Raw genomic sequence first — 55,737 nt, forward strand, 5'->3', positions numbered from 1 at the left:
CGGCGCAAAGGGATTCTCCTCCGGCGCCATCTGCCGCCAGGGCGGCTGCAGGTCGCGTACCCGCCGGTGGATGTGGAGGAAATCGTGCGCCGCGGGCGGCGCAGCGCTCTCCTTTGCACCTCCGCTTACTTCATACTGCGGAAGGAACTCGACCGGATCTCCAAGGAGGCCGACCATCCGCAAGTGCGCGGCGTAAGAGGCGCGAGCCCAGCCTTCCCAGCGTTCCGTAAAGTCCGGCGGCGTAGCGCCAGCGAGCGCAATCCGACTGCTCGGCGACCAGACGCCGGTGGCACGTGCGGAGCGAGTTTCGGCAGGGAACTCCTGGGCATAGACCGCTACCTTCGCGCCTGTTTCGATCAGGCGCAGCGCGGTCGTGAGCCCGATCACGCCCGCGCCGATCACCGCGAACTCGCTTGCTCCGCCAGACCTGGCGAGCGCTGCGGCCTCTGCGGCGCAGCCCCATCCGAGCGACCAACCTGCGCCGCCGTGGCCGTAGTTGTGAATCACCGTCTTTTCGCCGAATCGCTCTGCTTCGAGCCGAGGCCCGGCCGGACGGAACGGGCGCAGACACACAGTGATCTTCATCACTTCGTCGAGGTCGAGACGAAGCGGCACGATGCGCGGGCCAGCGGATCCCGATGCGACCCGCGCGCCGGTGTGGGTGCAGCCGGCGAGGAGGGTGGCGGCGCCTCCGATCAGTACAGTGCGACGCCTAACGTGCATTTAGCGACCTCCCAAGACCCGTTCGTGCCGAACTCGTGGGAGCACCGCACTTTCCTCAAGTGTCACGCTAGAAGGAAAAGCGGCACCTCGACAAGCTCGGAGCGAACGGCGAAGGGGCTTAGCGCGGCCTCCGGAGCCGGAAGAGTCTACTCCTCCGGCAGGAAGTCGGGCACCGAGAGGTAGCGCTCGCCGGTGTCGTAGTTGAAGCCGAGAATGCGGGCGCCCGAATCCAGTTCGGGCAGCTTCTGCGCGATCGCGGCGAGTGTCGCGCCGCTCGAGATGCCGACCAGCAGCCCTTCCTCACGCGCGCAGCGACGGGCCATTTCCTTGGCGTCGTCGCCCGAGACCTCGATCGCCCCGTCGATCGCCTGCGTGTGGAGGTTACCGGGGATAAAGCCCGCGCCGAGACCTTGGATCGGGTGAGGGCCGGGCTGTCCGCCGCCGATCACCGGCGAGAGGTCGGGCTCCACGGCATAGGCCTTCATCCCGCTCCAGTGGCGCTTCAGCTCTTCCGCGCAGCCGGTGAGATGGCCGCCGGTGCCGACGCCGGTGATCAGCACGTCGATGGGCGAATCGCGAAAGTCCTCGAAGATCTCCTTCGCGGTCGTCTCCAGGTGGATCTTCCAGTTGGCTTCGTTGTCGAACTGCGCCGGAGTCCAGCCTCCCTCGGTCTTCTGGACCAGTTCGGCGGCGCGCTCGATCGCGCCTTTCATGCCCTTTTCCTTGGGCGTGAGATCGAACTTCGCGCCATAAGCGAGCATCAGACGGCGGCGCTCGATGCTCATGCTTTCCGGCATGACGAGGATCAACTTGTAGCCCTTGACTGCGGCGACCATGGCGAGGCCGATGCCCGTGTTGCCGCTGGTCGGCTCGATGATCGTGCCGCCCGGCTTGAGCGCGCCCGACTTCTCCGCATCTTCGACCATGGCGAGCGCGATGCGGTCCTTGATCGAGCCGCCGGGATTGGCCCGCTCGCTCTTCACCCAGACCTCGTGGTCGGGGAACATGCGCGCGAGGCGGATGTGCGGCGTGCGGCCGATCGTTTCGAGGACGCTGGCAGCTTTCATGGGATGTGCTCCTGCAACTTTTCTTCCGGTGTATGATCGTCCAATTCTTCCGGCGGGTCAAAGGTCCGGGTGGTGCGCAGGACGGGGAAAACCTTCGCCCAGAGCGCAACGGTAACAATGGCGCCGATCCCGCCGCTTACGACGGCGAGCACCGGGCCGATCAGCCACGCGAGCGTGCCGGAGAAGAAATCGCCGAATTCGTTGGAGGCCGAGATCGTCAGCAGCGAGACCGACGACACGCGCCCGCGCTTGTCGTCGGGCGTGTGAAGCTGGATCAGCGACTGGCGGATGTAGACCGAGAACATGTCCGCCGCGCCGACGATGAACAGCATCACGAGGCTGAGCGGCATCCAGGTGGAGACGCCGAAGATCACGGTGGCGAAGCCGAACACGGCAACCGACACGAGCATCTTGGGCCCCACGTTGCTCTTGAGCGGGCGGAATGAGAACCACAGTGCGGTGAGCGCGGCGCCGGTCGCCGGCGCCATCGCGAGCTGCGCAAGGCCGGTCTCGCCGACCTTCAGAATGTCACGCGCATAGACCGGGAAGAGGGCGGTCGCACCGGCCAGGAACACCGCAAACAGATCGAGCGTGATGGCGCCGAGCACCATCTTGTTGCGCACGACATAGTGCAGTCCGTCGATCATCTGTCCGATCGGACGCGTAGCGCCGGGGATCGGTGGCTGCGGCACTTTGCCGATGGTGCTGAGCGCAATGATCGAGATCGTGAGGAGCCCGGCGGCGACGGCGTAGGGAAGGGCCGGAATGATGGCGTAGAAATATCCGCCGATCGCGGGACCGACGATCATCCCGGTCTGCCAGGCAATCGAGCTCAGCGCGATGGCGTTGGGCAGGATGGTCTTGGGCACGAGGTTCGGCGCGAGCGCCGAAAGCGCGGGACCATTGAAGGCGCGCACCACGCCGAGCACCACGGCGACGGAGAACAGCCACTGCAGCTCTATCGCCTCGTTCCAGGTGAGCAGCGCCAGGGTCGCGGCGCAGGCAAATTGGAGCACGATCGTCAGCCGCGCGAGATTGCGCCTGTCGAACCGGTCGGCCGCCAGCCCGGAGAACGGCGTCAGCAGGAACAGCGGGACAAACTGCAGCAGACCGATCAGTGCGAGCTGGCCCGATGCGCCGGCCACGCTCATTCCTGCGTCGCGCGCGATGTTGTAGGTCTGCCACCCGATGATGAGCATCATCGCGTACTGCGCCAGCGTCATCGTCAGGCGCGAGACCCAGTAGGCGCGGAAGTTGGCGATGCGGAAGGGGGACCGGGGCTGGCTCACCGGCGGGCTCATGGCATCGCCCGCGGTGCAAGCCAAGCAATCTGATCAAGCAACGTGAGAAGCGGCCCTTGCCGCGTATGCCTTTAGCGCCGGCGGCGCAGGCGCGGATTGGGCTGGAGCGTGTCGATCAGGCTCACGAAGTCGTCTAGCCGGATGATCCGCTCGAACTGGAAGCCTGCGCGCGTGTCGCGGGTCCAGATAACGTAGGCTTCGATGAGGCCGATCACGGGCAGGCGAATCATCAGCCGGTCGCCGCGCGCAAGATCCTCGGCGTCGTCGACCATGAAGCCGTGCGCCGAGATGTTGCAGATATGGAGCGGCATGTCGCCGCGAACGTGATGTTCGGCGATCACCGGATGATCCACGGGATGCCGCGCCGCGCGGCGCATATCGGTAACGCTGAGATTCGCTCCGGCGGACACTGACGACAACCCTTTTTCTCCTGGTGCGGCCGTCCCTAGTGTTCTCAAATGTCTTACAATTGGTAAAGTCGGCGGGGCTTCAATCTATACCGAAACCGGAACGGTGCGTCGCGATTAGCGGGTCAGCACGCCGTGCTTCTTCTTCCCCAGGCTAAGCCGCATCTCCTGCCCCTCGGCCGGCAGAACGAGCTGCGCCGGATCGGTCACCGCTCCACCGTCGAGCTTCACGGCCCCTTCGGCGATCTTGCGCTTCGCCTCGCCGTTGGACGCGGTGAAACCAATGGCGGTGAGGGCAGCGCCAATCCGCATGCCTTCGCTTCCGAGCGCGAGCGTGGGCAGGTCGTCACCCGCGCCGCCGGCGAAGGTTTCCGCGGCCGTAGCCTCGGCCGAGCGCGCCGCGTCCTCGCCGCGCACCAGCTTCGTCACCTCGTTGGCCAGAACGACCTTGGCCGCGTTGACCTCGCTCCCCTCGAGCGCCTCGAGGCGCTCGATCTCGTCCAGCGGAAGGTCGGTGAAGAGGCGGAGGAAGCGGCCGACGTCGCGGTCGTCGACATTGCGCCAGTATTGCCAGAAATCGTAGGCCGGAAGCTGCTCCTCGTTGAGCCACACCGCGCCGCCCGCGGTCTTGCCCATCTTCGCGCCGTCGGCCGTGGTCAGCAGCGGAGTGGTGAGGCCGAAGAGCTCCGCCCCGTCCATCCGGCGGCCGAGCTCGACCCCGTTGACGATATTGCCCCACTGGTCGCTGCCGCCCATCTGCAGCCGTGCGCCCATCTCCTGCGACAGGTGCCGGAAATCGTAGCCCTGGAGGATCATGTAGTTGAATTCGAGGAACGTCATCGGCTGCTCGCGCTCGAGCCGCAGGCGCACCGAATCGAAGGTCAGCATCCGGTTGACCGTGAAGTGGGTGCCGACTTTCTGCAGCATCTCGATATAACCGAGCTGGGCGAGCCAGTCCTGATTGTCGACCATGACGGCATCGGCCGGGCCTTCGCCGAAGACAAGCAACCGTTCGAACACCTTCCGAATACCGGCGATGTTCTCGGCGATCGCCTCGTCGGTCAGCATCTTGCGACTCTCGTCGCGGCCTGTCGGATCACCGATCCGGGTCGTGCCTCCGCCCATCAGCACGATTGGCTTGTGGCCGGTCTGCTGCAGCCGCCGGAGCATCATGATCTGTACCAGGCTGCCAACGTGAAGTGAGGGCGCGGTGGCGTCGAACCCGATATACCCCGGCACGACCTGCCGCGCTGCAAGGGCATCCAGCCCCTTCGCGTCGGTCGCCTGATGGACATAGCCGCGCTCGTCGAGCACGCGCAGCAGTTCGGATTCGTAAGTCGTCATGGGGCCCTCTGATGCGGGGCGGCGCCTAGCACGAGGAGTACCGCTTGCAAACGCATGAACTCATCGCCCATCCGGCTCATCCGCCTTTGGCCGTGACACGGGTGGAGGCGCGAATCCTCACCTCCGACAGCGAATGGTTGCGGCTGCGCTGGCGGATCGAGGGGATCGGCAAGCTGATCGTCCCACCCTTCGCCGGCCGCGGCCGTGCGGACGAGTTGTGGCGGACCACCTGCTTCGAGCTGTTCCTCAGGCCCGAGGGCGGCACGGCCTACTGCGAGATCAACCTCTCGCCGTCCGAACGCTGGGCAGCCTACGATTTCACCAGCTACCGCGAGGGCATGAGCGAGCGCCCGTTCCCGCGCGAGCCCGACTGCACCATGCGCCTCGGAAGCGCGATGGCGATCTTCGATGCGACCGTTCTGCGTGCGGGCCTTCCTCACGCCGAGTGCGCCGCGGGCCTCTCCGCGGTGATCGAGGAACAGGGTGGGGTGAAGAGCTACTGGGCGATCGTTCACCCCGAACGCGGGCCGGACTTTCACGAGGACTCTTGCTTCGCGGCGAGGCTTGCGGCACCCGCGACGGTATGAAATTCGGCATCGACCGGCTGCTCGCCGACCCCGATCTCAGGAAGCCGCTCGAAGGCCGGCGCGTGGCGCTCGTCGCCCATCCTGCGTCCGTTACCGAGAAACTGACTCACAGCCTCGATGCGCTGATCGGTGCTGGGGTCGGCGTGACCAGTGCTTTCGGGCCGCAGCACGGGCTGAAAGGCGACAAGCAGGACAACATGGTCGAGACAGCGGACGAGGCCGATCCGCGCTACGGCATTCCCGTGTTCAGCCTCTACGGCGAAGTACGCCGACCGACTGACGCGATGATGGCGAGTGCTGACGTCTTCCTGTTCGACCTTCAGGATCTCGGCTGCCGTATCTACACATTCGTCACTACGCTGCTCTACCTGCTTGAAGAGGCAGCGCGCCACGGCAAGAGCGTGTGGGTGCTCGACCGGCCCAATCCCGCCGGTCGCCCGCTCGAAGGCATGCTGCTGGTACCGGGGCAGGAGAGCTTCGTCGGTGCCGCGCCGATGCCGATGCGCCACGGGTTGACGCTGGGCGAGATGGGGCACTGGTTCGTGCGGCATTTCGGCCTCGACGTAGACTATCGCGTGATCGAGATGGCAGGCTGGCAGCCCGGGGGTGTGGGACACGGTTGGCCATCGGAGCGGGTCTGGATCAATCCCAGCCCCAATGCCGCGAACGTCAACATGGCGCGCGCCTATGCCGGCACGGTCATGCTCGAGGGCACGACGCTGAGCGAGGGCAGGGGGACCACCCGCCCGCTCGAGGTTCTGTTCGGCGCGCCTGACGTCGATGCGAGTGCTGTCCTGACGGAGATGAAGCGCCTCGCGCCCGAATGGCTCACCGGGTGCGCGTTGCGGGAATGCTGGTTTGAGCCGACCTTCCACAAGCACGCCGGCAAGCTCTGCAACGCGCTGATGATCCATGCCGAAGGACCGTTCTACGCACACGGCGCTTTCCGGCCGTGGCGCCTGCAGGCTCTCGCCTTCAAGGCAATCCGCCGCCTCTATCCCGATTACGAACTCTGGCGCGATTTTCCCTACGAGTACGAACTGGATCGCCTCGCGATAGACGTGATCAATGGCGGCCCTGCCTTGCGCGAGTGGGTCGACGATCCCTCTGCTCGCCCCGAGGACCTCGACCGGCTCGCCAACGCCGACGAGACGCAATGGCGGGAAGAGATCGCACCCATTCTTCTATATTCATGATTGGCGCTTGACGAAGCGCCGCAGATCGAGAACGTTCCGCATCTGCGACGGGCATACCCTCGCTTCGGAGAGGTCGAAAATGGCATCAGCAGCACAGGCTGAAAACACGTCGCGTTCGGTGCGTGTGACGCTCTGGATCCTGCTGGTTGTCTATATCTTCAATTTCATCGACCGGCAGATCGTCAATATTCTGGCGGAGCCGATCGCGAACGATCTCGGCCTCAGTGACACGCAGATCGGCCTGATGACGGGTCTTGCCTTCGCGTTGTTCTACACCGCACTCGGCCTACCGATTGCGCGCTATGCCGACCGGCCGACGACCAATCGTCCGCGCCTGATCGCAATCGCGCTCGCCACCTGGTCGGCGATGACCGCGCTTTGCGGCATGGCCAACAACTTCGTGCAACTCCTGCTCGCGCGGATCGGGGTAGGCGTGGGCGAGGCCGGCTGCACGCCGCCCGCGCATTCCCTGATCAGCGATATCGTTCCGCCCGAGCGACGCAGCTCGGCGCTGGCGTTCTACGCACTCGGCATTCCGATCGGCACGTTGCTGGGCATGATGATCGGCGGCTTCCTGGCCGACTGGGTGGGATGGCGAACCGCATTTCTGATCGTCGGCTTGCCCGGCGTGCTTCTCGCCCTGGTGGTACACTTCGCGTTGCGCGAGCCGCGGCGGCATTTGACCGAGGCGGCGCAGGCGCAGGCGGCGAACGATGCAGGTATGTCGATATGGGCGGCAGTGCGCACCGTGATGAGCTCACGCGCCTTCGTCCTGCTGCTTGCAGCAAGTTCCACCGCGGCCTTCCTCGCCTATGGTAAGGTGACGTGGACGACGATTTTCTTCCAGCGCACGCACGAGCTTTCGCCGGGGGAGGTCGGGTTTTGGTTCGGTGTCGTCAACGGCGCGGCCGGCATCTTCGGGACCTGGTTCGGCGGCTATATCGCAGACAGGTTCGGGGCGACGAGTCGGCGCCATGTGCTGACCGCGCCGGCAATCGGGATGGCCGTGGCAGTCCCGTTCGCGTTCCTCGCCTACCAATCGACGAACTGGTTCGTTGCGCTCCTGCTGCTGATCGTGCCGACCGTCTGCAACTCGCTTTATTACGGACCGACCTATTCGGCTGCGCAGGGTCTCGTCCCGCTGCGCACGCGTGCGATCGCGGCGGCAATGGTGCTGTTCTTCCAGAACCTGATCGGGCTGGGACTCGGGCCGCTGTTCTTCGGCATGCTGTCGGATCTGCTGCAACCCGCTTATGGGGAGGAAAGCGTGCGCTATGTCCTCTACGGCGCAGCCTTCCTCGGCCTGGTCCCGGCGTTCTTCTTCTGGCGCTGCAGCCGGCGGCTCGACGAGGAACTCGACCGGAAGGGTTAACCGCCGCGGTGGACCTTCACGGGGCCGTCGGACGGGGCGGGAAGCGGCCGCAGATCGTCGACATCGCGATGCATCTGCATGACCGCGCATCCGTCGACCCGCTTGTCGACCGCAGCGATCAGGTAGGGGCGCTCGGGGCTCGCCGGTTGCCTATCCAGTGGCGGCTGACCCTTCGCCTCCCGTACGAGCGCGATGCGATCCCGGCATGCGGATTCGGCGGGCTCGACCGGCTCTTCCACGGTCATGCGCGGCGGCGGGCAACCTTGCGGATTGAAGACGGGCACACTGCCTTCGCAGGGAACATACGGCGCCGGCAGCGCCGATTCCGCGGGCGCGTCGGCAGTTCCCCCATGCGGCGGAATTGCAAGTGCGGTGGCGGCGAGGGGAAGCGAAATCCAGTGCATGGGCCTTCCTCCACCGGCGAAGTTACCGGAATTCGGCCCCGACCTCAACTTTGATCCGGTCCCGGCTCTCGTATCGGCTGCACCAGCGCCACCAGCACGAAGCTGATCAGCATCAGGAGGTACCAACTTCCGAGCTTTGCGGGTGAGACCATCTCCCATCCGTCTTCCTGGCCGGGATAGTGCCAGGCGTTGGCGAAGGTGGCGATGTTCTCTGCGAACCAGATGAACAGCGCCACGAGGCCGAAACCGAGCAGCAGCGGCATCCAGCGATGCACCTGCCAATTGCGGAAATGGATCCGCGTTCGCCAGAAGAGCAGCACTGTTACGGCGAACAGAAAATACCGGACGTCCACCGTCCAGTGGTGGGCGAAGAAGTTGACGTAGATCGCCGCCGCCAGCAGCCATGTCGCCCATTGCGGGGGATAGTGGCTGAAGCGGAAGTCGAATATCCGCCAGACGCGCGCAATGTAGCTGCCGACGGCCGCGTACATGAAGCCCGAGAACAGCGGCACCGCGCCGATATGCAGCACGCTGGCTTCCGGATAGACCCACGATCCGGCGGCGGTCTTGAACAGTTCCATCACCGTGCCGACCACGTGGAAAATCAGGATCACCGATGCCTCTCGCGGCGTCTCCAGGCGGAACGCCAGCAGCGCGAGCTGGATGGCGATCGCCGCAAGCGTCAGGAAATCATAACGGTGCAGCGGCGCATCGGCGGGGTAGAAGAGATGCGTCCCCAGCAGCAGGGCGAGCAGGAGCGCGCCGAACAGGCAGGCCCAGGCCTGTTTGAAGCCGAACAGCAGGAATTCGTATAGCCAGAGCCGCCAGCCGGTGCCCGGGTCGAACGTCTCGAGACGGCGGCGGACCGCCTCGAAGCGGGTGTGCTTCAAGCGCCTAGCCCTGTTTGCGGCTCAATTCGCGCATGGCGTCGTCAAGCCCGTCGAGCGTGAGCGGATACATGCGGTCGTTCACGAGCTGCTTCATCAGCTTGGTCGACTGCGAGTAGCCCCACTGCTTCTCCGGCACCGGATTGAGCCAGACGGCCGCAGGGTAGGTGTTGGTCACCCGCTGCATCCATACGGTGCCGGCTTCTTCGTTCATGTGCTCGACGCTGCCGCCAGGGTGGGTGATCTCGTACGGGCTCATCGCAGCGTCCCCGACGAAGATGACCTTGTAGTCGTGGCCGTACTTGTGGAGCACGTCCCAGGTCTTCGTCCGCTCCTGCCAGCGGCGGCGGTTGTCCTTCCATACGCCTTCGTAGAGGCAGTTGTGGAAGTAGAAGAACTCGAGGTTCTTGAATTCCGTAGTGGCGGCGCTGAACAGCTCCTCGCACAGCTTGATGAATGGGTCCATCGAGCCACCGACGTCAAGAAAGAGCAACAATTTCACCGCATTGTGCCGCTCAGGCCGCATATGGATGTCGAGCCAGCCCTGCTTGGCCGTGCCCTCGATCGTGGCGTCCAGATCGAGTTCGTCCGCCGCACCTTCGCGCGCGAAGCGGCGCAGGCGGCGCAGCGCCATCTTGATGTTGCGGGTGCCGAGTTCTTTCGTGTTGTCGAGATTGCGGAACTCGCGCTTGTCCCACACTTTGATCGCGCGCTTGTGCTTGCTCTCGCCGCCGATTCGCACGCCTTCAGGGTTGTAGCCGGAATTGCCGAAGGGCGAGGTGCCGCCCGTGCCGACCCACTTGTTGCCGCCCTGGTGGCGCTTTTCCTGTTCCTCGAGCCGCTTCTTGAGCGTCTCCATGATCTCGTCCCAGTCGCCGAGAGATTTGATCTTCGCCATCTCCTCCGGCGTGAGGAATTTCTCGGCGACGGCCTTCAGCCAATCCTCCGGAATTTCGACGGGGTTTTGGCCGTAGTCGGTCAGGATACCCTTGAAGACCTTTTGAAACACCTGGTCGAACCGGTCGAGCAGCCCCTCGTCCTTCACGAATGTCGCGCGAGAGAGGTAGTAGAACGCCTCGGGCGTCTGCTCGATAACGTCACGGTCGAGCGCCTCGAGCAACGTGAGGTGCTCCTTGAAGCTTGCCGGGATTCCCGCGGCTCGTAGCTCATCGACGAAGTTGAAGAACATGGGTGTGTCCTATCGCCTCCGCGATCCCACCGCCAGTGTGACGTTGCGTAAGGCGCCAGCGTTTAAACGTTCGCTAACCGTGGAGCGGTATGTCCTGGGCGACAAAGCGCGGGGGAGAACGGTTTCCATGGAAGAGCTCAAGATCGGCACCGGCAGTAACGAGCCGATCGACCGCATTCCGGAAAGCTGCGGCGAGGTCACCGTCGGCTGCACCGACGTTGCGGGCATTGTCGAGGCGGTGATCAAGTCCTCCGAGATCCTGCGTGCCGAGCACACCGCTCTGCGCGGCACGGTCGAGGAACTCGAGGCCGACCAGCGCAAAGTCTCGCAGGCTAGCGACGAGGCTCGCATGCTCTCCGAGCGCGCCATCGACCGCTTGGGGCAGGGGACTGATCTGATCCAGTCCTCCCTCGGCCAGATCACTGACCTGCTCGAACTGGTCGACACGCTCACCCAGCACGTGACCGGCTTCGCGGCCGCGATGGACCAGGTGCGGCGCTGCTCGCAGGATATCGAGCAGATCGCCGAAACCACCAACATCCTCGCGCTCAACGCCACGATCGAGGCGATGCGCGCGGGCGACGCAGGCCGCACCTTCGCGGTGGTCGCGAACGAGGTGAAGAGTCTCGCCGGCGACACCCGCCGCGCAACCGAGGAAATTGCGCGCACGATCGATACGCTCGGCAGCGAAGCGAACTCGGTCATCGCGCAGATCGAAAGCGGCGCCGAGGCGAGCAAGGAAGCCAAGGCTTCGGTCTTCCAGATCGAGCAGACGATCCAGGGCGTCGCCGAACTGGTCGAGGAAGTCGACCGTCAGAACGACGAGATCGCTCGTGCGACTGGCACAATCAGCGGCCACGTAGGGCGGGTCCAGCGGGTGCTCGACGATTTCGACGCCGCGGCAATCGAGAACGAGAGCAAACTCCAGAGCGCCCACCGTCGCATGGTCGACCTCGAGATGACCGCCAGCGAGATGTTCGATTCGATCGTCAAGGCCGGCCTTTCGCCGCAGGACAGCGCGATGGTCGAGCGCGCGCAGGAGAACGCCCGCGAGGCCCAGCGCCTGGCCGAAGAAGCGATCGCGGCGGGCACGCTCAGCTCGGCGCAACTGTTCGATCAGGATTACCGCGAGATCGAAGGCAGCAATCCCAAGCGCTTCCGCACCTCGCTGATGGACTGGGCGCACGAGAACTGGCGTCACCTGCTCGACAGCGCGGAGGAAGGGAACGCCGCCGTCATGGGCGCTGCATGCACCGACATGAACGGCTACCTCCCGACCCACCTGACCAAGCACTCGCAGGCCCCGACCGGCGATCTCACGCACGACACCCATTCATGCCGCAACGGCCGCATCATCTTCGATCCGATCGACCAGAAGGCCAAGCGCAGCAGCGATCCCTACATGATGGCGGTCTACCGCCAGGAAGGCGACGGCAAGACCTACCGCGTAGTGCGCAACGTCTATGTCCCGATCTACATCGCCGGCCGCCGCTGGGGCGACTTCGAGCTGGCGTACAGCTTCGACTGAGCCAACGTTACGACTGCCGCCGCGCCATGAACGCCAGCCTCTCAAACAGCATCACGTCCTGTTCGTTCTTCAGCAGCGCGCCGTGCAACGGGGGAATGGCGCTGTTGGGATTTGCGTCTTGCAGGACCTCCAGCGGCATGTCCTCGTTCAGCAGCAGCTTGAGCCAGTCGAGCAGTTCGCTGGTCGAGGGTTTCTTCTTCAGGCCCGGCACGTCGCGGATCTCGTAGAACATTTCCATCGCCTTGGTGACGAGGGTTTTCTGGATGCCGGGGAAGTGGACCTCGATGATCTCGCGCATCGTGTCGCGGTCGGGGAACTTGATGTAGTGGAAGAAGCAGCGGCGCAGGAAGGCGTCGGGCAGCTCCTTCTCGTTGTTCGAGGTGATGACGACGATCGGGCGTTCCTTCGCCGCGATCCGCTCCTGCGTCTCGTAGACGTCGAAGCTCATCCGATCGAGTTCCTGCAGCAGGTCGTTCGGGAACTCGATATCGGCCTTGTCGATCTCGTCGATCAGCAGCACGGGCAATTCGGGCGCGGTGAACGCCTCCCACAGCTTGCCGCGCTTGATGTAGTTGCGGATGTCGTGGACGCGCTCTTCGCCGAGCTGGCCGTCGCGCAGGCGGGCGACCGCGTCGTATTCGTAGAGGCCCTGATGCGCCTTGGTGGTGGATTTCACGTTCCACTCGATCAGCGGCGCGTCGATCGCCTGGGCGATCTCGTGCGCGAGCACGGTCTTGCCCGTGCCCGGTTCGCCCTTCACCAGCAGCGGGCGGCGCAGCGTGACCGCGGCGTTGACCGCCACCTTAAGGTCCTCGGTCGCGATGTAGGAGCTAGTGCCTTCGAAGCGCTGGGTCATCCGGTTTCCTCTTGCAACTTTACGCGCGCGTTAAGCGGTGCGACGGGCGAGGGCAAGGGGGGAGCTTACCGCGGCAGCGACAGAATGCGCTGGGCGAGCAGCTCGAACGTAGCCGGTTCCACTGCCGCTTCGGGGTTGTTCCAGCTCATCGTCAGGATCCGCCATTCGCCGGCCTCGTCCTGCAGAAGCCAGGTGAGATTGAGCACTCCCGGTTCAGAGCCGCCCTTGTAGCCGACATAAGACCAGTCGGCGCGCTTCGCTTCGGATATGGACGGGGACACCGCCATGATCTCGCGCGCGGTCGGATCGTCGAGCGCGGCGATGCGGCGCAGCAATCCGGCGAGATCGCGCCCGCTGGCGAACCATTCGAGGCTGTCGATCGCGGTCGGCTGGGTGAAAGTCGGCTTGACGATCCGGTCCGGGTCGCCCGCGATCTCGCTTGCGAAAGCATCCAGCAGCCGCGCCTGCTCGTCCTCGCTCGCGGCCGCGTAGGCCTGCCCGCGTGCGAGATCGCCCTTGAGGCCGAACAGCTCGAGCGTGGTGAGGAATGGCAGCGTCTTGTCCGGTGCGGCATGACCGCTGGCCCGCAGTTCTTCCGCCACGGCATCGCGCCCGACGACCGCGAGGAGCTGATCGGTCGCGGTGTTGTCGCTGATGGAGATCATCAGCGTTGCGAGCGTATGGAGCGTCCCCGGCGCGCCTCTGGGCCAGTTTTGCATCACGCCGCTCGGCAGCGAATGCCTGTCGAGCGCAACGACCTCATCCCACGAATGTTCACCATTGGCGATCTGCCGTGCGAGGGCGGAGAGGATATAGAGCTTGAAGGTCGAGCCGATGGCGAACTGTCGCTCCTCGTTCACCGCCAGAATAGGTGCGGCGCCCTCCGCCAGCGGGGCGTAATAGACGCTCGCCTCACCCGGGAGCGCGGTGACGTCGGCAGCGATCTTCTGGGCGTCGTCGTCGATCGGTTCGAACTGGTCGACCCGCAGCCCGGCAACCAGTCCGCTCGCGTCGAGTTGCATCGTCCCGCGCGCGATTGCCCGCTCGAAACGCAGCGAAACGATGGCCCTGTCCGGCCCCTGCGGTTCGACGCTTTCAAGGCCTTGTAGCGCGCCGAATTGCGCCGAAAGCTGCTGGTGCAAGGCTTTGAGCTGTGCTTCCGGAACGGCGGCCAGGAAGCTGGATGAGAACACCTCGGCAGCGGGCCTCTCGCCCTGCAGCACGGCAACGACGCCTTCGGCGCTGCTTTCGAGCGGGGCAGGCACGGTCTCCTGCGCGTCAGGATGAGCGGGGGCGGCCATTAGAGCAAGCGCAAGCGCGATGGTGCGGAGCATATGGGTTCCTCCTGGATGGACGATATCGCGAATTCAGGCGAGCGCGTCGAGTTCGGCGATCTCGTTTTCGAGAAGGCGGGCGGCACGGCGGTTGAGCCAGGCGATGCCGGCGAAGATCGCGACGACGATGGCCGCAGGGATCGCGATCCCCGCCAGCGCGACGCCCCAGCCCAGATTTAGCGCAATCGGAAGCATCGATCCGACGAGCACCAGCGCTACCCCCGGCACGAGCGGCGCGAGATACCAGCGGGGGACGCTCGCGAGCGCTTGCCGCTGATGTTCGAGCTGCGAGCGCAAGTGGCTCCGGCAATCCGTCTCGGGGCGATGCGGCAGGTTGCTTGCGCGGTGGTAGAGGCTCGTCAGCACCACGGCCATGCCGGCGATGCCGAGCAGCCAACCGAGAGTCAGGATCATCTCGCCCGCCCGTGCGGCCTGCCAGGCAAGCCAGGCGAAGACCGGAATGACGAGCCCTCCAGCGGTATATTCGATCAGGTTGCGGCGGCGGATGTGGCGTTCGAACTCGGTGCGCTTGTGCACCAGGTCGTAAGGCCTAGTGAAGTGCGCGTCGGCGCCCTCGGCGGCCCAGCGATCGAACAGTGAATCGGTCATGGTGTCGGCCCTTCCTTCATGGGCTCTGCGAAGGCACTCGCGAGCAGCGTCTTGACGCGGTGGATGCGGACTTGCGCGGCATTGACGCTGAGCCCGGTAACTTCGGCGATCTCGGCGCCGCTCTGGCCTTCGAGCCACAGCAGAATCACTTGCGCATCGAGCGAGGCGAGGCGACGGATCAGTTCCTGCACGCGGGCAATGGCGTGGTTCTCCGCCGCCTGGCATTCGGCGTCGTCTGCGGCGGGCAGCGCCTCGATCTCGTCGAGCGAAATCGGGCGCGGGCGGTTGGCCGCGCTGTTGACGTGATCGGCCGCGACGTTGTGCGCCACTCGGTAGGTCCAGGTCTTGAGGGAACAGCGCCCGTCGAAGCGCGCGAAGCTGCGCCAAAGCTCGCAGTGGATATCCTGCTCGAGATCGCGCGCTTTTTCGGCGTCACGCTCCATCGTCCGGGCGAGCCGCGCTAGGGCGGGAGCGAATTGATCGCCGGCCGTGCGGTAGAGATCGTCCTGCGCCTGTGTCATGCCCCTCTTAGTCCGCTCATGGGCGAATTTCTTACACGCGCGGTGAAACTTCCGGCGCGCTCGAACGCATTGCTACCACGCTGGACGCTTTGAAGGAGGATGGATGCCAACCGAGACGCTGACGATTGCGGGGGCCGCGGGAAACGATCTCGCGGGCGCGCTCGATCTGCCCGAAGGTGATGTGCGCGGCGCGGCGCTCTATGCGCACTGCTTCACCTGCACGAAGCAGAGCCGCGCGGCGGTGGAGGTAAGCCGTGCGCTGGCGGAGCGGGGGATCGCCTGCCTGCGTTTCGACTTCACCGGGCTGGGGGCGAGCGGAGGCGAGTTCGGCGCGGACAGCTTTCCCGCCGATGTCGCGGATGTCGAAGCTGCAACCGCGGCGCTGGTCGCGCGTTTCGGTCCGGGCGTGCTGCTTGTCGGGCACAGTCTCGGCGGTGCGGCGGCGCTCGCTGCGGCGAGTGAACTGGCGGAGGTCGCGGCGGTTGCGACGATCGGCGCCCCGGCCGATGTCGCGCACGTTCTCAAGCAGCTCTCGGGTGATCTGGCGCGGGTCGAACGCGAGGGAAAGGGTGAAGTCTCGATCGGTGGCCGGCCGTTCACGATCACCCGCGCGTTCCTAGAGAACCTCCGCGGAATCGACCTCGCCGCCGAGGTCGGCGAGCTGGGGCGACCGCTGCTCATTCTCCATTCGCCGACCGACCAGCTCGTCGGGATCGAGAACGCGGCGCGGCTGTTCGAGGCGGCCCGGCATCCGAAGAGCTTCGTCAGCCTCGCCGGTGCGGACCATCTGCTGCTCGACGCCCGCGATGCCGAGTTCGCCGCGGCGGTGATCGCTGCCTGGGCGAGCCGCTACCTTACTTAGGCGTCGATCATCTCACGGTCGAATTCGCCGGCGCGGTTCTGGATGAAGTTGAAGCGGTGTTCCGGGTTGCGGCCCATGAGCTGGTCGACCAGTTCCTTCACCGCGTGGCGCTGCTCGTGTTCGGCGGGCAGGGTGATGCGGATCAGGCTGCGCGACGCCGGGTTCATGGTGGTTTCGCGTAGCTGCTGCGGGTTCATCTCGCCGAGGCCCTTGAAGCGCCCGACCTCGACCTTCTTGCCCTTGAACACGGTCTCCTCCAGCTCGGCGCGGTGTGCGTCGTCGCGGGCGTAGGCGCTCTCCTTGCCGGCGGTCAGCCGATAGAGCGGGGGCTGGGCGAGGAACAGGTGCCCGCGCCGGACGACCTCTGTCATCTCCTGGAAGAAGAACGTCATCAGCAGCGTCGCGATATGCGCGCCGTCGACGTCCGCGTCGGTCATGATGACGATCCGGTCGTAGCGCAGCGCCTCGGGGTCGCAGTCCTTGCGGCTTCCGCAGCCGAGCGCGAGGATCAGATCGGCGATCTCGCTGTTGGCGCGGATCTTGTCGGAGGTGGCGGAGGCGACGTTGAGGATCTTGCCGCGGATCGGCAGGATCGCCTGCGTCTTGCGATTGCGCGCCTGCTTGGCGCTGCCGCCGGCGCTGTCGCCCTCGACGATAAACAGCTCGGTCTCGCCGTCGCCTTCGCCCGAGCAGTCGGTGAGCTTGCCGGGCAGGCGCAGCTTCTTGGCGTTGGTGGCGGTCTTGCGCTTGACCTCGCGCTCCGCCTTGCGGCGCAGGCGCTCGTCCATCCGCTCCATCACCGCACCGAGCAGCGCGCGGCCGCGCTCCATGTTGTCGGCGAGGAAATGGTCGAAGTGGTCGCGCACCGCGTTCTCGACGAGGCGCGTGGCTTCGGGGCTGGTGAGGCGGTCCTTGGTCTGGCTCTGGAACTGCGGCTCGCGGATGAAGACGCTGAGCATGACCTCCGCGCCGGTCATCACGTCGTCGGCGGAGAGATCCTTCGCCTTCTTCTGGCCGGTCAGTTCGCCGAACGCGCGCAGCCCCTTGGTCAGCGCGGCGCGCAGGCCCTGTTCGTGCGTGCCGCCGTCGGGGGTCGGCACGGTATTGCAGTACCAGCTTCCGGCACCATCGGACCAGAGCGGCCAGGTGATCGCCCACTCGACGCGGCCCTGATCGTCGGGGAAGTCCTGCGTTCCCGTGAAGGGACGGGAGGTCACGCACTCGCGGTCACCGATCTGTTCGGCCAGATGGTCGGCGAGCCCGCCGGGGAACTTGAACACCGCCTCCGCCGGAATATCGTCGCTCGCGAGCGAGGCGGCGCACTTCCAGCGGATCTCGACTCCGGCGAAGAGATAGGCCTTGGACCGGGCAAGCTTAAACAGCCGCTTGGGGCTGAACCTGCGATCACCAAAAATCTCGGTGTCAGGAGTGAAGCTGACCGTGGTGCCTCGGCGGTTGGGTGTCGGGCCGAGCTCCTGCAGAGACCCCAGCGTCTCACCGCGCGCGAACTCCTGCGCGTAGAGCTGCCGGTCACGCGCCACCTCGACCCGCGTGTGGCTGGACAGCGCGTTCACCACCGAGACGCCGACGCCGTGCAGGCCGCCGCTGGTGGCGTAGGCCTTGCCCGAGAACTTCCCGCCCGAGTGCAGCATCGAAAGGATCACTTCGAGCGTCGACTTGCCGGGGAATTTGGGATGCTCGGCCACCGGCATGCCGCGGCCGTTGTCCGTGATCGTCAGGCGGTTATCTTCCTCGAGGCTGACTTCGATCCGCGTGGCATGGCCCGCGACTGCCTCATCCATCGCGTTGTCGAGCACTTCGGCTGCAAGGTGATGCAGGGCTCGGTCATCGGTCCCACCGATGTACATGCCCGGCCGGCGGCGCACCGGCTCGAGCCCCTCGAGCACCTCGATCGAGGAAGCGTCATAGTCGCCGCTCGAGGCGGGCGTGTTCGCGAACAGGTCGTCGGGCATGGTTCGGCCTATAGGCCGCGATTTCGCGCGGCTTCAAGCAGGCGGCGGTGCGTTATCGTCAACCTCAGAAGCCGCTCGGGGCGGGAGAGACGATCACGACCTGCCCGTCGCGCACCTCGCGCACTTCCATCGCTCGTTCGATCACGCCGCTGCGCTGGAAGCGGAACGGCCCATCGAGGCCGAGGAAACCGCCTTCCTCGCGCAAGCGTGCAACCGGGAAGCTGCGCCCGACGCCCCAGTCCTCCGCCACTCGCAGGGCCAGCAGGACGCCATCATAGCCGAGCGTCGAGATGCGATAAGGCTGCGATCCGAAGCGGCTGCTGTAGCTGTCGGAAAAGCGTTTGAACCGCGCGTCGGAAACGGCCGCGAACAGCGCGCCGCGGAGCGCCGTCGCGCTGGTCACGGCGCTTTCGCCGCTCCACAATTCCGTGCCGAGGATCTGCATCGTGCCGCCGCCGGAGCGCAGTTCACGCGCGGCAAGCGAGGCGAGCCGCGCGCCGTCGGCCAGCAGAACGGTATCGAAGCCGCCTTCGCCCGTTATCCGCTGGGCGGCGCTGACCACCGAGGTGTTGCTGCGGGTGTAGGTTTCGGTCGCGACCACCCGGCCGCCCGATTCGACGACGGCGGCGGAAAGGGCGGCTTCGGCGCGCCGGCCGTACTCGCCGTCGGGCACGATCGCCGCGAAATTGGCCGAGCCGCGCTGACGCGCATAGGCGACGCTGCGTGCGATCGATTGCTCGGGAATATGGCCCATCAGGAATACGCCAGAACCGGCGACGCTGGTGTCGTTCGAGAAGGAGATCAGCGGCACGTCGGCCGGACGAGCCTCCGCCAGCACCTGCCCCACGTTGCTGCCCAGCAGCGGGCCGAGGATCAGCTTGTTGCCGTCCGCAATAGCCCGGCGCGCCGCGTCGCGCGCGTTGGTCGAGGTATCGTAGGTGGTGATGCGCAGGTTGTCGGCATTGGTGTCGAGCAGGGCCATGGTCGTTGCATTGGCGATCGACTGGCCGACTGCGCCATTGGTACCCGACATGGGCACGAGCAGAGCGACCCGGTGACGCTCCTCGTCGTCAGGCAGGCCAGACTCGCTCGGCGTGGGCGTGGGCGTGGGCTCCGGAGCAGTGGAAGTGGCCGGCCCCTTCGGTATCACCTGGCAGCCGGCCAGAACGGCGCTTGCCCCGGCGATGACCAGCATCCGCCGATCCAATTTCCAACGCTTCATGCTTGCGGCTCCCCGTCGTCGTGTCCATGGATGCGGGAGTGGCCCACCAACCTCTCCAACCCGGTCTCTATATAGTCGCGACCCCGATTGGCAATCTCGGCGACATTACCGTGCGGGCAGCCGAGACGCTCGCGCGGTGCGACGGGGTTGCGTGCGAAGACACGCGCGTCACCGGCAAGCTCATGAAGCACCTTGGATTGTCGAAGCCGCTCTGGCGCTACGACGATCACGCCGGCGAGAAGGATCGCGCGCGCCTTGTCGCCGCCATGCAGGAGAAGGCGGTCGCGCTGGTGAGCGACGCCGGGACGCCGCTCGTCTCCGACCCCGGCTACCGCCTCGTGCGCGATGCGCGTGCGGCCGGCGTGCCGGTGACGACACTGCCCGGCGCCTGTGCGGTGATCGCCGGGCTGACCCTGTCAGGGCTTCCCAACGACCGCTTCCTGTTCGCGGGTTTCCTCCCGAACAAGGACAAGGCCCGGCGCGAGGCGCTGGAGTCGGCCGCGAGCGCGAACGCGACCGTGATCTTCTACGAAACCGCACCCAGACTGGTAAAATCGCTCGAAGCAATCGAGCAATTGCTGCCCGGCCGCGAGATCGCCGTCGCGCGCGAACTGACCAAGCTGCACGAGGAATGCCGGACAGGCAGTGCCGCCGAACTCGCTGCGCATTTCGCGGCCCATCCCGCGAAGGGCGAGATCGTGCTGCTGGTCGGACCAGGCACCGGCGAACCCGCGGGCGAGCACGACATCGACGCACTGCTGAGCGAAGCCCTGCAATCGGCCAAGCCGTCGCAAGCTGCGGCCCAGGTCGCCAGGGCGACGGGGCAGGACCGCAAGACGCTCTACGCCCGCGCACTCGAGCTGCGAGGGGCATGAAGCGGCAGCGGGCGGAGCGTGACGGCCGAGCCGGGGAAGGGCGGGCGGCGCTCTGGCTCCAGATGAAGGGCTGGCGCGTACTGGATCGCCGCCGAAAGACGCCGCTGGGCGAGATCGATCTCGTCTGCAAGCGGGGCAACGTGGTTGCGTTTGTCGAGGTCAAATGGCGCAAGGCTGCGGCGGAACTGGACTTCGCGATCGACGAATTTCGTCTCGGCCGCGTCGCCGCGGCGGTGGAGGCAGTCGCCCATGAATACGCGTCCGGCGGAGAAGACATACGTTTGGACGTGATCCTCCTTGCGCCGAACAGCTTCCCCCGCCACATCGTCAACGCCTGGCAGCCTTAGGGAATCTCAATGAGCTTACGCGTCGCCGTCCAGATGGACCCGATCGAGAGCGTCAAGATCGCGGGCGATTCCTCGTTCGCGCTGATGCTGTCCGCACAGGCGCGCGGGCATCGGCTGTGGCATTACGATGTTTCCACGCTCGCCTGGGAAGAAGGGCGCGTAACGGCTTGGGCGCGCGAGGTTTCGGTCCAGCGCGTCGAAGGCGACCACTTCCGGTGGGAGAGCGAGCTGCACCGAGTTGATCTCGGCAGCGGGATCGACGTCGTGCTCATGCGCCAGGATCCGCCGTTCCACCTCGGCTATATCAGCGCGGCCTTCCTGCTCGATCGCCTGAAGGGCGAAACGCTGGTCGTCAATGACCCCCGCGAGGTGGTGAACGCGCCGGAGAAGATGTTCGTGCTCGATTATGCGCGGTTCATGCCGCCGACGCTCGTAGCGCGCAAACTCGAGGATATTCGTGCCTTCCAGAAGAAGCACGGCGCGGTGGTGGTGAAGCCGCTGCACGGGAACGGCGGCAAGGCGATCTTCCGCATCGATGCCGACGGGACGAACCTTTCGGCGCTGTCCGAAGTGTTCAACCAGACCTGGCCAGAGCCGCACATGGTCCAGCCCTTCCTCCCGGAAGTGGCGGAGGGGGACAAGCGGATCGTGCTCATCGATGGCGAATTCGCCGGCGCGATCAATCGCTTCCCCGGCGAAGGGGAGTTCCGTTCGAACCTCGCGCAGGGCGGTCATGCGGAGGCGACGACGCTGACGGCGCGCGAGGAAGAGATCTGCGCGGCCATGGGCCCCGAGCTCAAGCGCCGCGGGCTCATCTTCGTCGGCATCGACGTGATCGGCGGCAAGTGGCTGACCGAGATCAACGTCACCAGTCCGACCGGGATCGTTGCCATCGACGCGTTCAACGGCACCGAAACCGGCGCCCTGATCTGGGATGCGATCGAGGCGCGGCTCGCGAACCGTTAGCGGCTTCGTCCGTTCTCCCGCCAATGAACGAGATTATCATCGAGGGGATCGCCCGCGGCGGCTATCTCGGCATCGCGCTGCTGATGGCGATCGAAAACATCTTTCCGCCAATCCCGTCGGAAGTCATCATGGGGATTGGCGGCGTGCTGGTCGCCCGCGGAGAGATGACGTTCTGGCCACTCATGCTCGCCGGCACGGTTGGTTCCACCGCGGGCAACTACGCCTGGTTCTGGCTCGGTGACAAGTGGGGCTACGAGCGCCTCAAGCCGTTTGTGGGCCGATGGGGGCGGTGGCTGACGCTCGACTGGAACCAGATCGAGAAGGGGTCGCAATTCTTCCGCCACCACGGCCAATGGGTCGTGCTGGTGCTGCGTTGCACACCGATCTTCCGCACGATCATTTCGCTGCCCGCCGGTCTCGCGCATATGAGCGTTTGGCGTTTTCTCGCTTTTACCTTCGTCGGAACCGCAGCCTGGAATGCGCTGCTCGTGCTCGGCGGGCGTGCGCTCGCACGATACCTAGAGGAATATGAGCACATCGTCGGATGGATCGTACTCGGCTTGGTCGCGCTTACGCTCGGAGCCTATTTTTGGCGCGTAATCACCTGGAAGCCACCGGGCGAACGGAGCGATTAGCTCCTCTCGCGCGGGTGCGCTGCACGATAGGTATCGAGCAGGGTCGCCGCGTCGACTTTCGTATAGATCTGCGTCGAACCCAGGCTCGCGTGGCCGAGCAGCTCCTGCAGACTGCGCAGGTCCGCTCCTGCGCCGAGCAGGTGGGTGGCGAACGAATGCCGCAAGGCATGCGGCGTTGCGCTGTCCGGCAAGCCAAGCGCAATGCGCGCGCGGGCCACGGCCTTCTGCACCATGCCCTGGTTGAGGGGGCCACCCTTGGCGCCGCGGAACAGCGGCTCGTCTCTCGCGAGAGGCCAAGGACATTGCCGCGCATAGTCGCTGACCGCCTCGCGAACGAGCGGCAGGATCGGCACCACGCGCTGCTTGCCGCCCTTTCCGGTGACTGAGAGCGTCTCGCCCAGCGGCAGATCGCCGCCCGACAGCGACAGGGCCTCGGCAATCCGCAGGCCCGCGCCATAGAGCAGCAGCAGCACCGCACGGTCGCGAGCGCCGATCCAGGCCTCACCGGCGGCGTCGGCGACCAGATCGGCGAGATTGCTCGCGTCGTCGGGCGTGACAGGACGGGGTAGGCCTTTCTTGATTCGCGGTCCCCGCAGACGCGGAGCGGCGGCGTCGGCATGGCCAGCGCGCTCGCGGGCGTGCTTCACGAACGCCTTGAGCGCGGAAAGCTCCCGCGCCGCGGAGGCATTGCCGAGACCATCGGCGCGCCGCCGGGCGAGTTGCGCGCGCAGAGCCGCGCCGTCAATCCGGGCGATCGGCGGCCAGTCCTCGGCACCGAGGGCCTGGAGCAGGTTCTTCGCCGCCGCGAGATAGGCACGCACCGTGTGCGGCGATCGGCGGCGGTTCTCCGCGAGATGGTCGTGCCAGTCGGCAAGCAGGTCGGCGGCACTCATGCGGCGACGAGTTCCGGATGAACGAGTTCGCCCAGCACCGCGTCGAGCACCGGCATCCCCTGGTTCGTCACCAGGAGACGGCCGCCTGCCCGGCGCACGAACCCGAGCCGCTCGAGCATGGCGCAGCCGTCTCGATCAATCAGGCGACCGGCATCGAGCCCGAGGCGCCCGGCGATCTCCGGCAAGGAAACGCCTTCGGAAAGGCGCAGGCCCATCAGCAGGGCTTCCGATGCACGGGTGGCAGGCGAGAGGGTGGTCCCTTCGCGAATGCCGTGCCCCTGCTCGGCAACCGCCGTGAGCCAGTTCTCCGGCTTCTTGTGCCGCAAGGTCGCCATGCCGTCTCGCCGTCCATGCGCGCCGGGGCCGATCCCGCAGTAGTCGCGGTAGCGCCAGTACGTGAGGTTGTGCAGGCTCTCTTGCCCGGGCCGGGCATGGTTGCTGACCTCGTAGGCGGGAAGCCCTGCGTTCGCCGTGATCGCGCGGGTAAGCTCGAACAACTCCGCTGCCGGATCGTCGTCAAGCGGAGCGAAGTGACCGAGCCGGACATCTGTGGCGAAGCGCGTGTTGGGTTCGATCGTGAGCTGATAGAGCGAGAGGTGGTCAGTCCCGAAGCCGAGCGCACGAGTCACCTCGACCTGCCACTCGGCAGCGGTCTGTCCGGGACGGGCGTAGATCAGGTCGAAGCTGACCCGCGCGAAACGCCGCTGGGCGATCTCTAGCGCGGTGAGGCTTTCGCGAACGTCATGCAGCCGCCCGAGGAACCGCAGCGCCGCGTCGTCGAGCGCCTGCAGGCCGAGCGACACACGGTTGATTCCTGCCGCGGCAAGATCCCCGAAGGCCGCCGCCTCGACCGAGGATGGGTTCGCTTCGAGCGTGATCTCGATCTCGTCTGCGAAGCCCCACAGCCGCTCCGCCTCTGCGAGCAGGTGAGCGACCAGCGCAGGCGGCATCAGCGAGGGTGTACCGCCGCCGAAGAAGATCGAGGTGAGCGGTTCGCCGCCCGCGAGCGCCGCTTCGTGCCGCATGTCCGCCACTAGCGCGCGCCGCCATGCCGCGTGATCGACCCCGTCGCGCACATGGCTGTTGAAGTCGCAATAGGGGCACTTCTTCAGGCAGAAGGGCCAATGGATGTAGAGTGCGCGTGCCACGGCAGATCCTCTAGCACGCTGCTCCTCCCCGGTGAAAGCGGGCCTTGTGCCGTTGCGATCGCTTGCGGTCCCACCTTCGCGGAGAGTCAGCTCGCGCCGAACTGCTCTGCCACGAGCTTCGCGAAGGCGTCCGCGCGGTGGCTGATGCGGTGCTTTTCCTCAGGCGTGATTTCGGCGAAAGTCTGCTCGTAACCCTGAGGCACGAAGACGGGATCGTAACCGAAACCGAGAGTTCCGCGCGGCGGCCAGGTGAGTGTACCTGGCGCCGTTCCTTCATAGACCGCGTGTTCTCCGTCGGGCCAGGCGATTGCGAGCACGCAGCGGAACGCCGCGTCGCGGGGCACGTCCGGTCCCTGCTGCGCAAGCATCCCTTCAACCTTGCCCATGGCCATGTACCAGTCCCGGCCCGGCTCGCCCTCGAACCACTGCCGTTCCGCCCAGTCCGCGGTGTAGACGCCCGGCCTTCCATCGAGCGCCGCGACCGAGAGTCCGCTGTCGTCGGCGAGTGCGACGATGCCGGAGGCTTGGGCCGCTGCCCGCGCCTTGATCAGCGCATTTTCGACGAAAGTCGTGCCCGTCTCGGCCGGCTCCGGCAGGCCGAGCGATCCCGCACTGAGGCACTTCACCCCGTACGGATCGAGCAGTGCCTGGATTTCCTTCAGCTTGCCCGCGTTATGCGTGGCGATCACAAGGCTGCCGGAACCGAGACGACGGGTCATTTCTTCACAGCATCCAGTTGGGCTGCGAAGATTCGGTCGCAGCCGATCCGCGCCAGGCGCAGGAGGCGGAGCAAGCCCTCTTCATCGTAGCACGCGCCCTCTGCGGTCGCCTGGGCTTCGGCAATCTTGCCGCCCGAAATCAAGACAAAATTCGCATCGGCATCGGCGGTGCTGTCTTCGTCGTAGTCGAGGTCGAGCACCGGCGTTCCCCGACAGATGCCGCAGCTCACCGCCGCGACCTGCGCCTCGATCGGATCTTCGGTGAGCGCGCCGCTCTTGATCAGGCCGTCCACGGCAATGCGCAGCGCGATCCACGCGCCGGAGATTGCTGCGGTACGCGTACCGCCGTCGGCCTGAATGACGTCGCAATCGAGGGTGATCTGACGCTCACCGAGCTTCTTGAGATCGACCACGGCGCGTAAGCTGCGGCCGATAAGGCGCTGTATTTCCTGCGTACGGCCGGACTGCCGGCCTTTCGCCGCCTCGCGCTGGCCGCGCGTGTGCGTGGCACGCGGCAGCATCGAGTATTCGGCCGTGACCCAACCTTCGCCTTTGCCGCGCAGCCATGGCGGCGTGCGCTCTTCGATGCTCGCGGTGCAGAGCACGCGCGTATCGCCGAACCCGATCAGGCACGAGCCTTCGGCATGCCGGGTAAAGCCGGTCTCGATGGTGATAGCGCGCATCTCGTCGGGCGCGCGTCCGGAAAGTCGCATGAAAGTCTCCAAAAAGAATCGCAAAGGTCCGTTCGCCTCGAATTTCGAGCGCCGTCCTTGCGTCTCGCGCGGCGCTAGAAGAAAATACGGCCCTTGGCCAATGGCCATCTTCGATTTCACCACGGGTGGAGCGAACAGGGAAATTGAAAGTCTGGCGATTGCGTTTAAGTCGGACCGATGCCCACACCACCCGTCACCGAACTGACAGACCGCGCCCGGGCGATATTCCGACTGGTGGTCGAGGGCTATCTCGACAGCGGACAACCGGTCGGGTCGAGGGCGCTCGCTGGCGAAGGCGGCCTCAATCTCTCTCCAGCTTCGATCCGCTCGGTACTGGCCGACCTTGAAGGACTGGGCTTGCTTGCCGCGCCGCATACCAGCGCCGGGCGCATGCCGACCGAAAGCGGACTGCGCCTGTTCGTCGACGGGATGATGCAGGTTGCCGAGCCGACTCGCGAGGAGCGCAATGCAATCGAGCGGCGGCTCGCCGAACCGGGCCCGATCGAGCAGGCGCTCGAACAGACGAGCGCGATTCTGTCGGACATCTCCGGCGCAGCGGGCATGGTCATGGTGCCGCGCCTGGAGCCCCGCCTTGCGCAGCTCAGTCTGGTGAATCTCGGGCAAGGGCGGGTGCTGGCGGTGCTGGTCGGCGAAGATGGGGCAATTGAAAACCGCGTGATCGAGCTGGGCGAGGGCGTCTCGCCGCAACTGCTCGAACAGACGAGCAACTACATCACTGCGCGCCTCGCCGGCAGAACGCTTCCCGAGGCAGTGGCGGCCATGCGCAGCGAAATCGCTTCCGGTCGCTCGCAACTCGACGAGGCGAGCCAAAGTCTGGTGGAACGTGGACTCGCGGTATGGAGCGAGGACGCGGCGCAGCGCCCTGTCCTGATCGTGCGCGGACAGGCGAAACTCCTCGACGAGGCCGCGCTCTCCGATCTCGAACGCGTCCGGTCGCTGCTCGACGACCTGGAGAACAAGCAATCGGTCGCCGAGTTGCTTGAAAGTGCACGCGAGGCGGAGGCGACGCGAATTTTCATCGGCAGCGAGAACCGGCTGTTCGCGCTCAGCGGCTCTTCGGTCATCGCATCACCCTATCGTGATCGCGAGGGCAGGGTGGTCGGCGTGCTGGGCGTGATCGGCCCGACTCGGTTGAATTACGCGCGGGTCGTCCCCATGGTGGACTTCACCGCCCGATCCCTGGGTAAACTCATCGGATAGACACGAAAAATCATGAGCGACAATGACAAGCGGCCGCACGACGAGGCCGTTGAAAAGGAACTCGAAGGCGTGCCCGAGGAATTCCTCGACGATGGCGACGCGGAAGATGGCGATAAAGCAGGCGACGTCGAGGGCGCGCTCGCTGCGTTGCGCGCCGATCTCGATACGGCGAAGCAGGACGTGCTCTACGCCCGCGCCGAGACTCAGAACGTCCGGCGGAGGCTGGAGAAGGACGTGCAGGACGCACGAAATTACGCCGCCACGGGTTTTGCGCGGGACATCCTTTCAATTGCGGACAATCTCGCCCGTGCACTCGATTCGGTTCCGGCCGAATATCGCCAGGACGAGAAGATGAGCCGCTTCCTCGCCGGGATCGAAGCAACGCAGCGCGAGCTCGAGAAGGTCTTCGGCCAGCACGGCATCACGCGCATCGCCGCGACCGGCCTGCCGCTCGACCCCAACGTCCACCAGGCGATGATGGAAGTGCCTGCGGGCGAAGGACAGGAGCCCGGCACGATCGTGCAGGAGCTACAGTCCGGCTACATGATCAAGGACCGCCTGCTGCGACCCGCGATGGTGAGCGTCGCCAAATAACGAGAAGTTCCGAGGGGAGGATTGATGAGGCTTGCGTTTCCCGCGGTTGTTGCCGCCAGCGTTATCGTTGCGCCACTGCAGGCGCAGGAAACGGCCGACGATCGGCTCTCCGCACTGACCGGCGAGTACTATGCCTACCAGTTGGCGCAGTACAAGCAGGTGGAGGAAGACAACGGAAGCACCGCGCCCGGGAGCGAACTGGCATCGGCCACGCCCGAGGCGCACTTGGCGCGCGCCGCCAAGGCGAAGGAGTTCCTGCAGCGGCTGACCGCGCTGGACGAGGACGCCCTGAGCCCGTCGTCACGAACGGACGTCGCGGTTTTCCGCACCCTGCTGGAAAGCGATATCGGTGACGCACGTTTTCGCGAATGGGAAATGCCGTTCGATAGCGACAGCAGCTTCTGGAGCTATCTCGCCCCGCGATCGGGCTTCACCACCGTGGAGGAGTACGAGCGCTATATCGGGCGCATGCGCGACATTCCCCGCTACTTCGACGAGCACATCGCCAATGCGCGTGCCGGGCTGGAGCGCGGGTTCAGCGTGCCGCGCGTGACACTCGAGGGACGGGATGCCTCTATCGCGTCGAACGCGGTCGAGAATGTCGAGGACAGCCCGTTCTGGACCGCCTTCGCCGAGATGCCCCAGCGTATTTCCGCGGCGGAGGCCGAGCGGCTCAAGGCGGCGGGTCGCGCGGCAATCGCCGAAAGCGTCACGCCGGCGTATGCCAAGCTGCTCGACTTCTTCCGCAACGAGTATCTACCCCAGACGCGCACTACGCTCGCAGCGGAAGAGATGCCGGAGGGCGCGGCCTACTATCAGCAGCAGATCGAGCAGTACACGACCCTCAGCCTGACGGCGGAGGAGGTCCACGAGATCGGCCTGACCGAGGTCGCACGAATCACGGCCGAGATGGAGAAGGTGAAGGCGGACGCCGGATTCGAAGGCACCTTGCCCGAATTCGTGCAGTTCCTGCGCACCGACCCGCAGTTCGTCGCCGACACCCCGGATGAGCTGATGGGCGTGTCGGCCTACGCGGCGAAGCGGGTCGACGGGGTGATCGCCGACTACTTCGGTTTCCTTCCGCGACACCGTTTCACCATTCGTCCCGTGCCTGACGCGATCGCGCCGTTCTACACCGCAGGGCGCGGCGGGCTCGATGCCTGCATGATGAACACCTACGATCTTCCGTCGCGGCCGCTCTACAACATCCCGGCACTGACGCTGCACGAATGCATCCCGGGGCACAGCTTCCAGGCCGGTGTGGCGCTCGAACAGGCGGAGGCGCCGCCGTTCCGCAGGCAGACCTACTTCTCCGGTTTCGGTGAGGGCTGGGGGCTCTACGTCGAGTATCTCGGCAACGAGATGGGCATCTACCGCACGCCCTACGAACGATTCGGCCAGCTCAGCTACGAAATGTGGCGCGCCGCGCGGCTAGTGATCGACACCGGGGTCCACCACTACGGCTGGAGCCGCGAGAAGGCGCTCGACTACCTCGCCAGCCGCACGGCGCTGTCGCGGCACGAGGTCGAGACCGAAGTGGACCGCTACATAAGCTGGCCGGGTCAGGCACTGGCTTACAAGCTCGGCGAAATGACGATCCGCCGCGTGCGCGCGAAAGCGGAAGAGGCGCTGGGCCAACGGTTCGACATCCGCAAGTTCCACGACGTCGTGCTCTCGCTGGGATCCGTACCTCTGCCAGTGCTGGAGCAGCGGATCGACGCCTTCATCGCCGACGGTGGGCAGGGGCTGCCCGGCGTCACATACGACTGACCGGGTTCTCGATTCACCGCATCGGCGGCGCCCTTACGGAACCATCGTCGGCGCAGCCCGTAGCACTCAGCACAGGGATGCAACGGAGAATCACTATGAAAGCCACAATGCTGCTCGCCCCGGCGCTGTTTGTCTCGTCGCTCGGGCTTACGGCCTGCGCGGAGAACTACGCCGTCGAGGGTGCCGGCGTCGGGGCCGCCGCGGGTGCCGGCCTCGCCGCGATTACCGGAGAGGACATCGAAACCTACGCCATTGCCGGCGCCGCGATCGGCGGCGTCGCAGGCTACTTCAAGGACAGGGACAACGACTGCGACGGCTGGTACGACCGCAACGGCCGTTACGTCGATGACGACTGCCGCAACGACGACCGCTATCGCGACTACTTCTGATCCGTCCTGGATCCGATCGAAAAGGGCCGCCGCTTAAGGGCGGCCCTTCACCCTGTCTGTGGGCAGGACCGTTCGAAAACCGCGGCTCTCAAGTGGCGCCGGGAAACCTGACTAGCAGATCATAGGCCCTGGCGTCCGGAGCACCGGCTAGCCTCACGCCGTTGCGCAGCCAGAACGCGTGCTTCACGATCTCTGCCTGCTGCTCGATGCCGTAGCGATCGAGCGGCCACCCAGGCTTGAGGCTGTAGTCGTAGCGCGCCCAGGGCATGCGGTTGAAGACGAGCCACCAGCTTCCTTTCCTCTGCGCCTGCCAGACGTGGACCATCTCGTGGATGAAGAGCCCCTGCCGGATGACCGGGACTTGCGCGAAGTCGTCGCAGTACGCCTCGCCCAAAGGGTGGAAGTGCAGGTGCCCGCGTGGCGCCATTGTGATCTTGCGCGGCTGAAAGGGAAAGAACTTGCGCCGGCGGATGGTGACCTTCGCATAGTCGATCGCGTCGCCGAAGATGGTGCGAGCGAGCGCGATCTCACCCGGCGTGAGCGGCCGCTCGCCGCCGGCCGGGCATACCGGCGCGGCGACAGGAGCGACCGCTTCGCTCAGCGCTCTTCCCCGGGGCCGCGGATCTCAGCCTCGAACGTGGTCTTGTCGCCGCCTGAGACGGTGAGAGTCACCTCGGTCGTCCCGCCCGGCTGCAGTTCGGGCGCGACGCCGGTCGCCATCACATGCTTGCCGCCAGGCTCGAACGCGACCTTGTCACCCTTCTTGAGCACCAATGGCAGCATTTCCTGCATCTGCACCTGTCTGTTCCATTCGCCATATTCGTGAAGCGAAGCGCTCTGCGCCCCTTCGACATGGGCGCGGGTAAGCGCGAGGTTGCGGCCGCCATCGTAGGCGAGATCGAAATAAACCGCGGCCGGATTGCCCTCCACCGGTGCGAGCACCATACGCGCATTCGTGACAGTTAGCCCTGGCACGCCCTCGGGTGCCTCGGCCGGCTGCTCGGTCGCGCTATCCCCACAGGAAGCAAGGCCGAGAGCGGCGACGGACAGGGCCGCAGCGGCAAGGATGGATGATTTCATGGTCGTTTCTCCCCTCTGAACACCGTACGAGGCTACCTCTCGGCGTCCCTTGTGCCAACAGAAACCGAACCTATATCCCGCACGTAATCGAGCCGCCGAGCAGTCTTGCCGGTTTCCGGGGGGCAAAGTGAGCGGCGTCCAACTATCGGAAGTGGAATAGGGAAACCATGGCGAAAGTAATCGGTATCGACCTCGGCACGACAAATAGCTGCGTTGCCGTGATGGATGGGGGCAAGCCCAAGGTTATCGAGAATTCCGAAGGCGCGCGCACGACGCCTTCGATCGTTGCGTTCACCAAGGATGGCGAACGCCTGATCGGCCAGCCCGCGAAGCGTCAGGCGGTCACGAACCCCGACAATACGCTGTTCGCGATCAAGCGCCTGATCGGCCGCCGCTACGACGATCCGACCACCAAGAAAGATCAGCAGCTGGTCCCTTACGATATCGTCAAGGGCAAGAACGGCGACGCCTGGGTCGAAGCCGGCGGTACCGAATATTCGCCTTCGCAGATTTCCGCCTTCATCCTGCAGAAGATGAAGGAAACCGCCGAGAGCTACCTCGGTGAGACGGTCACCCAGGCGGTAATCACCGTTCCCGCATACTTCAACGACGCGCAGCGCCAGGCAACCAAGGATGCCGGCCAGATCGCGGGCCTCGAAGTGCTGCGTATCATCAACGAGCCGACTGCGGCCGCGCTCGCCTATGGCCTCGAGAAGAACGAGGGCAAGACTATCGCCGTCTACGACCTCGGCGGCGGCACCTTCGACATCTCGATCCTCGAGATCGGCGACGGCGTGTTCGAAGTGAAGTCGACCAACGGCGACACCTTCCTGGGAGGTGAGGACTTCGACAGCGCGCTGGTCGAATACCTGGCTGACGAGTTCAAGAAGAAGGAGAACATGGATCTCCGTTCGGACAAGCTCGCTCTCCAGCGCCTCAAGGAAGCGGCGGAGAAGGCCAAGATCGAACTGTCCTCGAGCCAGCAGACCGAGGTCAACCTGCCGTTCATCACCGCCCGTATGGAAGGCGGCAGTTCCACCCCGTTGCACCTGGTCGAGACGCTGACCCGCTCGAAGCTCGAGCAACTCGTCGGCGACCTGATCAAGCGCACGCTCGAGCCGTGCAAGAAGGCGCTGGCCGATGCCGGGGTGGACAAGAGCAGCGTCGACGAAGTGATCCTCGTCGGCGGCATGACCCGCATGCCCAAGGTCCACGCGGTGGTCGAGGAATTCTTCGGCAAGAAGCCGCACACCGGCGTGAACCCGGATGAAGTCGTCGCCATGGGCGCGGCGATCCAGGCGGGCGTGCTGCAGGGCGACGTCAAGGACGTGCTGCTACTCGACGTGACTCCGCTCTCGCTCGGCATCGAGACGCTGGGCGGCGTATTCACTCGCATGATCGATCGCAACACGACGATCCCGACCAAGAAGACGCAGACCTACTCGACCGCCGAGGACAACCAGAACGCGGTGACGATCCGCGTCTTCCAGGGCGAGCGCGAGATGGCCGCCGACAACAAGATGCTCGGCCAGTTCGATCTGGTCGGCATCCCCGCCGCGCCGCGCGGCGTGCCGCAGATCGAGGTCACCTTCGACATCGACGCGAACGGCATCGTCAACGTCAGCGCCAAGGACAAGGGCACCGGCAAGGAACAGCAGATCCGCATCCAGGCCTCCGGCGGTCTCAACGACAGCGACATCGAGCAGATGGTGCAGGACGCAGAGAAGTTTGCCGAAGAGGACAAGAAGCGCCGCGCAAGCGCCGAGGCCCGCAATCAGGCGGACAGCCTGGTCCACGCGACGCAGAAGCAGCTCGAAGAGCATGGGGACAAGATCAGCGCCGATCTCAAGAGCCAGGTCGAAGCCGCGCTGGCCGAGGCGAAGACCGCGCTCGAAGGTGACGACGTCGATGCGATCAACGCGAAGGCGCAGGCGCTGACCGATCTTGCCATGAAGATGGGTCAGGAGATCTACAGCAAGGAGCAGGCCGCTGCGGCCGACGCCCCGACTGATGGTGCCGCCAGTGCCGACGGTTCCGAAGATAGCTCCGCGGAGGACGTGGTCGACGCGGAGTTCTCCGAAGTCGACGAAGACGGCAACAACAAGGGCTGAGACGCCCGATGAAGATCCAGACCGCCGCCGGTGCAACCCGCCCCGGTGGCGGCTAGGTCTTTAAGGGGCGGGGACACCATGCCGGCAACCGAAACCGATTTCTACGAGCTGCTCGGGGTCAGCCGCGATGCGGACGGCGCGACGATCAAGTCTGCCTATCGCAAGCTGGCGATGAAGTACCACCCTGACCGCAATCAGGGCTGCAAGGAGAACGAGGCGAAGTTCAAGGCGATCAGTGTCGCCTACGACTGCCTCAAGGACCCGCAGAAGCGTGCGGCCTATGACCGCTTCGGGCATCAGGCCTTCCAGCAGGGCATGGGCGGCGGCCATCCCGGCGGCGACTTTGCTGACATCGGCGACATCTTCGAGACGATCTTCGGCAGCGCTTTCGGCGGTGGCGGGCGACCGCAGCCGCGCCGCGGCGCCGATCTGCGCTACGACATGGAGATCGGCCTCGAAGAGGCGTTCCACGGCAAGTCTACACAGATCGAAATCGAAGTCTCGCAGACCTGCGAAACCTGCCACGGCTCAGGCGCGACGCCCGGCACGAGCACGCGCGGCTGCAATCTCTGCAACGGCTACGGCAAAGTCCGCGCCAAGCAGGGCTTCTTCGTGGTCGAGCGCCCCTGTCCCAACTGTCACGGACGCGGCGAAGTTCTGGTGAGCCCCTGCCGCGACTGCCGCGGGGAAGGCTGCGTCGACCGGCCGCAGACGATCGAGGTGGAGATTCCGCCCGGCGTTGACACCGGCACACGCATCCGCCTTTCCGGCAAGGGCGAGGCGGGCCCGCGCGGTGCCCCGCCGGGTGATCTCTACATCTTCGTACATGTCCGGCCCCATCCCGTGTTCCAGCGCGAGGGGACGACGCTGCTTTCCCGCGTTCCGATCAGCTTCACGACCGCTTCACTGGGCGGCAAGGTCGAGATTCCCGATCTCGGCGGCGAAACCAACATCGTAGACATCCCGGCTGGCATTCAGTCGGGCAAGCAGTTGCGCGTGCGCGGTGCGGGAATGCCCGTGCTGCAAGGCCGTGGGCGCGGGGACCTGGTGGTCGAGATCGCGGTGGAGACGCCGACGAAGCTCAGCAAGGAGCAGAAAGCGCTGCTCGAACAGTTCCGCGAGACCGAGACGGGCGACGAGTGCCCCGAGTGCCGCGGCTTCTTCGAACGCCTGAAAGATGCGTTCGGGGCCTGAAGGCTACTCCCGATAAGGGGTCGGTTCTTCAAATTCGTTCGGTCGCCAATACCTCGCTGCGGATCCGCTCCAGCAACCCTGGATCGGCGCGCAGCCGTTCGCGCTCCTCGTCCAGTATCGCGAGGAAGATCTTGTGCTTGAAAGCCGCCGGGTCGATCTTCAGGTCTCCGCCCTCGATGGTCGAACAGACCAGGTCGATCATCCGCTCCGCCCCGTGGAGCCGGCCCCAGAGATAGTCGTTCTCGCGGTAAGCGCGGCTGAAGAACGCGCCGAAGTTGTAGAACTCTATCCCGCGCAGCGTGGCCCGCGTGCCGCCCTCACGGATCGAGCGCGCATCGTCGGGACTGATCCGGTCGACCTTGATCGGATCGAACTCGGTCAATGCCTCGTCGCGCACCAGCGGCAAGGTCGCGACATCATAGAACGGGAAACCGAGATAAGTCAGCAGCGTCGGACGCCGGAGGTTCTTCGGCATCTTCTCGAGCGCTTCGGCGAGCATCTCCTCCGCCAGGTTGTCGACTTCGGACAGCAGCCGGCGCGCCGCTAGCGCGTCGATCACGGCGAACGGATCGTCGAGCACCTTCGCCGCGAGCAGCGGAAAGTCCTCGCCCAAATCGTTCGTCCCTTCACGCGCGAAGTAGAGAGCGAGAATGCTGTAGATCGCATCTCGCGCCGCCTCGACCGCGGCATCGGGTATCTCGGGATCGGCATCCCATTCACGTGACAGGCGGCGAGCGAGCAGGCGCAGACGGCGCACGCGAAAGCCGACATCGTGCGCACGGAAGAAGGCGATCGCCTCCGCATTCGCCCCGCCCGAAGGTGCGGAGAGCCGATCGAGCCCCCGTTCCGCAAGCGCGTTGCGCAGCACGGCGATGATCGGCCGCGCATCCGGCAGCTTGAGCTCCGGTGCGGCATCGAACACCAGTTCCGCAAGGCTCTCCACGATACCTGTGAACTTCGCCTGGGCGTAGGACTGGAAGGCATAACCGGCCTGCTCGGCGGCGGCCTGCTGCGCCTTCGCCCGCCAGGCGTGGAGCCGCTTCGGTGTCGGACGGTCGAGAAACAGCGTCAGCCCGAACAGCCGCTCCACGGCCGCTTCCACGTCGGGCCGCAAGGCGGCGATCATGTGCTGGCGTCGCTCAGCCTCGTGCGACTGGCGTTCGAGAACTTCCAGATTGTCGCGGATCGGCTGCTCGCGCGGGATGGTCGAGAGCGATCCGAAGATCGCACCGAAGAAGCCGACTGGATCGCCGTTCTGCTCGCGGATCGAGTGCGTCCGGTCGGGGCGCGGGTCGATATAGACGAAGCGCCGGTCGACCTCCCGCTGGGCCGGGCGGCCGCGAAGCGCGCGCATCGCGCCTTCGAACGGCTTGTTGACCAGGACCGATCCGTCGATCAGCGAGATTCCCTCGGCTGAGCCCTGCCGCAAGTTGACTGGCATTGCCCGCTCCAGGAACTTGTGCCGCTCGCTCCATTCGACCTTCCGCTCGCGCGCCAGGCGGTCGATCTCCTTGAGCTGCAACGGCGGAAACGCGCCGGGGAAGCTTGCGGTGGCACGGGCGGCGAACGTGAGCTCCAGGGGGTCGGCCAGATCGTGTCCGCCGTCGGCCGGTACTCGGGCGGTGAAACCGATCGGCAGGCGGTGCTCGCTCTCCTCCACCACCGGCGGACTGTTGAGCCGCAACAGTTCCAGGTGCCCGCGGAAATCGGTTGTCGTCACCATCAGGTCGATAGGATGCCGGGGCGGCAGCAGCGGCTTGCCGCAGGGCGCCTTCGCCATCGCATCCAGCGCCTCGAACAGGAGGTGTGAGAAACCTAGGCCCGAGAAGGGCGGTTCGAACCATCGGCTGCGGATGAAGCTGGAGACCTTGCGCCGCACCTCCGCCTGCGTCTCCGGCGCCACGCTCTCCGACACCGCGTTGCCGGGGCGTTGTAGTACCCACCACGCCAGCGGCTGCGCCCAATACTTGGCGAAGCGCCAGACGGGCTCCGCCTTGGGATCCACGAGGCGCTCGACGTCCGCCGCTGAGAGCCATAGCTCGGTCAGCGGTTCCAGCGAGCGCCCGGAGTGGATCGCCTGCGCCAGGAACACCGCGTTGATCCCGCCCGCGCTCGCGCCGCTGAGGATGTCAGGCAAGACGCGCAGCTTGAGCTCATGCTCCGCCTCGATCGCCTCCAGCAGTTCGCGGTAGACGCCCTGCACACCGTCGGCGAGCGGGTCGGCCGCATGGAACGCACGGCTCGCGCTGGCGAGCTTCCAGATCTCCTTGGTGACCCCGTGCATGTAGACCGCCAAGCTGACGCCGCCGTAGCAGACGAGCGCGATCCTCAGTTCCTTCTGCCGCATTGGGCGCCTTGTGGCGGGCAATTGCGGCGAAGGCAATTGCGTTCCATAAATGTTCCGTTTATCGCGCTGCCATGGCCAAGTCGAAGAAGCGTTATGTCTGCCAGGCCTGTGGCTCGGTTTCCCATCGCTGGCAGGGGCAGTGCCCTGATTGCGCGGAGTGGAACACGCTGGTCGAAGACGCGCCGGCGACCGTCTTCTCGCAGAAGCACGATCTGTCGAGCGGAGGCAGGGCGATTGCGTTCGAGCCGCTCGACGCGCCGGGAGAAGTGTTGACCAGGCGCACGACCGGTCTAGCGGAGTTCGACCGCGCGCTGGGCGGCGGCCTCGTGCCCGGTTCGGCGATCCTGATGGGCGGCGACCCCGGCATCGGCAAGTCGACCCTGCTGCTTCAGGCGGCGGCGAAGATCGCCAAGGCGGGCAGCGAGACGGTCTATGTCAGCGGCGAGGAGGCGGCGGGCCAGGTACGTCTGCGCGCCTCGCGCCTCGGGCTTGCCGATGCTCCGATCCGCCTCGCGGCCGCAACCTCGGTGCGGGATATTCTCACGACCCTGAACACCATGGCGCCGCCCGCGCTGCTGGTGATCGATTCGATCCAGACGATGCACTCGGATACGATCGAGGGCGCGCCCGGCACGGTCAGCCAGGTGCGCGGATGCGCGTTCGAGTTGATCCGTTATGCCAAGGAGAACGGCGTCGCGCTGGTGCTCGTCGGGCACGTCACCAAGGATGGCACGATCGCCGGCCCGCGCGTGCTCGAGCACATGGTCGACGTGGTCATGAGCTTCGAAGGGGAGCGGAGCCATCAGTACCGCATTCTGCGCAGTCTGAAGAACCGCTTCGGACCAGTCGACGAGATCGGCGTCTTCGCCATGGCCGGGCAGGGGCTGGACGAAGTCGCCAATCCCTCGATGCTGTTCCTCTCGGGTCGCGACGAGCCGATGGCGGGCAGCGCCGTTTTCCCGGCCTTGGAGGGCACGCGGCCGGTGCTGATTGAGGTCCAGGCCCTGATCGTGCGCCTCCAGAGCGGGGCGACCCCGCGCCGGGCGGTCGTGGGCTGGGACAGCGGGCGCCTGGCGATGCTGCTCGCCGTGCTGGAAGCGCGCTGCGGGCTCAACTTCAGCTCGGCGGAAGTCTATCTCAATGTCGCGGGCGGGTATCGGCTCACCGATCCGGCGGCGGATCTAGCGGTGGGCGCCGCGCTGGTGTCCGCACTCGCGGACCGGCCGCTGCCGGCCAAAAGCGTGTGGTTCGGCGAGGTCTCGCTCGCCGGCGAAGTGCGCCCCGTCGCCCATTCGACGCTGCGCGTGCGCGAATCGGCCAAGCTCGGATTCGGCTGCGGCTTCGGGCCGATGGAGGACAAGGCGGGACCGGCGAGCCCCTCCGCCTTCCGCTATCGCGGCATTCGGCAACTCGCCAATCTCGTTGACCAGGTTATGGCCACCACCTAACTCTGCGGTGCTTATGGCGATTTTCGACATCATCGTATTGATCATCGTCGCCGTGGCCGCGATCGGCGGCTTCATGCGCGGCTTCGTGCAGGAGGTGCTCTCGCTGGCCGCGTGGATTCTCGCGCTGTTCGCAATTCGCGCGCTCCACACACCGCTCTACACGTGGCTCGAACCTTACGTCGGTACGGAAACGGGCGCGGCCGTGCTGGCCTTCGCGCTGCTGCTGCTGATCCCATACGCCGCGATGAGACTGATCGCCGGGCGAGCAGGCAAGGCGTCCCGCAACTCGATCCTGGGCCCAATTGACCGCGTGCTCGGCTTCGGCTTCGGCATGATCAAGGGCGCGGTGATCGTCGTGCTGGCGTTCTCGCTGCTCGTGCTCGGCTACGACACGATCTGGGGTGTCGCCGGACGGCCCGACTGGATCACGACCGCCCGCACGTACCCGGTCGTCAATGCCAGCGCCAACGAACTGGTCGAGATCGTCCAGGAGCGTCGCGCACAACTGCGCCGTGAAGCGGAGGCGGAAGCGGCAGCCGAAGCGGCCTCATGACCGCCGCAGCCTCCGGCCCTCTCTACACGCCTGAGTTGCTCGCCTTGGCGGTGTCGCTGGCCGACAGCCCGCTCGGCGACGATCTGCACCTGCGCGGCGAAGCAGTTTCCCGCACCTGCGGCAGCACTCTCACAGTTGGGCTCCGGTGCGACGATGCGGGGCGGATCGAGCGGGTCGGCATGCAAGTCTCCGCCTGCGCCGTCGGACAGGCGTCCGCCGCCATTTTCGCGGGCGGCGCGCGCGGCACGACTGCCGACGATCTCGCGGCGGCGGAGGGGGCGATCGCTGGCTGGCTCGCGGGTGGGGACACGCCCGCATGGCCCGGGATCGAGAAGATCGCCGCCGCCCAAGCGCATCCCGCGCGGCATGGTGCTATCCTCCTCCCGTGGAGAGCCGCGCGCGCCGCGCTTTCCAAGGCCGCCCTGGCCGGCTAAATCCCGTCCACAGGGCGAGGGGATGGCTGGATGAGTGAAAGCGCGGCATCGGCGCAGCGGGAGCCGACCGACAAGGAAATCCGACTGGTGATCGCGGCCTCATCGGCAGGCACGATCTTCGAATGGTACGATTTCTTCATCTACGGCACGCTCGCCGGGCTGATCGGTGCGGCTTTCTTCCCGAGCGGTAACGAGACCCTGCAACTGTTGCTCGTCTGGGCCGGGTTCGCGGTGGGGTTCGGCTTCCGTCCGCTCGGCGCGATCCTGTTCGGCTTCCTGGGCGACCGGCTGGGGCGCAAGTATACCTTCCTCATCACGGTCACCCTCATGGGCGTCGCAACAGCGGGCGTGGGCATGATCCCGAGCGCGGCCAGCATCGGGATCGCGGCACCCATCATCGTGATCGGTTTCCGCATTCTCCAGGGACTCGCCCTTGGCGGTGAATACGGGGGTGCTGCGATCTATGTCGCCGAGCACGCGCCGCGGGAGAAGCGCGGGTTCTACACCAGCTTCATCCAGGCGAGCGTGGTGGGCGGGTTCGTATTGTCGATCGCGGTTGTGCTCACATGCCGCCTGCTCATCCCGGAGGAAGACTTCGCCGCCTGGGGCTGGCGCTTGCCGTTCCTGCTGTCGATCGTGCTGCTGGCAATCTCGCTGTGGATGCGCCTGAAACTCCACGAAAGCCCGGTGTTCCAGGCAATGAAGGCGGAAGGGAGAACGGCCGCCAACCCCTTCGCCGAAAGCTTTCGCTATCCGGGCAACGGCAAGCGGATCTTCGTCGCCCTGTTCGGCATCACGGGCGTTTTGACGACAATCTGGTACACGGCATTCTTCTCCAGCCTTTCATTTCTGCGCGGCCCGATGGGCATGGACGAGCAACTGGTCGAAATCGTGCTGTTCGTCGCGGGCCTGATCGCCATGTCGTTCTATCTCGTCGTCGGGCGCTGGTCGGACCGGATCGGGCGCAAGAAGCCGATCGTCATCGGCGCACTGCTGACGCTGGTGCTGCTCTTCCCGATGTTCTGGGGCATGGGCAAGCTCGCCAATCCCGGGCTCGCCGAAGCGGCCGAGGCAAACCCGGTGGTCGTCGCCGGCACGCAGTGCTCGACCGATCCGTTCGCGGAGTTGTTCGGGCGGGAGCAGACCGACTGCGGCAAGCTGCTCGAGACACTGACGGCGAACGGCGTTTCCTATTCCGTCGAACAGTCGCGTGATCTTGGTCTGACTGTCGGGGGAGACGCAATCGCGCTCGATCCCGCCTGGTTCGAGGATGCAGGGGCCAGGCGCGATGGCCTGCTCCGCGCGCTTGAGGCGCGCGGGTTCGATTTCGCGCGCCAGACGCCGCCTGCGATCAACGTGCTCGGGATCGTCGCGCTTCTGCTGGGCCTCGGAATGCTGTCGGCACTGACATACGGCTCGGTCGCAGCACTGCTCTCCGAGATGTTCCCGCCCCAGATCCGCTATTCATCGATGTCGATCCCCTATCACATCGGAGCAGGCTACTTAGGCGGGTTCCTTCCCCTGATCTCGGGCATCATCGTTGCGCGGACCGGCGACGTCTACGCAGGGCTCTGGTATACCTGGGCTGTGGTCGCGTTCGGTGCCGTTGTGGCCTGGTGGGGCCTTCCTGATGGACCGCCGAAAGACTTCGAAGCCGATGCCTGACCTCCCGCCGCCAAGCCTGCGGCTACGACTGGATGAAGAAGCGCTAGCGGCCAATTGGCGCACGCTCGACACGATGTCGGGCGCTGCCAGTGCAGGGGCGGCGGTGAAGGCCGACGGCTATGGGCTTGGTGCGGACAAGGTGGTGCCGGTGCTGCGCGATGCGGGGGCGCACGACTTCTTTGTCGCGCACTGGAGCGAAGTGCCCGAGGCGCTGCGCCACGTCGCTCCGGCACAAGTTTCCGTTCTGCACGGACCGGTGCGCGCCGAGGACGCCGCCTATGCGCAGGGCACCGGGATCCGGCCGGTCGTCAACAGCATCGAGCAGGCGAAGCGCTGGATTGAGGCAGGCGGGGGGCCGTGCCACCTGATGGTCGACACCGGGATCAACCGCCTCGGCCTGTCGCTCGTGGACATCGGCGATCCGGTGATTGCGGCGCTCGAAGTCGACCTGCTGATGTCGCATCTCGCGTCGGCGGACGAGGACAGCGTGCTCAACGCACGCCAGCTCGAACGTTTCCGCACGGTCTGCACGGCGATCCCGGCGCGGCGGCGGAGTCTCGCCAACAGCGCGGGAATCGCGCTGGGGGCGGACTTCACCTTCGATCTTACGCGGCCCGGCATCGCACTCTACGGTGGCGTCCCGCGCAGCGAGCTTGCGGGCGCGATCCGGCAGGTCGCCTATCCGCAAGCCGCGGTGATTCAGGTGCGTGAACTCGCCGCCGGCGACAGCGTCGGCTACAACGCGGCCTTCACTGCGGCCGGGGCGATGCGCGCCGGGGTGGTGTCGCTCGGCTATGCCGATGGCTTTCTGCGCTGCCGCGGTTCGAGCGTGCTGCGGTGCGGCGAGGCGCATCTGCCGCTGCTCGGCAAAGTGTCGATGGACATGATCGTGGTCGATCTGAGCGCAGCGCCGGACGTGCACGAAGGCGACTGGCTGGACGTGCCGTTCGACTTGCCGGCGCAGGCCGACGCCTGCGGACTTTCGCAATACGAACTTCTGACTACGCTCGGTCCCCGCTTTCGCAGGTAGGGGGACGTCGATGTTGCGCTGCACATGCTGCACCTGCTAATGCAACAGAAAGCGCAGCATCTCGGGAATCTCAATGGCCAGGAACCAGGGCGGGGCGGGTGATCCGATCACCATCAAGAAGTACGCCAACCGGCGCCTCTACAACACCGGCACCTCGAGCTACATAACGCTCGAAGATCTCGCCAAGATGACCCGCGAGGGTGTGCAGTTTCAGGTCGTCGATGCGAAGACGGGTGACGACATCACCCATTCGATCCTGACCCAGATCATCATGGACGAAGAGGCCAGCGGCGAACACATGCTGCCGGTCAGCTTCCTGCGCGATCTGATCTCGATGTACGGCAACTCGATGCAGGCGATGATGCCAAGCTATCTCGAAGCGAGCATGGCGAACTTCCGCGAAAATCAAGCCAAGCTGCAGGAAGCGTTTCAGGGTGGCATGGGCAACAATCCCTTCGCCCGGATCGCCGAAACCAACATGGCGATGATGCGCGCCGCGACCGAAGCATTCATTCCCGGCGCCAAGAACGAAGCGCCGAGGGCCGGCAAACAGGATGCGGAACTCGCCGCGCTGCGCGAACAGATGGCGGCGATGCAGAAAAAGCTGGACGAACTCGATAAGTAGCGCGAACGCGCCCGCCTTCACCGACGACGAATTGCAGGAATTCACGTGTCCCAGATCCGCCATGCGCTGAACACCCGGCGCGCCGACGATTTCGCCCAGTGGTACCAGGAAGTGATCTCCGCGGCCGACATGGCCGAGGAGTCGGGCGTGCGTGGGTGCATGGTGATCAAGCCGTGGGGCTACGGCATCTGGGAGCGGGTGCAGCGCCTGCTCGATGCACGGATCAAGGCCACGGGCCACGACAACTGCTATTTCCCGATCTTCATCCCGCTCTCGAACTTCGAGCGCGAGGCGAGCCATGTTGAAGGTTTCGCGAAGGAGATGGCGGTCGTCACACATCACCGTCTCATCACAGACGGCGAGGGGGGATTGGTGCCCGATCCCGAGGCGAAGCTGGAAGAGCCACTGGTCGTCCGGCCCACCTCGGAAACGATCATCGGCGACGCCATGGCGCGCTGGGTACAGAGCTGGCGCGACCTTCCGCTGAAGCTCAATCAGTGGGCCAACGTCGTGCGCTGGGAAATGCGCACGCGCATGTTCCTGCGTACCAGTGAGTTCCTCTGGCAGGAGGGCCATACGGCGCACGAGAATGCCGACGAAGCGAAGGAGCACACCCTGCGTATGCTCGAGGTCTACCGCGCTTGTGCGGAGGAAGACATCGCCATGCCCGTAGTCGCGGGTGAGAAGCCGGAGCACGAGCGCTTCCCAGGGGCCGTCGAGACGTGGTCGATCGAGGCGATGATGCAGGACGGCAAGGCGCTGCAGGCAGGCACCTCGCACTACCTCGGGACCAACTTCGCAGAAGCTGCAGGCATTCGCTATCAAGACCGCGAAGGCACACAGCAATTCTGCCACACCATCAGCTTCGGCCTTTCGACCCGTGTCATCGGCGGCATGATCATGACGCACGGCGATGACGACGGATTGCGCGTACCGCCTAAGCTCGCGCCGTGGCAGGTCGTGGTCCTGCCCATGCTGCGCGACGATGAACGCGATACTGCATTGCTCGAATACTGCGAAGGCCTGCGCGCGGCGCTTGCCGGGACCTCGGCCTTCGGCGAACCCGTGCGCGTCCTGCTCGACGACAAGCCCGGCAAGGCCGCAGCCAAGCGCTGGGACTGGGTGCGCAAGGGCGCGCCGGTGATTGTCGAGGTCGGCGGGCGCGACATGGAGAACGGTGTCGTCTCGCTGCTCCGTCGCGACCGGCTGTGGGGAGAGAACGCCAAGCCGGCATTCGAGGCCCCGACACGCGGTGATGCGGCTCGGGCGATCCCCGGACTGCTCGAAGACATCCAAGAGGCGCTGTTCGTCGAAGCATGCGATCGGCGCGAGGCCAACATCACGCGCGGGATCGAGAGCATGGACGCGCTGAAGGACTTCTTCGCCTCCAACGGCCGCTACCCGGGCTGGCTTGAAGTGCAATGGGCCAAGCCGACGGGCGCCGCGCTGGAGAAGGTCATCGAAGACCTCAAGGCGCTCAAGCTGACGGTGCGAAACGTGCCGATCGGTTCAGCGGCAGCCGACGGCACGTGCCTCTTTACCGGGGAATCGGCGGTAGAGCGGATTCTGATCGGCAAGGCCTACTGACGAATGCACGGGCCCAGCCTTCGCTGGGACTCGCGTCTGCGTCGTAGAGGTCTTGTATTCGAGTGGTTTGGCGGCAAGAGTGCGCGCCATGCACAAGCTCCTGCCGCTCGCCGCCCTTCTCGTTGCTGCTCCCGCCTCCGCGCAGGGCAACCCCACCGACAGCGTTTCGCAGGAGCGGCTGCGATCGGACGTCGCGGACCTGGTGAGCTTCGGCACGCGCCACACGCTTTCCGAGCAGGATAGCGAGACCCGCGGCATCGGCGCAGCGCGGCGCTGGGGCGAAGCGCAGTTCCGCGCTGCGAGCGAGGCCTGCGGCGGCTGCCTGGAAATCACGCTGCCGGAGCGCATGATCCAGGGTAACCGCGTGCCCGAACCGACGCGTCTGGTGAACGTCGTTGCCATCCAGCGAGGGAGCAAACGCCCCAACGAGGTGGTGATCGTTCAGGGGCATATCGATAGCCGCGTCTCCGACGTGGCGGACTTCACCAGCGACGCGCCCGGCGCGAACGACAACGCTTCGGGCACCGCGCTGGTGATCGAGGCGGCGCGCGTGCTCTCGCAGAACGAATACCCCACCACGATCGTCTACGCGCTGCTCTCGGGCGAGGAGCAGGGTCTTTATGGCGGCCAGTTGCTGGCCGATTATGCGGAGGAGCAAGGCTGGACGGTCAAGGCGGTGCTCAACAACGATATCGTCGGCGGGTCCTGCGGATCGGACGGCTACTGCGACGATGCGCATGTGCGGGTGTTCTCCGAAGGACCGCGCGCCGATCTGACGGATGAGATCCGCGCCGCACAGCGCCGCAATGGCGGCGAGAACGACAGCCCCGGTCGGAACATCTCTCGCTGGCTCGACGAGCTTGCCGAAGCTGACCCCGCCGGGCTCGATGTGCGGCAGATCTGGCGCACCGACCGGATGGGGCGGGGCGGCGACCAGATTCCATTTCTGGAGAACGGCTACCCCGCCGTCCGCATCTCCGTCGCGGTCGAGGACTACGATCACCAGCATCAGGACCTGCGCGTCGAGGAGGGCGTAACCTACGGCGATACGATCGACGAGATGGATTTCGCTTATCTGGCGAAAGTCACCCGCTTCAACGTCCGCGCGCTCGACGCTCTGGCACAGGCGCCGATGCCGCCCGCGCCGACTGCCGAGGCGGCTGTCCAGACCTTCACCGAAATCACGTGGGACGAGGTCCCCGGCGCCGTCGGCTACACGATCTGGCAGCGCCGCACGGACGAGCCCTACTGGCGCGAGAAGCCGGTGATCGAGAACGTAGTCGCGACCAGCGCGAAACTTGAAGGTGTCCGAGGCGACGACTGGATCTTCGGCGCCAGTGCACGCGCGGCGGACGGCACGCAAAGTCCCATTGCCAGCGCGGTTCCCGCCGGCGGGTTCGCGCCGCTCGCTGAAACCCAACCCTGATCCGTTCGTATTGAGTCCATGCTGCCTGCGCAGCGGAAGGGGCGGAGCTGGGTACGCATTTCGGCGTCCCGAGTTCGCTCGACACGAACGGACCGGAGGAATAGGGCACGGCCATGGCCCGCTACACCCAAGGCTTGCCCTCGCGCGAGCAGATCCTCGAATTCATCCAGACCTCGGACACCCCTGCGGGCAAGCGTGAGATCGCCAAAGCATTCGGCCTCAAAGGGCAGGAGAAGATTGCGCTCAAGCAGCGCCTGAAGGATATGGCCGAGGAAGGCCTGATCGACGGCAAGAAGACCGCCTATCACCGGATGGGCGGAGTGCCCAAGGTCACCGTTCTGCGCGTGGTGGAGATCGACGACGGCGAAGCCTTCGCGATCCCCGATGGCTGGCAGCCCGACGATGGAAGCCCGCCCCCGCGGCTGCGCGTCATCGAGGGAAAAAAGGGCAAGTCGCGCCAAGCCGCGTTGAAGACCGGCGACCGTGTCCTCGCGCGCACCGAAGAAACCGGGCGCGGGTGGAAAGCGCACGTGATGAAGAAGCTCCCGGCCCGAACCGAGGGGCTGATGGGCGTCGTCGAGATCGACGCGGGCGGGAAAGGCTGGCTCGCGCCGGTCGACAAGCGGGTGCGCAGTTCCTCGGCGATCGCCGACCTCGGCGGGGCGGAGGAAGGACAGCTCGTCCTCGCCGAGCCCGCCGGCCGGTCGTCGCGCTCGGGGGTCAACGTGGTTGAAGTGCTCGGCGATCCACTCGAACCGCGCAGCTTCTCGCTTATCGCCATCGCCAAGCACGGCATCCCGCACATCTTCCCCGAAGCCGCGATCGAAGAGGCGGAGCGCGCAGCCGAGCTGCCGCTGAGCGAGGACAAGCGCGAGGATCTGCGTCATTTGCCGATCGTCGCCATCGACCCGGCCGATGCGCGGGATCATGACGACGCGATCTGGGCCGAACCGGACGGCGAAGGCGGCTATCGCGCGCTGGTCGCGATCGCCGACGTGAGTTTCTACGTGCGGCCCGGCGGTGAAATCGACCGCGAGGCGCGCAAACGCGGCAATTCGGTCTATTTCCCCGACCGCGTCGTGCCGATGCTGCCGGAAGTGTTGAGTGCCGACGTCTGCTCGCTCAAGCAGGATGAGGACCGCGCGGCGATGGCCTGCCACTTGCGTATCTCGCCCGAGGGCAAGGTGACCAAGTGGCGCTTCACCCGCGCGCTGGTGCGGATCGCCCACAACGTCGCCTACGAAGATGCGCAGAAGGCGATCGACGGGGGCGATGCACCCGAACACCTGCAGCACCTGTGGGGGGCATGGAAGCTGCTCTTCGCCGCCCGCACTGCGCGCGATCCGCTTGAACTCGAACTGCCGGAGCGACGAGTGGTGCTCGACGAGCACGGCAAAATCGCCGAGATCGCGGTTCGCGAACGGCTCGACGCGCACCGCGTGGTCGAGGATTTCATGATCGCGGCGAACGTGGCTGCGGCCAAAGCGCTGGAGAGCAAGACCGCGCCTGTCGTCTACCGCGTCCACGAGCCGCCGAGCCGCGAGAAGCTGGTCGCGCTGAAGGACTATCTCGCCACCTTCGGCCGCACGCTGGCGTTGGGGCAGGTGATCACACCCGGCCTGTTCAACCGCATGCTCAAAGACGTGACCGACGAGAGCGAGAAGGCGCAAGTGATGGAGGCTGTGCTGCGCACGCAGACGCAGGCCTACTATGGGCCGCAGAACGCGGGGCACTTCGGCCTCGCGCTCGGCTCCTATGCGCATTTCACGTCACCGATCCGGCGCTACGCCGACCTGCTCGTGCACCGCGCGCTGGTGGATGCGTTCGGCCTTGAGCAACCGGCACCGAAAGGCGGCGCCATACCGCCCACGACTGGTCTGTCCGACCGCGACCGCGACGATCTGTCGAAGGTTTCCGATGCGATCAGCACCGCCGAGCGCCGCGCGATGGAGGCCGAACGCGACACGATAGACCGGTACGTCGCAGCCTGGCTCTCGGGCCGGGTGGGCGAGACGTTCGACACGCGCATCACGGGCGTGCAGCCGTTCGGCTTCTTCGCCACAATCATGGGGCTCGGCGGCGACGGACTCGTGCCCGTCTCGACCCTCGGCGCCGAGCACTTCCGCTATGACGAGGCGGCGCAGGCTCTGGTCGGGGCAGACAGCGGCACACGCTATGCGAGCGGGGACCGGCTCAAACTGAAGCTCGGCGAAGCGAACCCGCTCACCGGCGCACTCAAGTTCGAACCCCTCAATGCCGATGGCAGCGCGATCGAACCGCGCGGCGATCGCTCTGCGCCGCGAGGGCGGAAAACGGGGAAGTTCGTCCAGGGTAAGCGGGGGCGCCCGGGGAATATCCGCCATCAGGGGCGCGGCAAGAAGCGCTAGCCGAGGGCGGCGCGCAGGCGTTCGCCCGTTTCGCGATCCGCGGGGAAGAATGCTTCGATCGCCAGCTCCGACAGCGTGATGTCGAGCGGCGAGCCGAACACCGTCGTGGTCGAAATGAACGACAGGCGCCCATGGGGCGTGTCGAGTTGCAGCGGCACGGCAATCGAGCCGCCGTGCGCCTGCGGCGGGGGGCCTAGCGAACGGTAGGGAATTGCGCGCAGCTCCGCTTCGAGCCGCTCGAGCACCGGGTCGCCGGTCGCCTCGATCTGTGTCGACAGCCGCGCGAGCAGATGTGCGCGCCACTCGGCGAAATTGGCGATCTGCGGCGCGATTCCCTGCGGGTCGAGCGCGACGCGCAGCACGTTGACCGGCGGCTCGAGCAGTTCGGGCGCGACTCCGGCAAGCAGCAGTGGGAGAGCGGCGTTGGCGGCGACCAGATTCCACGCCCGGTCGACGGCGAGCGCAGGGTAGGGCTCATGACCCGCGAGAACCTGCTCGACGACCGCCCGTGCGTCGCTGAGTTGCGGATCGTCGAGAGGCCGCTCATGGTGCGCGGGGGCATATCCGGCCGCGATCCGCATCGCATTGTGCGCCCGCATCGGCATGCCCAGCTCGCGCGCGAGGCGGTCGATCACGGACGTGCTGGGTGCGCTGCGGCCCGTCTCGATGAAGCTGAGGTGCCGCGCCGATATCTCGCTTGCCAGTGCGAGGTCGAGCTGACTGACTTTCCGCCGCGCGCGCCATTCGCGCAGCAACTCACCAAGAGGGGCCTGTTCCATGAGGCGTTTCCTATCGCGTGAGAAGTTTGGACGCCATTACCTGGCAGGTAATCGACTTGCCTCGCCGCCGCTGCAACCAGTGCGCTTGTCCAATCAACGGAGTAAAGCACATGCGCAATATCACTCTTACCCAGGCTCTGGTGCTCGACGCGGCGAGCTGTGCGCTCTTCTTCGCGCTCTGCGTGGGCGCCACCGCTACCGTCGCGGGTCTGCTGGGCCTGCCCACCACGATCGTTGCCGCAGCCGGCTGGATCTGCCTGCCGGTGGCGGCGCTGCTGGCGTTCCTCGCTTATAGGCCGTCGCGCCCGCTGTTGGCAGTTGTGGTCGCAGGTAACGCCGGATGGGTGCTCGCCAGCCTCGCGGTCTGGTTGCTCCACCTCGACGCGCTGACCGGACTCGGCCATGCCGTCATCATCGCACAGGCGATCGTGGTCGAGCTGTTCGTGATTCTCGAATGGCGGGGGCTGAAGGCGCTCGGCGCGCGGCCGTCCGCCGCCTAACTCAACTGGTCGATATCGTCCGGGCTCAGCGAGCCGGGGATCACGAAGAGAGGGCAGGGCAGCGAGCCGGCGTGCGCGGAAAAATGCGTCACGAGCGGCCCGGGCCCGCCCTCCGGTGCGGAGCCGAGGACCAGCGCCGCGACCTCCGGATGCTCCGCAAGGTAATCCTTAATCACCGCCTGACCTTCACCGACCCGCACCGCGATGGTCGGCATCTTGCCGCTTTCGGAATAGAGATTGCCTGCCGCACTGGTTGCCATGACTTCGGCCCGATCGCGTGCTTCCTGCTCGATCGTCGCCTGGACTCCGCCGAAAGCGTTGAAGCTCTGCGGCTGGACGAGCGCGAGGATATGCACCGCGCCGCCCGTCGCGGCCGCACGGCGCGCGGCGAACCGCAGCGCTTTACGCGCTTCCTCAGTCTCGTCCATGATCACGAGATAGACCCGCATGCCTTGCCCTCCGGACGCGGGTATCCGATGAAATCGTATTCCGCGCAAGAACCTTGCCCGTGCGCGTCAAATTGGCCAGAGCAGGGCCGAAAACTCGCGAGGACCCAACGGAAACATGCCGACGCCGATCAAGATGCCCGCCCTTTCGCCCACCATGGAGGAGGGCACGCTCGCCCGATGGCTCGTGAAGGAAGGCGATCAGGTCAGCGCAGGCGACGTGATGGCCGAGATCGAGACCGACAAGGCGACGATGGAATTCGAGGCGGTCGACGAAGGAACGATCGTTAAGATCGAGGTGCCGGAAGGCACCGAAGGCGTGAAAGTCGGCACCATCATCGCCACGCTGGCCGGCGAGGATGAGGACCCGGACGACGCGAAAGCGGCAGCAGAATCAAAGCCTGCCGAGAATGAAGAGAAGAAACCAGCCCCCGCGAAGGCGAGCGACTCCGGCGGTGAAGAAAAGCCTTCCGCTGCGCCCGAAGTCCTGGCCTCAGCGAAGACTTCCGAGAAGCCCAAAGCGGCCGCCGCACCCAAAGCCGAAGGTGACCGTGTCATCGCCTCTCCGCTCGCCAAGCGAATCGCCGAGCAGAAGGGGATCGATCTCGCCTCGGTTCAGGGAAGCGGGCCGAACGGGCGAATCGTGAAGGCGGACGTCGAGAGTGCGCCGGCAGCGACCGTGCAGACGGAAGCTCCTGCCAAGGCCGCTCAGCCGGCGAAGGCCGCTGCCCCTGCGGGTGCTCAGCAAAGCGAGTTCGGCGCCCCTTACGAGGCGCAGAAGCTCAACAACGTGCGCAAGGTCATTGCGCGCCGCCTCACCGAAGCGAAGCAGACGATCCCGCATATCTACCTCACGGTGGACGTGCGGCTCGATGCGCTGCTGAAGCTGCGCGGGGAGCTCAACGCCAGCCTTAAGGCAGACGGCGTCAAGCTCTCGGTCAACGATCTCCTGATCAAGGCTCTCGCGCGCACACTGCAGCGCGTGCCGCAGTGCAATGTCAGCTTCCAGGGCGACGAACTGCACCAGTACACCCGGCAGGACATTTCGGTCGCGGTTGCTGCGCCGAGCGGCCTGATCACGCCGATCATCGTCGACGCGGGCCGTAAGGGCCTTGCGCAAATCTCGACCGAGATGAAGGAACTCGCCGGCAAGGCCCGCGACGGCAAGCTGCAGCCGCACGAGTATCAGGGAGGCACGGCCTCGATCTCCAATCTCGGCATGTTCGGCACCAAGCAGTTCGACGCCGTGATCAATCCGCCGCAGGCGATGATCCTGGCGGTCGGCGCAGGCGAGAAGCGGCCGTATGTGATCGACGAGGCGCTCGGCATCGCCACGGTGATGACCGCCACTGGCAGCTTCGACCACCGCGCGATCGACGGGGTGGACGGCGCAAAGCTGATGGACACGTTCAAGAACCTGGTCGAGAACCCGATGGGGCTGCTCGTCTGACGTGGGCCTGCTGCCTGCCATCCTGCTGACCGTGCAGGTCATAGGTCCGCCAGCGCCCCCGGCCGCACCGGTCAGCGATGTGCGCGTGCCGATGATCGGGCTCGAGGGACCCGCGGCGGATGCCTGTGGAGGGATCGCACGCATCGCAACTTACGACGAAGAGGAGCCGGTACACGAGCGCCCCGATCCGCAGGCTCCGGAAAGCGAGAGCCTTCCGCACCAGACGCTCGTCTGGCTGTGCGAAGCGGAAGGCGAGTGGCAGGGCATCGTCTATCCGTCAGGCGAGTTCCAGGAACTCGGTGACTGCCGTGTCAGCAGCCCTGTGCCGGAGAGCCGCTTGTATGACGGGCCGTGCCGCCATGGCTGGGTCATCGCCGAGAACCTTGAACTGGTGGTGGGATGACGGACATGAGTGCCACCCGCGTCCCCATGATCCGCGTCACCGCAATGCCGGCGGACACCAACCCTTATGGGGGCGTGTTCGGTGGATGGCTGATGAGCCAGATGGCGCTCGCGGCTGGGGCGCTCGCAAGCCGGGTAGGGCGGGGCAAGGCGGTCGTCGTCTCCGCCACCGACTTCGCGTTCCCGGGTGCGATGGGGGTAGGCGATGAACTCTCGGTCTACTGCGACATCGCCGCGGCCGGTCGCACGTCGCTGACCATCGCCGCCGAGGCAATCGCGCGCGAACGCAATGGCGAGGCGACCGTCAGGGTCGCGGCCGGAACTTTCAAGTTCGTGCTGCTCGATGAAAACGATCGCCCGCGCGCGGTCGGCGAGGCGGCGACATCACTCCCCAAGGAAATGACGAATGGCTGACAAATACGACGTTATCGTGCTCGGTTCGGGCCCCGGCGGCTATGTCGCCGCGATCCGCTGCGCGCAGCTCGGACTGAAGACCGCGATCGTCGAGCGCGAGAACCTGGGCGGCATCTGCCTCAACTGGGGCTGCATCCCGACCAAGGCGCTGCTGCGCTCGGCCGAGATCTTCCACTACATGCAACACGCACAGGATTACGGCCTCAAAGCCAAAGAGATAGAGGCCGATCTTGAAGCGGTGGTGAAGCGCAGCCGGGGCGTCGCCAAGCAGCTCAATCAGGGCGTCACGCACCTGATGAAGAAGAACAAGATCGCGGTCCACATGGGCGAGGGGACCATGACCGGCCCGACCTCGATGACCGTCAAGGGCGAGAAGGGCGAGGAGAAGCTGGAGGCGAAACACGTGATCGTCGCCACCGGCGCGCGAGCGCGGGATCTGCCGTTTGCGAAGGCGGACGGGAAGCGCGTGTGGACCTATCGCCACGCGATGACTCCGCCCGAGATGCCGAAGAAGCTGCTGGTCATCGGCAGCGGCGCGATCGGGATCGAATTCGCTAGTTTTTACAATGATATGGGAGCGGAAGTTACGGTCGTCGAGATGCTCGACCGGATCGTGCCGGTGGAAGACAAGGACGTCTCCACTTTCCTCGAGAAGTCGCTCACCAAGCAGGGCATGACGATCATGACCGGCGCGGGCGTCGAAGACCTGAAAGTCGGCGCGAGCGGTGTGAAAGCGAAGATCAAGGCGAAGGACGGCAAGGTCTCCGAAAGCGAGTTCAGTCACGTGATCGTCGCCATCGGCATCCAGCCCAACACGGAGAATGTCGGGCTCGAGAAACTCGCCGAAATGGACCGTGGCTTCATCCAGATCGATCCGTACGGCCGCACGAAGACGAAAGGTCTGTGGGCGATCGGCGACTGCACGCCGGGCCCGTGGCTGGCGCACAAGGCGAGCCACGAGGGCGTCACTGCGGCCGAGGCGATCGCGCAGGAACTGGGCAACAAGGACGTCCACCCGCACCCGCTCGACCGCAACAATATCCCGGGCTGCACCTACTGCCACCCGCAGATCGCCAGCGTCGGCATGACCGAGGCGAAGGCGAAGGAGGCGGGCCACGAGGTGAAGGTCGGCAACTTCCCCTTCATCGGCAACGGCAAGGCGATCGCGCTCGGCGAGGCGGAAGGCTTCATCAAGACCGTGTTCGACGCGAAGACCGGCGAACTGCTCGGCGCGCACATGATCGGAGCCGAGGTAACCGAGCTGATTCAAGGCTATACCGTCGGCAAGACGCTGGAGACCACCGAAGCCGAACTGATGCAGACGGTCTTCCCGCATCCGACTCTTTCGGAGATGATGCACGAGAGCGTGCTCGGCGCTTACGGACGCGCGCTACACATCTGACGGGCACCTACGGGCACTAAGCGGCCCGGACGGGAACCGAGGCGAGGGAGAGCGAGATGACTGAGTTCCTGATCCTCGCTTTCGTGATCATGATCGCGGGCGTGGTAGCCGTACCGCTCGCCACCCGGTTCGGGCTCGGCTCCGTGCTCGGTTATCTGCTCGCCGGAATGGCGATCTCGCCGCTGCTCGGCGCGCTGCGGGTCGACGTCGATGCGCTCCAGGCCTTCGCCGAGTTCGGCGTCGTCATGATGCTGTTCATCGTGGGGCTGGAGCTCGAGCCGAAGAAGTTGTGGGAGATGCGCCGGCGCCTGATCGGGCTCGGCGGGGGGCAGGTGCTGCTGACTACCGTGGCGCTCGCGGGGGCCATGATGCTCGCGGGGGAGGCGTGGCGCACCGCTCTTGCGATCGGCATGGTGCTGGCGCTCTCGTCCACGGCGATCGTGGTGCAAACTCTCACCGAGAAGGGCCTGCTGAAAAGCGAAGGTGGGGAGGGGAGCTTCTCGGTCCTGCTGTTTCAGGACGTCGCGGTCATCCCGATGCTGGCCATTCTCCCGTTCCTCGCCTTGCCCGAACTGGCCTCGGCAGGCTCAGCGGTCGCGGGAGCCGCTCATGGCCACGGCAGCGGCTTCAACCTGACCGAGGGCATGCCTGTCTGGCTCTCCGGCTTGACGACACTTGCCGCGGTGTGCGCGGTTGTGCTCATCGGCACCTATCTTACCCGCCCGGTGTTCCGTTTCATCGCCGCCGCTCATCTGCGTGAGCTGTTCACCGCTACCGCGCTCGTCTTCGTGATCGGCATCGCGCTGCTGATGACCATCGTCGGCCTCTCGCCCGCCCTCGGCACGTTCCTCGCCGGAGTGGTCCTCGCGAACAGCGAATACCGGCACGAACTCGAAAGCGACATCGAACCATTCAAGGGCCTGCTGCTCGGCCTGTTCTTCATCACCGTAGGCGCGGGGATCGACTTCGCGCTGGCGATGGAGAACTGGGGCACGGTGCTCTTCTGGGCTGCGGTCGTGATCGCGGTGAAGGTCGCGGTTCTAGCGCTGATCGCGCGGGCCGCCGGGATCCGGCGCCAGGCGTCGTGGCTCTTCTCTCTCAGCCTCGCGCAGGCAGGCGAGTTCGCCTTCGTGCTGATCGGCTTCGCGGTGGCCAATTTCGTGCTGGACGGCGAAACGGCGGACCTGCTGCTGCTGATCGTGGCTCTCACCATGCTCGCCACGCCGTTGCTGTTCATCGCCTACGACCGGCTGATCGAAGCCGCCTATTGCCGCGGCGAGGAGCGCGAAGCGGATTCGATCGAAGAGGAGAATCCGATCATCATCGCCGGGCGCGGCCGGGTCGGCGGGATCGTGGACCGCATGCTCGATATCGCCGGCTATCGCGCCACCGTGATCGATTACGATTCGACGCATCTCGAGCATCTCAAGAAGTTCGGGGTGAGAAGCTATTTCGGTGACGCGACGCGGCCCGACCTGCTGGCGTCCGCCGGGATCGCCCGCGCTAAGTTGCTGATCGTGGCGCTCGATGAGCGGGAGCAGATCGACAAGCTCGTCCAGTACGCGATCAAGAACTTCCCGCAGCTCCACGTCGTCGCCCGCGCGATCGACCGCGATCACGTCTACCATCTGTGGGCGATGGGATGCCGCGACGTGATCCGCGAGACTTACGACGCGGCGATCCGCATGGGCCGCTCCGCCTACGAGGCGCTTGGCGCCGACCCGCAGGGCGCGCGAGCGATGGCGGATGCGTTCGAGGAAATGGACCGCACTTCGATGCGCGAGGTCGCCGACCTCTACCGGCTCGACATTCCGGCCTACGAGAACGAACCGCTGCTCGCGAAGATCAGGGAACTGCGCGCCGAATGGGACCCGAAGCTGCGCGAGATGATGGATGACATCGTCCAGAGAGGACACTGAGCGAATGACGCAGGGCACGCACCACTACGTTCCGGACACGCGGAACGAGACCATTCTGATCGACGTGAACGGTGAGCATTTCCCGCGAGCCGAAGCCAGGGTCAGCGTGTTCGACAGCGGCTTCATGCTCGGCGACGGCGTGTGGGAGGGGATCCGGCTTCATGGCGGCCGCCTGGCCTTTCTGGACCGGCATCTCGATCGCCTCTGGCGCGGCGCGAAGGCCATCCACATGGATATCGGCGTCACGCGCGAGGAACTCGAGAGGCGGCTCTATGCCGTGCTCGACGCCAATGGCATGACGGACGACGGGGTGCACATCCGCCTGATGGTCACGCGCGGCGTGCGCTCCACCCCCTATCAGGACCCGCGCGTGGTGGTGACGCCGGCGACCATCGTCATCATTCCCGAATGGAAGGAGCCGGCGCCCGAAACGGCGATGCGGATGCTTCGGCTGTTCACGGTCCACGTGCGCCGCGGCTATCCCGACGTGCAGGACCCGATGCTCAACTCGCATTCGAAGCTCAACTGCATCACCGCCTGCATCCAGGCGGCGCAGGCGGGGGTGGACGAGGGGCTCATGCTCGACCCTCACGGCTTCGTCGCTACCTGCAACTCGACGCACTTCTTCATCGCGCGGGGCGGCGAGATCTGGACGTCGACGGGCGACTACTGCCTCGACGGGATCACCCGCGGCCTGGTGATCGAAGTGGCCCGCGAGGCAGGCATTCCGGTGTTCGAGCGCAACTTCTCGCTGACCCATGTCTACGGCGCCGACGAGGCGTTCACCACCGGCACCTTCGCCGGCATGGCGCCGGTCGGCTCGGTCGACGGGCGGGTGCTCGGCGCGGAGCGGGGCCCGATGGTCGAGCGGCTCCAGCAGCTCTAT

The 55,737-nt window shown here is 65.8% G+C and carries 54 protein-coding genes (2 of these 54 only partly in view); 31 read left to right on the plus strand and 23 right to left on the minus strand.

The annotated features are described in order from the left end of the window. The 5 genes from AC3A5N_RS07250 to tyrS form a co-directional block, all read right to left on the minus strand. Positions 1 to 723, minus strand: the 5' portion of a protein-coding gene (locus AC3A5N_RS07250; RefSeq protein ID WP_487736633.1) for an FAD-dependent oxidoreductase. Its footprint begins 429 nt before the window's first position; the window shows 723 of its 1,152 coding nt (coding positions 1-723); its start codon is at positions 721 to 723; its stop codon lies off the left edge, out of view. 146 nt (positions 724 to 869) lie between these two features. Continuing rightward, complete coding sequence (gene cysK, locus AC3A5N_RS07255; protein ID WP_487736634.1) at positions 870 to 1,790, minus strand: cysteine synthase A; 921 nt, start codon at positions 1,788 to 1,790, stop codon at positions 870 to 872. Further along, positions 1,787 to 3,091 (minus strand): MFS transporter, encoded by a 1,305-nt coding sequence (locus AC3A5N_RS07260; RefSeq protein WP_487736635.1) that lies wholly within the window; start codon positions 3,089 to 3,091, stop codon positions 1,787 to 1,789. The genes cysK and AC3A5N_RS07260 overlap by 4 nt, the downstream gene beginning before the upstream one ends. A 71-nt stretch (positions 3,092 to 3,162) precedes the next feature. Beyond that, complete coding sequence (locus tag AC3A5N_RS07265; protein ID WP_487736636.1) at positions 3,163 to 3,501, minus strand: PilZ domain-containing protein; 339 nt, start codon at positions 3,499 to 3,501, stop codon at positions 3,163 to 3,165. A gap of 114 nt (positions 3,502 to 3,615) precedes the next feature. Continuing rightward, complete coding sequence (gene tyrS, locus AC3A5N_RS07270) at positions 3,616 to 4,842, minus strand: tyrosine--tRNA ligase (RefSeq protein WP_487736637.1); 1,227 nt, start codon at positions 4,840 to 4,842, stop codon at positions 3,616 to 3,618. Positions 4,843 to 4,886: 44 nt separating this feature from the next. On the opposite strand from tyrS, the gene AC3A5N_RS07275 reads away from it, so the two are divergent. From AC3A5N_RS07275 to AC3A5N_RS07285, 3 genes are all read left to right on the plus strand, one after another. Continuing rightward, positions 4,887 to 5,429, plus strand: coding sequence for a DOMON-like domain-containing protein (locus tag AC3A5N_RS07275; RefSeq protein ID WP_487736638.1), 543 nt, complete (start codon positions 4,887 to 4,889; stop codon positions 5,427 to 5,429). Next, positions 5,426 to 6,625 carry an exo-beta-N-acetylmuramidase NamZ family protein gene (locus tag AC3A5N_RS07280; RefSeq protein ID WP_487736639.1) on the plus strand — a complete coding sequence of 400 codons (1,200 nt, stop codon included), beginning with the start codon at positions 5,426 to 5,428 and terminating at the stop codon, positions 6,623 to 6,625. Before AC3A5N_RS07275 ends, AC3A5N_RS07280 begins: the two co-directional genes overlap by 4 nt. A 79-nt stretch (positions 6,626 to 6,704) precedes the next feature. Next, on the plus strand, positions 6,705 to 7,997 hold the full coding sequence (locus AC3A5N_RS07285) for a spinster family MFS transporter (protein WP_487736640.1): 1,293 nt from the start codon (positions 6,705 to 6,707) through the stop codon (positions 7,995 to 7,997). Here the strand turns inward: AC3A5N_RS07285 and AC3A5N_RS07290 are convergent. Genes AC3A5N_RS07290 through AC3A5N_RS07300 form a run of 3 tightly spaced genes read right to left on the minus strand, consistent with a single transcriptional unit; the run spans position 7,994 to position 10,477 of the window. After that, entirely contained in the window at positions 7,994 to 8,401 is a 408-nt protein-coding gene (locus AC3A5N_RS07290; RefSeq protein ID WP_487736641.1) for a hypothetical protein, read from the minus strand. The genes AC3A5N_RS07285 and AC3A5N_RS07290 overlap by 4 nt on opposite strands. 44 nt (positions 8,402 to 8,445) lie before the next feature. After that, entirely contained in the window at positions 8,446 to 9,291 is an 846-nt protein-coding gene (locus tag AC3A5N_RS07295) for a DUF817 domain-containing protein (RefSeq protein WP_487736642.1), read from the minus strand. 4 nt (positions 9,292 to 9,295) lie between these two features. After that, a complete protein-coding gene (locus tag AC3A5N_RS07300) occupies positions 9,296 to 10,477 on the minus strand; it encodes a vWA domain-containing protein (RefSeq protein ID WP_487736643.1) in 1,182 nt (393 codons plus the stop codon). A 127-nt stretch (positions 10,478 to 10,604) separates the two neighbouring features. Here AC3A5N_RS07300 and AC3A5N_RS07305 point away from each other — a divergent pair, with 127 nt between their 5' ends. Continuing rightward, positions 10,605 to 12,005, plus strand: coding sequence for a methyl-accepting chemotaxis protein (locus AC3A5N_RS07305; protein WP_487736644.1), 1,401 nt, complete (start codon positions 10,605 to 10,607; stop codon positions 12,003 to 12,005). 7 nt (positions 12,006 to 12,012) lie between these two features. Here AC3A5N_RS07305 and AC3A5N_RS07310 read toward each other — a convergent pair whose 3' ends face one another. The 4 genes from AC3A5N_RS07310 to AC3A5N_RS07325 all read right to left on the minus strand — a co-directional run bounded on the left by AC3A5N_RS07310 (position 12,013) and on the right by AC3A5N_RS07325 (position 15,325). Continuing rightward, positions 12,013 to 12,861, minus strand: a complete 849-nt coding sequence (locus AC3A5N_RS07310; protein ID WP_487736645.1) for an AAA family ATPase — start codon at positions 12,859 to 12,861, stop codon at positions 12,013 to 12,015. 65 nt (positions 12,862 to 12,926) lie between these two features. Further along, positions 12,927 to 14,195 carry a serine hydrolase gene (locus tag AC3A5N_RS07315; protein WP_487736646.1) on the minus strand — a complete coding sequence of 423 codons (1,269 nt, stop codon included), beginning with the start codon at positions 14,193 to 14,195 and terminating at the stop codon, positions 12,927 to 12,929. Between the two features lie 33 nt (positions 14,196 to 14,228). Further along, positions 14,229 to 14,804 (minus strand): hypothetical protein, encoded by a 576-nt coding sequence (locus tag AC3A5N_RS07320; protein WP_487736647.1) that lies wholly within the window; start codon positions 14,802 to 14,804, stop codon positions 14,229 to 14,231. Next, entirely contained in the window at positions 14,801 to 15,325 is a 525-nt protein-coding gene (locus tag AC3A5N_RS07325; RefSeq protein WP_487736648.1) for an RNA polymerase sigma factor, read from the minus strand. Before AC3A5N_RS07325 ends, AC3A5N_RS07320 begins: the two co-directional genes overlap by 4 nt. Before the next feature lie 103 nt (positions 15,326 to 15,428). Here AC3A5N_RS07325 and AC3A5N_RS07330 point away from each other — a divergent pair, with 103 nt between their 5' ends. Beyond that, on the plus strand, positions 15,429 to 16,187 hold the full coding sequence (locus AC3A5N_RS07330) for an alpha/beta hydrolase family protein (RefSeq protein WP_487736649.1): 759 nt from the start codon (positions 15,429 to 15,431) through the stop codon (positions 16,185 to 16,187). On the opposite strand, the gene parE is transcribed toward AC3A5N_RS07330, so the two are convergent. Both parE and AC3A5N_RS07340 read right to left on the minus strand, forming a co-directional pair. Beyond that, on the minus strand, positions 16,184 to 18,160 hold the full coding sequence (gene parE, locus AC3A5N_RS07335) for a DNA topoisomerase IV subunit B (protein ID WP_487736650.1): 1,977 nt from the start codon (positions 18,158 to 18,160) through the stop codon (positions 16,184 to 16,186). The genes AC3A5N_RS07330 and parE overlap by 4 nt on opposite strands. Positions 18,161 to 18,224: 64 nt before the next feature. Further along, complete coding sequence (locus AC3A5N_RS07340; protein ID WP_487736651.1) at positions 18,225 to 19,382, minus strand: penicillin-binding protein activator; 1,158 nt, start codon at positions 19,380 to 19,382, stop codon at positions 18,225 to 18,227. Positions 19,383 to 19,408: 26 nt separating this feature from the next. On the opposite strand from AC3A5N_RS07340, the gene rsmI reads away from it, so the two are divergent. From rsmI to AC3A5N_RS07360, 4 genes are read left to right on the plus strand one after another with little or no spacing between them, the layout of a single operon-like run. Further along, entirely contained in the window at positions 19,409 to 20,257 is an 849-nt protein-coding gene (gene rsmI, locus AC3A5N_RS07345; protein ID WP_487736821.1) for a 16S rRNA (cytidine(1402)-2'-O)-methyltransferase, read from the plus strand. Beyond that, positions 20,254 to 20,604: a YraN family protein gene (locus tag AC3A5N_RS07350; RefSeq protein ID WP_487736652.1), complete on the plus strand. Its 351-nt coding sequence runs from the start codon at positions 20,254 to 20,256 to the stop codon at positions 20,602 to 20,604. The genes rsmI and AC3A5N_RS07350 overlap by 4 nt, the downstream gene beginning before the upstream one ends. 9 nt (positions 20,605 to 20,613) lie before the next feature. Further along, on the plus strand, positions 20,614 to 21,570 hold the full coding sequence (gene gshB / locus AC3A5N_RS07355) for a glutathione synthase (protein ID WP_487736653.1): 957 nt from the start codon (positions 20,614 to 20,616) through the stop codon (positions 21,568 to 21,570). 23 nt (positions 21,571 to 21,593) lie between these two features. Further along, positions 21,594 to 22,205 carry a DedA family protein gene (locus AC3A5N_RS07360; RefSeq protein WP_487736654.1) on the plus strand — a complete coding sequence of 204 codons (612 nt, stop codon included), beginning with the start codon at positions 21,594 to 21,596 and terminating at the stop codon, positions 22,203 to 22,205. Here AC3A5N_RS07360 and AC3A5N_RS07365 read toward each other — a convergent pair. From AC3A5N_RS07365 to rph, 4 genes are all read right to left on the minus strand, one after another. Then, positions 22,202 to 23,098 (minus strand): tyrosine recombinase XerC, encoded by an 897-nt coding sequence (locus AC3A5N_RS07365; protein WP_487736655.1) that lies wholly within the window; start codon positions 23,096 to 23,098, stop codon positions 22,202 to 22,204. The two genes, AC3A5N_RS07360 and AC3A5N_RS07365, sit on opposite strands and share 4 nt — an antisense overlap. Then, positions 23,095 to 24,246, minus strand: a complete 1,152-nt coding sequence (hemW, locus tag AC3A5N_RS07370; protein WP_487736656.1) for a radical SAM family heme chaperone HemW — start codon at positions 24,244 to 24,246, stop codon at positions 23,095 to 23,097. Before hemW ends, AC3A5N_RS07365 begins: the two co-directional genes overlap by 4 nt. A gap of 86 nt (positions 24,247 to 24,332) precedes the next feature. Then, positions 24,333 to 24,965 (minus strand): RdgB/HAM1 family non-canonical purine NTP pyrophosphatase, encoded by a 633-nt coding sequence (gene rdgB / locus AC3A5N_RS07375; RefSeq protein WP_487736657.1) that lies wholly within the window; start codon positions 24,963 to 24,965, stop codon positions 24,333 to 24,335. Then, a complete protein-coding gene (rph, locus tag AC3A5N_RS07380) occupies positions 24,962 to 25,678 on the minus strand; it encodes a ribonuclease PH (RefSeq protein ID WP_487736822.1) in 717 nt (238 codons plus the stop codon). Before rph ends, rdgB begins: the two co-directional genes overlap by 4 nt. Before the next feature lie 177 nt (positions 25,679 to 25,855). Between rph and hrcA the strand changes: the two genes are divergently transcribed. The 4 genes from hrcA (at position 25,856) to AC3A5N_RS07400 (ending at position 29,652) form a co-directional block, all read left to right on the plus strand. Continuing rightward, complete coding sequence (hrcA, locus tag AC3A5N_RS07385) at positions 25,856 to 26,899, plus strand: heat-inducible transcriptional repressor HrcA (protein ID WP_487736658.1); 1,044 nt, start codon at positions 25,856 to 25,858, stop codon at positions 26,897 to 26,899. Between the two features lie 12 nt (positions 26,900 to 26,911). Further along, complete coding sequence (locus AC3A5N_RS07390; protein ID WP_487736659.1) at positions 26,912 to 27,493, plus strand: nucleotide exchange factor GrpE; 582 nt, start codon at positions 26,912 to 26,914, stop codon at positions 27,491 to 27,493. Positions 27,494 to 27,517: 24 nt separating this feature from the next. Beyond that, positions 27,518 to 29,263 carry a DUF885 domain-containing protein gene (locus tag AC3A5N_RS07395; RefSeq protein WP_487736660.1) on the plus strand — a complete coding sequence of 582 codons (1,746 nt, stop codon included), beginning with the start codon at positions 27,518 to 27,520 and terminating at the stop codon, positions 29,261 to 29,263. Positions 29,264 to 29,358: 95 nt separating this feature from the next. Continuing rightward, entirely contained in the window at positions 29,359 to 29,652 is a 294-nt protein-coding gene (locus tag AC3A5N_RS07400) for a YMGG-like glycine zipper-containing protein (RefSeq protein ID WP_487736661.1), read from the plus strand. Positions 29,653 to 29,740: 88 nt separating this feature from the next. Here the strand turns inward: AC3A5N_RS07400 and AC3A5N_RS07405 are convergent, their stop codons facing one another. Both AC3A5N_RS07405 and AC3A5N_RS07410 read right to left on the minus strand, forming a co-directional pair. Beyond that, a complete protein-coding gene (locus AC3A5N_RS07405; protein ID WP_487736823.1) occupies positions 29,741 to 30,253 on the minus strand; it encodes a vgr related protein in 513 nt (170 codons plus the stop codon). Next, on the minus strand, positions 30,250 to 30,732 hold the full coding sequence (locus AC3A5N_RS07410; protein ID WP_487736662.1) for a copper chaperone PCu(A)C: 483 nt from the start codon (positions 30,730 to 30,732) through the stop codon (positions 30,250 to 30,252). The genes AC3A5N_RS07405 and AC3A5N_RS07410 overlap by 4 nt, the downstream gene beginning before the upstream one ends. Before the next feature lie 167 nt (positions 30,733 to 30,899). Here AC3A5N_RS07410 and dnaK point away from each other — a divergent pair, with 167 nt between their 5' ends. Together dnaK and dnaJ are read left to right on the plus strand one after the other, a co-directional pair. Continuing rightward, positions 30,900 to 32,843: a molecular chaperone DnaK gene (dnaK, locus tag AC3A5N_RS07415; RefSeq protein WP_487736663.1), complete on the plus strand. Its 1,944-nt coding sequence runs from the start codon at positions 30,900 to 30,902 to the stop codon at positions 32,841 to 32,843. A gap of 78 nt (positions 32,844 to 32,921) precedes the next feature. Then, the gene (gene dnaJ, locus AC3A5N_RS07420) at positions 32,922 to 34,037 is read left to right on the plus strand and encodes a molecular chaperone DnaJ (RefSeq protein WP_487736664.1); all 1,116 of its coding nucleotides are present in this window, start codon (positions 32,922 to 32,924) and stop codon (positions 34,035 to 34,037) included. A 28-nt stretch (positions 34,038 to 34,065) separates the two neighbouring features. Here dnaJ and AC3A5N_RS07425 read toward each other — a convergent pair whose 3' ends face one another. Continuing rightward, positions 34,066 to 36,384 (minus strand): patatin-like protein, encoded by a 2,319-nt coding sequence (locus tag AC3A5N_RS07425; protein ID WP_487736665.1) that lies wholly within the window; start codon positions 36,382 to 36,384, stop codon positions 34,066 to 34,068. Positions 36,385 to 36,455: 71 nt separating this feature from the next. On the opposite strand from AC3A5N_RS07425, the gene radA reads away from it, so the two are divergent. The 9 genes from radA (at position 36,456) to rnr (ending at position 47,539) form a co-directional block, all read left to right on the plus strand. Further along, positions 36,456 to 37,832, plus strand: coding sequence for a DNA repair protein RadA (gene radA, locus AC3A5N_RS07430; RefSeq protein ID WP_487736666.1), 1,377 nt, complete (start codon positions 36,456 to 36,458; stop codon positions 37,830 to 37,832). 13 nt (positions 37,833 to 37,845) lie between these two features. After that, a complete protein-coding gene (locus AC3A5N_RS07435; protein WP_487736667.1) occupies positions 37,846 to 38,385 on the plus strand; it encodes a CvpA family protein in 540 nt (179 codons plus the stop codon). Continuing rightward, positions 38,382 to 38,819 (plus strand): iron-sulfur cluster assembly scaffold protein, encoded by a 438-nt coding sequence (locus AC3A5N_RS07440; RefSeq protein ID WP_487736668.1) that lies wholly within the window; start codon positions 38,382 to 38,384, stop codon positions 38,817 to 38,819. Before AC3A5N_RS07435 ends, AC3A5N_RS07440 begins: the two co-directional genes overlap by 4 nt. A 30-nt stretch (positions 38,820 to 38,849) precedes the next feature. Continuing rightward, positions 38,850 to 40,484 (plus strand): MFS transporter, encoded by a 1,635-nt coding sequence (locus tag AC3A5N_RS07445; protein ID WP_487736669.1) that lies wholly within the window; start codon positions 38,850 to 38,852, stop codon positions 40,482 to 40,484. Further along, positions 40,477 to 41,514 (plus strand): alanine racemase, encoded by a 1,038-nt coding sequence (locus tag AC3A5N_RS07450; RefSeq protein ID WP_487736670.1) that lies wholly within the window; start codon positions 40,477 to 40,479, stop codon positions 41,512 to 41,514. Before AC3A5N_RS07445 ends, AC3A5N_RS07450 begins: the two co-directional genes overlap by 8 nt. Before the next feature lie 73 nt (positions 41,515 to 41,587). Beyond that, a complete protein-coding gene (phaR, locus tag AC3A5N_RS07455; protein WP_487736671.1) occupies positions 41,588 to 42,139 on the plus strand; it encodes a polyhydroxyalkanoate synthesis repressor PhaR in 552 nt (183 codons plus the stop codon). A 45-nt stretch (positions 42,140 to 42,184) separates the two neighbouring features. Continuing rightward, positions 42,185 to 43,726 (plus strand): aminoacyl--tRNA ligase-related protein, encoded by a 1,542-nt coding sequence (locus AC3A5N_RS07460; protein ID WP_487736672.1) that lies wholly within the window; start codon positions 42,185 to 42,187, stop codon positions 43,724 to 43,726. Between the two features lie 88 nt (positions 43,727 to 43,814). Further along, complete coding sequence (locus AC3A5N_RS07465) at positions 43,815 to 45,152, plus strand: M28 family peptidase (protein WP_487736673.1); 1,338 nt, start codon at positions 43,815 to 43,817, stop codon at positions 45,150 to 45,152. Between the two features lie 113 nt (positions 45,153 to 45,265). Next, complete coding sequence (gene rnr, locus AC3A5N_RS07470) at positions 45,266 to 47,539, plus strand: ribonuclease R (RefSeq protein ID WP_487736674.1); 2,274 nt, start codon at positions 45,266 to 45,268, stop codon at positions 47,537 to 47,539. On the opposite strand, the gene AC3A5N_RS07475 is transcribed toward rnr, so the two are convergent. Beyond that, positions 47,536 to 48,318: a helix-turn-helix domain-containing protein gene (locus AC3A5N_RS07475; RefSeq protein WP_487736675.1), complete on the minus strand. Its 783-nt coding sequence runs from the start codon at positions 48,316 to 48,318 to the stop codon at positions 47,536 to 47,538. The two genes, rnr and AC3A5N_RS07475, sit on opposite strands and share 4 nt — an antisense overlap. Positions 48,319 to 48,428: 110 nt before the next feature. On the opposite strand from AC3A5N_RS07475, the gene AC3A5N_RS07480 reads away from it, so the two are divergent. Further along, entirely contained in the window at positions 48,429 to 48,818 is a 390-nt protein-coding gene (locus tag AC3A5N_RS07480) for a hypothetical protein (protein ID WP_487736676.1), read from the plus strand. Here AC3A5N_RS07480 and AC3A5N_RS07485 read toward each other — a convergent pair. Next, the gene (locus AC3A5N_RS07485) at positions 48,815 to 49,267 is read right to left on the minus strand and encodes a universal stress protein (protein ID WP_487736677.1); all 453 of its coding nucleotides are present in this window, start codon (positions 49,265 to 49,267) and stop codon (positions 48,815 to 48,817) included. The two genes, AC3A5N_RS07480 and AC3A5N_RS07485, sit on opposite strands and share 4 nt — an antisense overlap. 115 nt (positions 49,268 to 49,382) lie before the next feature. On the opposite strand from AC3A5N_RS07485, the gene AC3A5N_RS07490 reads away from it, so the two are divergent. The 6 genes in view from AC3A5N_RS07490 to AC3A5N_RS07515 are tightly spaced (at most 56 nt apart) and all read left to right on the plus strand, a layout consistent with a single transcriptional unit that may run on beyond the window. Continuing rightward, complete coding sequence (locus AC3A5N_RS07490; RefSeq protein ID WP_487736678.1) at positions 49,383 to 50,714, plus strand: pyruvate dehydrogenase complex dihydrolipoamide acetyltransferase; 1,332 nt, start codon at positions 49,383 to 49,385, stop codon at positions 50,712 to 50,714. Position 50,715: 1 nt separating this feature from the next. After that, positions 50,716 to 51,117 carry a hypothetical protein gene (locus AC3A5N_RS07495; RefSeq protein ID WP_487736679.1) on the plus strand — a complete coding sequence of 134 codons (402 nt, stop codon included), beginning with the start codon at positions 50,716 to 50,718 and terminating at the stop codon, positions 51,115 to 51,117. A 5-nt stretch (positions 51,118 to 51,122) separates the two neighbouring features. Continuing rightward, a complete protein-coding gene (locus AC3A5N_RS07500; RefSeq protein WP_487736680.1) occupies positions 51,123 to 51,530 on the plus strand; it encodes an acyl-CoA thioesterase in 408 nt (135 codons plus the stop codon). Then, the gene (gene lpdA, locus AC3A5N_RS07505) at positions 51,523 to 52,932 is read left to right on the plus strand and encodes a dihydrolipoyl dehydrogenase (RefSeq protein ID WP_487736681.1); all 1,410 of its coding nucleotides are present in this window, start codon (positions 51,523 to 51,525) and stop codon (positions 52,930 to 52,932) included. Before AC3A5N_RS07500 ends, lpdA begins: the two co-directional genes overlap by 8 nt. A gap of 56 nt (positions 52,933 to 52,988) precedes the next feature. Continuing rightward, on the plus strand, positions 52,989 to 54,851 hold the full coding sequence (locus AC3A5N_RS07510; RefSeq protein WP_487736682.1) for a monovalent cation:proton antiporter-2 (CPA2) family protein: 1,863 nt from the start codon (positions 52,989 to 52,991) through the stop codon (positions 54,849 to 54,851). A 4-nt stretch (positions 54,852 to 54,855) separates the two neighbouring features. Then, a protein-coding gene (locus tag AC3A5N_RS07515) for an aminotransferase class IV (RefSeq protein WP_487736683.1) crosses the window boundary here: on the plus strand, positions 54,856 to 55,737 show its 5' portion. It continues 45 nt past the right edge of the window; only the first 882 of its 927 coding nucleotides appear in the window; it begins with the start codon at positions 54,856 to 54,858; its stop codon lies off the right edge, out of view.

Source organism: Pelagerythrobacter sp. Soil_C_18 (genome assembly GCF_057657235.1).

Coding starts and splice junctions, on each gene's coding strand:
- AC3A5N_RS07400 (WP_487736661.1), top strand. CDS start 29,359: ATGAAAGCCACAATGCTGCTCGCCCCGGCGCTGTTTGTCTCGTCGCTC.
- AC3A5N_RS07485 (WP_487736677.1), bottom strand. CDS start 49,267: ATGCGGGTCTATCTCGTGATCATGGACGAGACTGAGGAAGCGCGTAAA.
- dnaK (WP_487736663.1), top strand. CDS start 30,900: ATGGCGAAAGTAATCGGTATCGACCTCGGCACGACAAATAGCTGCGTT.
- AC3A5N_RS07465 (WP_487736673.1), top strand. CDS start 43,815: ATGCACAAGCTCCTGCCGCTCGCCGCCCTTCTCGTTGCTGCTCCCGCC.
- AC3A5N_RS07325 (WP_487736648.1), bottom strand. CDS start 15,325: ATGACACAGGCGCAGGACGATCTCTACCGCACGGCCGGCGATCAATTC.
- radA (WP_487736666.1), top strand. CDS start 36,456: ATGGCCAAGTCGAAGAAGCGTTATGTCTGCCAGGCCTGTGGCTCGGTT.
- AC3A5N_RS07290 (WP_487736641.1), bottom strand. CDS start 8,401: ATGCACTGGATTTCGCTTCCCCTCGCCGCCACCGCACTTGCAATTCCG.
- parE (WP_487736650.1), bottom strand. CDS start 18,160: ATGCCCGACGACCTGTTCGCGAACACGCCCGCCTCGAGCGGCGACTAT.
- AC3A5N_RS07480 (WP_487736676.1), top strand. CDS start 48,429: ATGCGCAATATCACTCTTACCCAGGCTCTGGTGCTCGACGCGGCGAGC.
- AC3A5N_RS07350 (WP_487736652.1), top strand. CDS start 20,254: ATGAAGCGGCAGCGGGCGGAGCGTGACGGCCGAGCCGGGGAAGGGCGG.
- AC3A5N_RS07490 (WP_487736678.1), top strand. CDS start 49,383: ATGCCGACGCCGATCAAGATGCCCGCCCTTTCGCCCACCATGGAGGAG.
- AC3A5N_RS07390 (WP_487736659.1), top strand. CDS start 26,912: ATGAGCGACAATGACAAGCGGCCGCACGACGAGGCCGTTGAAAAGGAA.
- AC3A5N_RS07260 (WP_487736635.1), bottom strand. CDS start 3,091: ATGAGCCCGCCGGTGAGCCAGCCCCGGTCCCCCTTCCGCATCGCCAAC.
- AC3A5N_RS07500 (WP_487736680.1), top strand. CDS start 51,123: ATGAGTGCCACCCGCGTCCCCATGATCCGCGTCACCGCAATGCCGGCG.
- AC3A5N_RS07340 (WP_487736651.1), bottom strand. CDS start 19,382: ATGAAGCGTTGGAAATTGGATCGGCGGATGCTGGTCATCGCCGGGGCA.
- tyrS (WP_487736637.1), bottom strand. CDS start 4,842: ATGACGACTTACGAATCCGAACTGCTGCGCGTGCTCGACGAGCGCGGC.
- rsmI (WP_487736821.1), top strand. CDS start 19,409: ATGGATGCGGGAGTGGCCCACCAACCTCTCCAACCCGGTCTCTATATA.
- cysK (WP_487736634.1), bottom strand. CDS start 1,790: ATGAAAGCTGCCAGCGTCCTCGAAACGATCGGCCGCACGCCGCACATC.
- AC3A5N_RS07305 (WP_487736644.1), top strand. CDS start 10,605: ATGGAAGAGCTCAAGATCGGCACCGGCAGTAACGAGCCGATCGACCGC.
- AC3A5N_RS07440 (WP_487736668.1), top strand. CDS start 38,382: ATGACCGCCGCAGCCTCCGGCCCTCTCTACACGCCTGAGTTGCTCGCC.
- AC3A5N_RS07445 (WP_487736669.1), top strand. CDS start 38,850: ATGAGTGAAAGCGCGGCATCGGCGCAGCGGGAGCCGACCGACAAGGAA.
- hrcA (WP_487736658.1), top strand. CDS start 25,856: ATGCCCACACCACCCGTCACCGAACTGACAGACCGCGCCCGGGCGATA.
- rdgB (WP_487736657.1), bottom strand. CDS start 24,965: ATGACCCGTCGTCTCGGTTCCGGCAGCCTTGTGATCGCCACGCATAAC.
- AC3A5N_RS07425 (WP_487736665.1), bottom strand. CDS start 36,384: ATGCGGCAGAAGGAACTGAGGATCGCGCTCGTCTGCTACGGCGGCGTC.
- AC3A5N_RS07330 (WP_487736649.1), top strand. CDS start 15,429: ATGCCAACCGAGACGCTGACGATTGCGGGGGCCGCGGGAAACGATCTC.
- AC3A5N_RS07315 (WP_487736646.1), bottom strand. CDS start 14,195: ATGCTCCGCACCATCGCGCTTGCGCTTGCTCTAATGGCCGCCCCCGCT.
- rph (WP_487736822.1), bottom strand. CDS start 25,678: ATGCGACTTTCCGGACGCGCGCCCGACGAGATGCGCGCTATCACCATC.
- AC3A5N_RS07280 (WP_487736639.1), top strand. CDS start 5,426: ATGAAATTCGGCATCGACCGGCTGCTCGCCGACCCCGATCTCAGGAAG.
- gshB (WP_487736653.1), top strand. CDS start 20,614: ATGAGCTTACGCGTCGCCGTCCAGATGGACCCGATCGAGAGCGTCAAG.
- phaR (WP_487736671.1), top strand. CDS start 41,588: ATGGCCAGGAACCAGGGCGGGGCGGGTGATCCGATCACCATCAAGAAG.
- dnaJ (WP_487736664.1), top strand. CDS start 32,922: ATGCCGGCAACCGAAACCGATTTCTACGAGCTGCTCGGGGTCAGCCGC.
- AC3A5N_RS07300 (WP_487736643.1), bottom strand. CDS start 10,477: ATGTTCTTCAACTTCGTCGATGAGCTACGAGCCGCGGGAATCCCGGCA.
- AC3A5N_RS07310 (WP_487736645.1), bottom strand. CDS start 12,861: ATGACCCAGCGCTTCGAAGGCACTAGCTCCTACATCGCGACCGAGGAC.
- AC3A5N_RS07285 (WP_487736640.1), top strand. CDS start 6,705: ATGGCATCAGCAGCACAGGCTGAAAACACGTCGCGTTCGGTGCGTGTG.
- AC3A5N_RS07365 (WP_487736655.1), bottom strand. CDS start 23,098: ATGAGTGCCGCCGACCTGCTTGCCGACTGGCACGACCATCTCGCGGAG.
- AC3A5N_RS07475 (WP_487736675.1), bottom strand. CDS start 48,318: ATGGAACAGGCCCCTCTTGGTGAGTTGCTGCGCGAATGGCGCGCGCGG.
- AC3A5N_RS07360 (WP_487736654.1), top strand. CDS start 21,594: ATGAACGAGATTATCATCGAGGGGATCGCCCGCGGCGGCTATCTCGGC.
- lpdA (WP_487736681.1), top strand. CDS start 51,523: ATGGCTGACAAATACGACGTTATCGTGCTCGGTTCGGGCCCCGGCGGC.
- AC3A5N_RS07450 (WP_487736670.1), top strand. CDS start 40,477: ATGCCTGACCTCCCGCCGCCAAGCCTGCGGCTACGACTGGATGAAGAA.
- AC3A5N_RS07320 (WP_487736647.1), bottom strand. CDS start 14,804: ATGACCGATTCACTGTTCGATCGCTGGGCCGCCGAGGGCGCCGACGCG.
- AC3A5N_RS07435 (WP_487736667.1), top strand. CDS start 37,846: ATGGCGATTTTCGACATCATCGTATTGATCATCGTCGCCGTGGCCGCG.
- rnr (WP_487736674.1), top strand. CDS start 45,266: ATGGCCCGCTACACCCAAGGCTTGCCCTCGCGCGAGCAGATCCTCGAA.
- AC3A5N_RS07510 (WP_487736682.1), top strand. CDS start 52,989: ATGACTGAGTTCCTGATCCTCGCTTTCGTGATCATGATCGCGGGCGTG.
- AC3A5N_RS07395 (WP_487736660.1), top strand. CDS start 27,518: ATGAGGCTTGCGTTTCCCGCGGTTGTTGCCGCCAGCGTTATCGTTGCG.
- AC3A5N_RS07410 (WP_487736662.1), bottom strand. CDS start 30,732: ATGAAATCATCCATCCTTGCCGCTGCGGCCCTGTCCGTCGCCGCTCTC.